At 60.8% G+C, this 55,885-nt stretch carries 45 protein-coding genes and 2 pseudogenes (1 of these 47 running past the window's edge); 17 read left to right on the plus strand and 30 right to left on the minus strand.

Going from position 1 to position 55,885, the window contains the following annotated elements:
* Positions 1 to 338: the 5' end (the start) of a phenylalanine--tRNA ligase subunit alpha gene (gene pheS, locus D0N36_RS01955; protein ID WP_116939371.1), read on the minus strand. The gene continues 736 nt to the left of window position 1, outside the view; 338 of the gene's 1,074 nt are visible here — the first part of the coding sequence; the start codon lies at positions 336 to 338; its stop codon lies beyond the left edge, outside the window.
* A gap of 254 nt (positions 339 to 592) precedes the next feature.
* Between pheS and D0N36_RS01960 the strand changes: the two genes are divergently transcribed.
* Entirely contained in the window at positions 593 to 1,108 is a 516-nt protein-coding gene (locus tag D0N36_RS01960) for a hypothetical protein (RefSeq protein ID WP_116939372.1), read from the plus strand.
* Between the two features lie 257 nt (positions 1,109 to 1,365).
* On the plus strand, positions 1,366 to 2,013 hold the full coding sequence (locus D0N36_RS01965; protein ID WP_147320709.1) for a hypothetical protein: 648 nt from the start codon (positions 1,366 to 1,368) through the stop codon (positions 2,011 to 2,013).
* Between the two features lie 109 nt (positions 2,014 to 2,122).
* On the opposite strand, the gene D0N36_RS01970 is transcribed toward D0N36_RS01965, so the two are convergent.
* Together D0N36_RS01970 and D0N36_RS01975 are read right to left on the minus strand one after the other, a co-directional pair.
* The gene (locus D0N36_RS01970) at positions 2,123 to 3,403 is read right to left on the minus strand and encodes a M16 family metallopeptidase (RefSeq protein ID WP_116939374.1); all 1,281 of its coding nucleotides are present in this window, start codon (positions 3,401 to 3,403) and stop codon (positions 2,123 to 2,125) included.
* A gap of 180 nt (positions 3,404 to 3,583) precedes the next feature.
* Positions 3,584 to 6,232 (minus strand): SusC/RagA family TonB-linked outer membrane protein, encoded by a 2,649-nt coding sequence (locus D0N36_RS01975; protein WP_190242475.1) that lies wholly within the window; start codon positions 6,230 to 6,232, stop codon positions 3,584 to 3,586.
* Positions 6,233 to 6,372: 140 nt separating this feature from the next.
* Here D0N36_RS01975 and D0N36_RS01980 point away from each other — a divergent pair, with 140 nt between their 5' ends.
* The 4 genes from D0N36_RS01980 to ytxJ all read left to right on the plus strand — a co-directional run bounded on the left by D0N36_RS01980 (position 6,373) and on the right by ytxJ (position 9,631).
* On the plus strand, positions 6,373 to 8,451 hold the full coding sequence (locus D0N36_RS01980) for an alpha-ketoacid dehydrogenase subunit alpha/beta (RefSeq protein ID WP_116939376.1): 2,079 nt from the start codon (positions 6,373 to 6,375) through the stop codon (positions 8,449 to 8,451).
* A gap of 12 nt (positions 8,452 to 8,463) precedes the next feature.
* Entirely contained in the window at positions 8,464 to 8,784 is a 321-nt protein-coding gene (locus tag D0N36_RS01985; protein WP_116939377.1) for a hypothetical protein, read from the plus strand.
* Between the two features lie 130 nt (positions 8,785 to 8,914).
* Complete coding sequence (locus D0N36_RS01990) at positions 8,915 to 9,250, plus strand: hypothetical protein (RefSeq protein ID WP_116939378.1); 336 nt, start codon at positions 8,915 to 8,917, stop codon at positions 9,248 to 9,250.
* 36 nt (positions 9,251 to 9,286) lie between these two features.
* Positions 9,287 to 9,631 (plus strand): bacillithiol system redox-active protein YtxJ, encoded by a 345-nt coding sequence (gene ytxJ / locus D0N36_RS01995; RefSeq protein WP_116939379.1) that lies wholly within the window; start codon positions 9,287 to 9,289, stop codon positions 9,629 to 9,631.
* An 88-nt stretch (positions 9,632 to 9,719) separates the two neighbouring features.
* Here ytxJ and D0N36_RS02000 read toward each other — a convergent pair whose 3' ends face one another.
* Positions 9,720 to 10,127, minus strand: a complete 408-nt coding sequence (locus D0N36_RS02000) for an OsmC family protein (protein ID WP_116939380.1) — start codon at positions 10,125 to 10,127, stop codon at positions 9,720 to 9,722.
* 102 nt (positions 10,128 to 10,229) lie between these two features.
* On the opposite strand from D0N36_RS02000, the gene D0N36_RS02005 reads away from it, so the two are divergent.
* The 4 genes from D0N36_RS02005 (at position 10,230) to D0N36_RS02020 (ending at position 14,435) form a co-directional block, all read left to right on the plus strand.
* Positions 10,230 to 11,063 (plus strand): hypothetical protein, encoded by an 834-nt coding sequence (locus tag D0N36_RS02005; RefSeq protein ID WP_116939381.1) that lies wholly within the window; start codon positions 10,230 to 10,232, stop codon positions 11,061 to 11,063.
* A 137-nt stretch (positions 11,064 to 11,200) separates the two neighbouring features.
* Positions 11,201 to 12,094 carry a lipoyl synthase gene (gene lipA, locus D0N36_RS02010; RefSeq protein ID WP_116939413.1) on the plus strand — a complete coding sequence of 298 codons (894 nt, stop codon included), beginning with the start codon at positions 11,201 to 11,203 and terminating at the stop codon, positions 12,092 to 12,094.
* 35 nt (positions 12,095 to 12,129) lie between these two features.
* On the plus strand, positions 12,130 to 12,936 hold the full coding sequence (locus D0N36_RS02015) for an IS5 family transposase (RefSeq protein WP_116939382.1): 807 nt from the start codon (positions 12,130 to 12,132) through the stop codon (positions 12,934 to 12,936).
* A gap of 221 nt (positions 12,937 to 13,157) precedes the next feature.
* Positions 13,158 to 14,435 (plus strand): cation:dicarboxylate symporter family transporter, encoded by a 1,278-nt coding sequence (locus D0N36_RS02020; protein ID WP_116939383.1) that lies wholly within the window; start codon positions 13,158 to 13,160, stop codon positions 14,433 to 14,435.
* A gap of 93 nt (positions 14,436 to 14,528) precedes the next feature.
* Here the strand turns inward: D0N36_RS02020 and D0N36_RS02025 are convergent, their stop codons facing one another.
* Positions 14,529 to 15,161, minus strand: a complete 633-nt coding sequence (locus D0N36_RS02025) for a DUF4136 domain-containing protein (RefSeq protein WP_116939384.1) — start codon at positions 15,159 to 15,161, stop codon at positions 14,529 to 14,531.
* Positions 15,162 to 15,373: 212 nt separating this feature from the next.
* On the opposite strand from D0N36_RS02025, the gene D0N36_RS02030 reads away from it, so the two are divergent.
* Both D0N36_RS02030 and D0N36_RS02035 read left to right on the plus strand, forming a co-directional pair.
* Entirely contained in the window at positions 15,374 to 15,673 is a 300-nt protein-coding gene (locus D0N36_RS02030) for a hypothetical protein (RefSeq protein ID WP_116939385.1), read from the plus strand.
* 92 nt (positions 15,674 to 15,765) lie between these two features.
* Complete coding sequence (locus D0N36_RS02035) at positions 15,766 to 19,356, plus strand: PAS domain S-box protein (protein WP_116939386.1); 3,591 nt, start codon at positions 15,766 to 15,768, stop codon at positions 19,354 to 19,356.
* A gap of 82 nt (positions 19,357 to 19,438) precedes the next feature.
* Here D0N36_RS02035 and D0N36_RS02040 read toward each other — a convergent pair whose 3' ends face one another.
* From D0N36_RS02040 to D0N36_RS19465, 3 genes are all read right to left on the minus strand, one after another.
* The gene (locus D0N36_RS02040) at positions 19,439 to 20,167 is read right to left on the minus strand and encodes a LytR/AlgR family response regulator transcription factor (RefSeq protein ID WP_116939387.1); all 729 of its coding nucleotides are present in this window, start codon (positions 20,165 to 20,167) and stop codon (positions 19,439 to 19,441) included.
* A gap of 160 nt (positions 20,168 to 20,327) precedes the next feature.
* Positions 20,328 to 21,026 (minus strand): FAD-dependent oxidoreductase, encoded by a 699-nt coding sequence (locus tag D0N36_RS19460; RefSeq protein WP_242478767.1) that lies wholly within the window; start codon positions 21,024 to 21,026, stop codon positions 20,328 to 20,330.
* Positions 21,023 to 21,709, minus strand: coding sequence for an FAD-dependent oxidoreductase (locus D0N36_RS19465; protein WP_242478769.1), 687 nt, complete (start codon positions 21,707 to 21,709; stop codon positions 21,023 to 21,025). Before D0N36_RS19465 ends, D0N36_RS19460 begins: the two co-directional genes overlap by 4 nt.
* Positions 21,710 to 22,011: 302 nt before the next feature.
* Here D0N36_RS19465 and D0N36_RS02050 point away from each other — a divergent pair, with 302 nt between their 5' ends.
* From D0N36_RS02050 to D0N36_RS02060, 3 genes and pseudogenes are all read left to right on the plus strand, one after another.
* Positions 22,012 to 22,170 carry a hypothetical protein gene (locus D0N36_RS02050; RefSeq protein ID WP_190242476.1) on the plus strand — a complete coding sequence of 53 codons (159 nt, stop codon included), beginning with the start codon at positions 22,012 to 22,014 and terminating at the stop codon, positions 22,168 to 22,170.
* A gap of 218 nt (positions 22,171 to 22,388) precedes the next feature.
* Positions 22,389 to 23,630 carry a carboxypeptidase-like regulatory domain-containing protein gene (locus tag D0N36_RS02055; protein WP_190242477.1) on the plus strand — a complete coding sequence of 414 codons (1,242 nt, stop codon included), beginning with the start codon at positions 22,389 to 22,391 and terminating at the stop codon, positions 23,628 to 23,630.
* A pseudogene (locus tag D0N36_RS02060) lies at positions 23,549 to 24,997 on the plus strand (TonB-dependent receptor plug domain-containing protein); the annotation flags it as partial. The gene D0N36_RS02055 and the pseudogene D0N36_RS02060, both read left to right, overlap by 82 nt.
* 103 nt (positions 24,998 to 25,100) lie before the next feature.
* Here D0N36_RS02060 and D0N36_RS02065 read toward each other — a convergent pair.
* The 4 genes and pseudogenes from D0N36_RS02065 to D0N36_RS02080 all read right to left on the minus strand — a co-directional run bounded on the left by D0N36_RS02065 (position 25,101) and on the right by D0N36_RS02080 (position 28,435).
* On the minus strand, positions 25,101 to 25,694 hold the full coding sequence (locus tag D0N36_RS02065; protein WP_116939390.1) for an alpha-ketoglutarate-dependent dioxygenase AlkB family protein: 594 nt from the start codon (positions 25,692 to 25,694) through the stop codon (positions 25,101 to 25,103).
* A gap of 17 nt (positions 25,695 to 25,711) precedes the next feature.
* Complete coding sequence (locus D0N36_RS02070) at positions 25,712 to 26,407, minus strand: hypothetical protein (RefSeq protein ID WP_116939391.1); 696 nt, start codon at positions 26,405 to 26,407, stop codon at positions 25,712 to 25,714.
* 110 nt (positions 26,408 to 26,517) lie between these two features.
* Positions 26,518 to 27,795, minus strand: coding sequence for a kynureninase (gene kynU / locus D0N36_RS02075; RefSeq protein ID WP_116939392.1), 1,278 nt, complete (start codon positions 27,793 to 27,795; stop codon positions 26,518 to 26,520).
* A gap of 113 nt (positions 27,796 to 27,908) precedes the next feature.
* A pseudogene (locus D0N36_RS02080) lies at positions 27,909 to 28,435 on the minus strand (3-hydroxyanthranilate 3,4-dioxygenase).
* Between the two features lie 239 nt (positions 28,436 to 28,674).
* On the opposite strand from D0N36_RS02080, the gene D0N36_RS02085 reads away from it, so the two are divergent.
* Positions 28,675 to 29,400 (plus strand): glycosyltransferase family 2 protein, encoded by a 726-nt coding sequence (locus D0N36_RS02085; protein ID WP_116939393.1) that lies wholly within the window; start codon positions 28,675 to 28,677, stop codon positions 29,398 to 29,400.
* Between the two features lie 77 nt (positions 29,401 to 29,477).
* Entirely contained in the window at positions 29,478 to 31,316 is a 1,839-nt protein-coding gene (locus tag D0N36_RS02090) for a hypothetical protein (RefSeq protein ID WP_190242478.1), read from the plus strand.
* A gap of 88 nt (positions 31,317 to 31,404) precedes the next feature.
* Here the strand turns inward: D0N36_RS02090 and D0N36_RS02095 are convergent, their stop codons facing one another.
* The 18 genes from D0N36_RS02095 to D0N36_RS02180 form a co-directional block, all read right to left on the minus strand.
* The gene (locus D0N36_RS02095; protein WP_116939394.1) at positions 31,405 to 31,800 is read right to left on the minus strand and encodes a hypothetical protein; all 396 of its coding nucleotides are present in this window, start codon (positions 31,798 to 31,800) and stop codon (positions 31,405 to 31,407) included.
* 219 nt (positions 31,801 to 32,019) lie between these two features.
* Entirely contained in the window at positions 32,020 to 32,241 is a 222-nt protein-coding gene (locus D0N36_RS02100; protein ID WP_116939395.1) for a hypothetical protein, read from the minus strand.
* A complete protein-coding gene (locus D0N36_RS02105) occupies positions 32,232 to 34,619 on the minus strand; it encodes a cold-shock protein (protein WP_116939396.1) in 2,388 nt (795 codons plus the stop codon). Before D0N36_RS02105 ends, D0N36_RS02100 begins: the two co-directional genes overlap by 10 nt.
* Before the next feature lie 47 nt (positions 34,620 to 34,666).
* Complete coding sequence (locus D0N36_RS02110; RefSeq protein WP_190242479.1) at positions 34,667 to 34,810, minus strand: hypothetical protein; 144 nt, start codon at positions 34,808 to 34,810, stop codon at positions 34,667 to 34,669.
* Positions 34,811 to 35,014: 204 nt separating this feature from the next.
* Positions 35,015 to 35,854 (minus strand): hypothetical protein, encoded by an 840-nt coding sequence (locus D0N36_RS02115; RefSeq protein WP_147320710.1) that lies wholly within the window; start codon positions 35,852 to 35,854, stop codon positions 35,015 to 35,017.
* A gap of 161 nt (positions 35,855 to 36,015) precedes the next feature.
* A complete protein-coding gene (locus D0N36_RS02120; RefSeq protein ID WP_116939398.1) occupies positions 36,016 to 37,818 on the minus strand; it encodes an AAA family ATPase in 1,803 nt (600 codons plus the stop codon).
* A 200-nt stretch (positions 37,819 to 38,018) separates the two neighbouring features.
* On the minus strand, positions 38,019 to 39,476 hold the full coding sequence (locus D0N36_RS02125) for a sigma 54-interacting transcriptional regulator (RefSeq protein ID WP_116939414.1): 1,458 nt from the start codon (positions 39,474 to 39,476) through the stop codon (positions 38,019 to 38,021).
* 97 nt (positions 39,477 to 39,573) lie between these two features.
* Complete coding sequence (locus tag D0N36_RS02130; protein ID WP_116939399.1) at positions 39,574 to 40,476, minus strand: hypothetical protein; 903 nt, start codon at positions 40,474 to 40,476, stop codon at positions 39,574 to 39,576.
* Positions 40,477 to 40,634: 158 nt separating this feature from the next.
* Complete coding sequence (locus D0N36_RS02135; RefSeq protein ID WP_116939400.1) at positions 40,635 to 41,333, minus strand: hypothetical protein; 699 nt, start codon at positions 41,331 to 41,333, stop codon at positions 40,635 to 40,637.
* Between the two features lie 23 nt (positions 41,334 to 41,356).
* The gene (locus D0N36_RS02140) at positions 41,357 to 41,923 is read right to left on the minus strand and encodes a hypothetical protein (protein WP_116939401.1); all 567 of its coding nucleotides are present in this window, start codon (positions 41,921 to 41,923) and stop codon (positions 41,357 to 41,359) included.
* Positions 41,924 to 42,413: 490 nt separating this feature from the next.
* Positions 42,414 to 43,376 carry an HNH endonuclease signature motif containing protein gene (locus D0N36_RS02145; protein ID WP_116939402.1) on the minus strand — a complete coding sequence of 321 codons (963 nt, stop codon included), beginning with the start codon at positions 43,374 to 43,376 and terminating at the stop codon, positions 42,414 to 42,416.
* Between the two features lie 140 nt (positions 43,377 to 43,516).
* Positions 43,517 to 44,134, minus strand: a complete 618-nt coding sequence (locus D0N36_RS02150; protein WP_116939403.1) for a hypothetical protein — start codon at positions 44,132 to 44,134, stop codon at positions 43,517 to 43,519.
* Between the two features lie 84 nt (positions 44,135 to 44,218).
* Entirely contained in the window at positions 44,219 to 45,994 is a 1,776-nt protein-coding gene (locus D0N36_RS02155) for a tetratricopeptide repeat protein (protein WP_116939404.1), read from the minus strand.
* 160 nt (positions 45,995 to 46,154) lie between these two features.
* Positions 46,155 to 46,628, minus strand: coding sequence for a hypothetical protein (locus tag D0N36_RS02160; protein ID WP_147320711.1), 474 nt, complete (start codon positions 46,626 to 46,628; stop codon positions 46,155 to 46,157).
* 320 nt (positions 46,629 to 46,948) lie between these two features.
* A complete protein-coding gene (locus D0N36_RS02165) occupies positions 46,949 to 47,917 on the minus strand; it encodes a helix-turn-helix transcriptional regulator (protein WP_116939406.1) in 969 nt (322 codons plus the stop codon).
* Positions 47,918 to 48,069: 152 nt separating this feature from the next.
* Entirely contained in the window at positions 48,070 to 51,243 is a 3,174-nt protein-coding gene (locus tag D0N36_RS02170; RefSeq protein WP_116939407.1) for an ATP-dependent helicase, read from the minus strand.
* A gap of 265 nt (positions 51,244 to 51,508) precedes the next feature.
* Positions 51,509 to 54,943 carry a DEAD/DEAH box helicase family protein gene (locus tag D0N36_RS02175; RefSeq protein WP_116939408.1) on the minus strand — a complete coding sequence of 1,145 codons (3,435 nt, stop codon included), beginning with the start codon at positions 54,941 to 54,943 and terminating at the stop codon, positions 51,509 to 51,511.
* 70 nt (positions 54,944 to 55,013) lie between these two features.
* The coding region (locus D0N36_RS02180; RefSeq protein ID WP_207190714.1) for an HNH endonuclease at positions 55,014 to 55,885 on the minus strand (872 nt) is incomplete at its 5' end.

Here is a 55,885-nt window from a genome sequence, read left to right on the forward strand (position 1 = left end):
TCGCGCACCAGGCTCAGCGGGTGGCGCGTGCCCAGGGCCTGGGGCACGGGCGGCAGCGTGTAGTCGAAGGTGGGGTTGGAGGGGGCGTTGGCCGCGCCGGCTTCCAGCTGCTCACGGCGCTCATCGAAACGGGCCTGGGCCAGTTGCTTGAGCTGGTTGAGGTCTTGGCCCACGGCCCGGCGGTCGGCGGGCTCTACGCTTTTAAGCTGGTCGAACAGGTCGGCCAGCTGGCCTTTGCGGCCGGTGTAGGCAATGCGGAACTGGTCGAGTTGTTCGGCCGTGGAAAGGTCGGCGGCCTCAATTTCCGCCCGCACCCGGGCAATGGTTTCCTGTAGCATGGGGCAAAGGTAGCCTGATTGACGATTGTGTGTTTGGGCTTGCCTAGTTGGTAAATTTTTTGTGTTGATAATCAACTACATAAACGTGCTGTAAGGCTGGCTGATGTCCGATGCGGGCGTAGTTGGTACGGTTGCTGCAAAACCGGCAGGCAGCCGGAGGTACTCGCTTTACAGGCCCCACAGATGTTACCCGCCAACCCGCTTCAGCACATCTTCGCCCCGGGCTGGTTGTTTCACTCCTAATTTCCTTTCCGATGAAAAAGTTGTTTTTCGCGGCCGCTGCGGCCGTTGCCTTCCTGAGTGCGCCCCTGGCCCAGGCCCAAACCACAACCACTTATCCCATAGAAAGCACGAGCATGGCGCCCGCCACCGATGGCTGGGACTGGCCTGCCCCGACTCCTACTGCTGCTGCGGCAGGTGCTGCTGCCCCCGCCGCCAATGATGCTGATGCTGCTATGATGCGCTCCTTGGGCGTACAGGTAGCCCCGGGCATGAGATCCTCGCCCTACCGCGGCACCAGCACCGACTACAACGGTCGCCCGGTGGCCCGTCGCAAATCGTTCCGGCCGCGCTCGGTACGCACCACTTCCGCCGATCCGCTGATGGCTTCCTCGGGTGTGATGCTGGCTCCGGGCATGAACACGGCCCCGCATCGGGCCGCCAGCACCGACTACCACGGCCGCCCGCTGCAACAGCCGCAGCCTGCCCCTACTACCCTAGCCACCACTGCCCCGGCCACCGACGCCACGATGGTTGCCGACGGCTGGTAAACAGCCGCGCTTTCGGCAGCAAAATCAGCTTCCCAGTAGCCGTAATGGCCGAACCAGCTATTTGCGACAAAGAAAAGTGGAACGATAAACGGGGCTCCTCCGTTAGGCAACATCCGGACAACGTGCGCGTTATCCGTAAATCTGACCACCGGATTCGGTAGCTGTTACTGTTTTGGCCGCTGAAATGTGAGTAGAGTATTTCGGACCCGCGCAAGGCACTGTATCTTTGCGCTAACAACCTGTTTAGTATCTGTTTCATGACGAATCGTCAATTAGTTCCGCTGTTGCTGCTCGGCGGCATATTTTTGGCCGCACCGGCCGTAGCGCAAAAAAAATCGTCGGGTGGCTGGGGTGATGCCGGCGACGGCTGGGGCACTCCGGCTCCGAAGAAAGCCGCTGCTAAAGCTGCGCCGGCCAAAACGACGAAGGCTGCTCCGGCTATGGCCACGCCTGCTGCTCCTGCTCCTACTGAGGCAGCCGCCTCGGCCGGCAGCGAGTGGGGTGGCGCTGCTGGTGCCGCCGGTACTGCCGCTGCCGGACCCGTGTACGAAGAGCAGCCCATTGGGGCCAGCATTGCCCCGGGCTTCACGGCTGCTCCCTCGCGCCGTGTAACAACCGATTACCGGGGCCGCCCGCTGGCGCCTTATGTGCGCCGTTCGGTGCGCTCGGCCGAAATTGCGCCGCCCGTTATGGCTGCCCCCGCGCCTATTCTGGTGCCCGAGCCCGAGCCAATAGCTGCCGCCCCGGCGCCCATGCCTACCGCCAAGCCCGCTGCGGGCCAGGCTGCCTCGGCAGCCGGCACGAAAAACGGTGGTGCCGCTGCCACTAAAAAGGCCGCTCCTGCCAAAAAAGCGCCCGCCAAAAAAGCCGACGACGGTTGGGGCGGCGGTGGTAGCGGCTGGTAACACCCGCCAACTTAGCTTTTAGTGCCGTTTCGGCCAAGCCAACCACATAAAAACGCTCGGCAGCTGCCGAGCGGGCTTTTTATGTGGTTGGCTTTTGCTACTTCCGAATCTAGCCCTTCTCTCCGGCCACCTCTACCAGCACTGGCTCGGCAATGGGCGTAGCGCGGTAGTAAAGAGTGCTGCAGTTCTCGGGGCGCAGTACCTCGCGGGCGGCGGCCTGAACCTGAGCGGGCGTTACCGCCTGAATTTTCGCGCTTTCCTCGTTTACCAGGTTGGCATCGCCCAGCAGCTTGCTGAAAGCCAGGCTCATGGCCCGGTTCAGTAGCTCGATTTCGCCGAATACGATGCTTACTTCGGCCTGGTTTTTTACTTTTTCCAGTTCCTCGGTGGGTACTTCGGTAATTAGCAACTCGGCCACTGCAGCTTCCAGGGCCATATCGGCCTGCTCCAGTGTGATGTCGGCATTGAGCTTGCCGCTGATGACGAGCAGGCCCGGTTCCATTGAGCCCATCACGGAGGCGGAAAGCGAGTTGAATAGCTCCTGCTCCTTCACCAGCCGCTGGTACAGCCGGCTCGACTTGCCCCGGCCCAGCACATCGGATAACAAATCGGCGGGGTAGTAGCCGTTTTCGCCCCGGCCGGGCATGTGGTACACTTTGTAGAGGGCCGACAGTGGCACTTCGGCCTTTATTTCGAGGAAGCGGGCCTCCTCCTGGCGGGGCTCGGCAGGCAGTTGCCGGTCGTAGCGGGTGCCGCCGGCAATGGGGCCGAACCACTTCTCGGCCAGCCGCCGGGCCTCGGCCACGGTTACGTCGCCGGCTACTACCAGAATGGCGTTGGCGGGGGCGTAGTGCTTGGCGAAAAATGCCCGCACCTGCTCCATGGTAGCGTCTTCGATGTGGCTGATTTCCTTGCCGATGGTGGCCCACTGGTAGGGATGGTGCTGGTAGGCTAAGGGCCGCAGCTTTAACCAGACGTCGCCGTAGGGCTGGTTGAGGTAGTTCTGCTTGAACTCCTCGACCACCACCTTACGCTGCACCTCCAGTCCGTTATCCGAAAAAGCCAGGTTCAGCATCCGGTCCGATTCGAGCCAGAAACCGGTTTCGAGGTTGGCGGCGGGCAGCGTGAGGTAGTAGTTGGTGATGTCGGGCGAGGTGAAGGCGTTGTTCTCGCCGCCCACCAGCTGCAGGGGCTCGTCGTAGCTGGGGATGTTGACCGAGCCCGAGAACATGAGGTGCTCGAACAGGTGGGCAAAGCCAGTCTGGTCGGGCGTTTCGTCGCGCGAACCCACGTTGTAGAGCACGTTGAGCACGGCCAGCGGCGTGGTGTGGTCTTCGTGCACAATGCAGCGCAGGCCGTTATCGAGGGTAAATTCTTCGAACTGAATCATAGGGAAAAATGTAGCGCGAAGCTCCAGCTTCGTGGGTCGTTGCTGACGGCCGCGCCATTGGTAATCCAACGAGCTGCGAAGCTGGAGCTTCGCGCTACAATCGTTCAACAACTCACAAGGTAAGGCCTTGTTTGTGCTACAAACCGGCCGCCCGAAACAGAAGTTTCGGGCGCGCCGCGGCTACAGCGTGGCCCGCACGCCCAGCAGCATGGTGCGGGCAATAGGATAGGTGCTGGCATCGATGCCGGCCTGGCGGTTGTCGGAGCCGGCCGAGCTGACGTTGGGGTCGAAGCCCCGGTAGCCGCTCAGCACCAACAGGTTCTGGCCGCCCAGCCATAAGCTGACGTTTCGGGCCTCCCGCTCCCACACTTTGTAGCTTAGGCTGAGGGCCGAGAGGCGCACGTGGTTGCCCGACTGCAGGGTGTAGCTGCTAGAAAAAGGCAGTTCGTAGCCCGCGCCCGGCGTACTGCCGTGGGGGTTGGTCGGAGTCCAGCGGTCCAGCACCCGGGTAGAGGCATTAGCGGGGAAGAAAGACGGGCTGTCGAGGTACTGTAAAGCAGTATTCAGCACTTGGTAACCGAACATACCGTCGGCCTGCAGCTGCAGCTCGCAGCGGCCCAGCGTGAGCTGCTGCCGGAAGCTAAGTAGCTGCTTGGGCAGGCCGCTGCCCAGCGGTACATTATCGACATAATTTACCTGCCCGTCGCCATTCGTGTCGGTCAGTAGGGGGCGGCCATTGGCGGGGTCTACGCCCAGGTAGCGCGGCCCGAAAAACGTGCTCAGCGGCTGGCCATCGCGCAGCTGCTGGTACGACGTGCCCAGCAGCAGCGGCCGCTCCGATGTAAAGCGGTTGCGGTTGAACGCCGCCGCCAGCACGCTGTTGCCCCGTAGCTGGCCCGCCTGCCAGTTGCTGCCAAGCGTCAGCTCCAACCCTGCGTTGCGGACGCGGCCGAATTCGTCGCCGGCCGGGCCGAACAGTACCAGCTGCTGACGGGTGTTGCGGGAGTAGGCCTGGAGCGTGGCCGTGAGCTTGTCGTTGAAAAAACCACCCTCTAGACCTGTATCGAACTGCTGGGTGCGGTCGGGCAAAAAGGCTGGTACGCGTTGCGTCAGGTTGCCGCCCGTAGGTAGTGACAACTCGATGTAGTTGCGGCCCGCCATCCCCATGCCCGACGTGCGGCCCCAGCCGGCCCAGGCCTTCAGCCGGGTATCGTTCAAGTTCCAGAAGCTTTCTTCTGAAGCATGCCACACCAGTTGCGCCCCCGGCAGCCATTGCTGCTCATCGACCGTTGTAAACGTGCTGCCGGCGTCGCGGCGCAGCGTGCCGCGCAGCTGGTAGCGGCCGGCGAAGGTGTAGTCGGCGGTTAATTGCAGGGCCTGAAATGTACCGGTGGTTTCGAAGGTGGCTTTCGATGAAGTAGAAGGAGAACCATTGAAATAGGCGACTTCTTCGAACTTCCCGGTTTCGCTTCGCTGCTGTAACTGGCCTTCTAGGCTGGCCGTTACCACGTGCTGCTCGGCCCCGAAGCTGCCGGCGTAGCGCACGGCCGGGTTCAGCACCCACTGACGATACGTATTGGTGAGGTTAGCATTTTTAGTGTAGACAGTCTGGCTGAAAAGTGTCCGGTAAGCTTGGCTTTGGAGAATGGCTTGCTCGAAGCCGCCGCGCAGGTGCAGCGTAAAGCCTGCCGGCAGGGTGTAGCGGGCCTCGGCTTGGCCCAGCAACCGGCTCTGCTCAGGCGTCTGGTAGTTATCGTTCAGTTCCCGCATCGGGTTGTTGATGAATTCTGAGGCGGGCGGGGTGTCCGGCGAATTGGTGGGCAACGCCAGCAGCGCCGCCTCAAACGGGTAGCGCGAAAGCCGCTGCTCGCTCTGGCTGAAGCCGCCGGTAACTGCCAGCTGCAGCCGCTCGCCAACGCGCTGGTCGAGGGCGGCCCGTAAGGCGTAGCGGCGCAGGCGCGAGTTGATCACCACACCCTGCTGGCCTAGGTAATCGGCCCCCACGTAGTAGCGGGTAGCGGCCGTGCCGCCGCGCAGGCCCACGTAGTGCTCCTGCACGGCGGCCGTGCGTAGTACCTCACTTTGCCAGTCGGTGCCCCGGCCCAGGGCAGCCAACTCGGCCGCCGAAAACGCGGGCGGTCTTCCATAAGTGGCCAGCATATCGTTGCGCAGCTCGGCGTACTGGCGGGCATCAAGCAGCTCGTAGCGGCGGCCCACGCGCTGCACGCCGCCGTAACCTTGGTAGCTCAGGCGCGGCTTGTCCACTTGGCCCCGGCGGGTGGTAATACGGATGACGCCATTAAGGCCCTGCGAGCCATATTGGGCAGTTTCGTAGGCCCCTTTCAGCACCTCCACGCTTTCAATGTCCTGCGTAGGAATGCTGAGTAGCGGATTCTGGTCCAGCTCCCGCGTTTCGGCCGGTTCAAATCCAAAACCTGAATTACCAATTTGGGGCTGCCGAAACGTGTGCTGAAACACCGGCACGCCATCGACCACATATAGCGGCTGCGCGTTGCCCGATAGGCTCGCCGCGCCCCGAATCCGGACTGCCACCTGGGCCCCCGGCGCCCCCGAGTAGGGCGTGGCCTGCACTCCGGCCACCTGCCGGAGCTGCTCCTGGAGGGGGAGGAGGGAGGAGGGTGAATTTGAACGGAGAATGACGACCATCGAGGGGCAGGAAGTCATAAATCCCATACCAGGAATTCTGCCTAACGAATCCGCCACCGGCACCTGCACGGCCACCGGGCGTGGGCGGAGGGTATCGGGCTGCTGGGCCAGGGCGGTAATTGGGAGCGAGAAAAGGAGACCGAAGGGTAGGAGTCGAATCATAAAGGAATACCGAGGGGATAAAGGCGACCCTAAAGGTAGATGCGTGGGACGGGCAGATTTCATAAACCAGCCCTAAATATTTCCCTTCCAACCCAAACCCGTACTTTTGGCTTCCCCCACCTGTTACTGGCCTCTTCGCTATGCAATTCGACCGCAAGGACTACTCCAACGACACTCTGCTGCACCTCTATCATCACCTGCTCAAGCCTCGGATGATTGAGGAGAAAATGCTGATTCTGCTGCGCCAGGGCAAGGTCAGTAAATGGTTTTCGGGTATCGGGCAGGAGGCTATTTCGGTGGGCAGCACGCTGGCGCTGGAGCCCGACGAGTACATTCTGCCCCTGCACCGCAACCTGGGCGTGTTCACGGGCCGCGATGTGCCCATGGGCCGGCTCTTCGGGCAGTGGCAGGGCAAAACCACCGGCTTTACCAAGGGCCGCGACCGAAGCTTCCACTTCGGCACCAACGAGCACCACATTGTGGGCATGATTTCGCACCTCGGGCCCCAGCTGGCCGTGGCCGGTGGCATTGCCTTAGCCGATGTGCTCGACGAGAAGCCCCGCGTAACCGTCACGTACAGCGGCGACGGCGGCGCCTCGGAGGGCGACTTCCACGAGGCCCTGAACGTGGCCGCCGTGTGGCAGCTGCCGGTTATCTTCATCATCGAAAACAACGGCTACGGCCTCAGCACGCCTTCCAACGAGCAGTTCCGCTTCCGCTACTTCGTGGATAAAGGACCCGCCTACGGCATGGAGGCCGTGCAGGTGGATGGCAATAACGTGCTCGAAGTGTACGACACGGTAAAGCGCCTCGCCGAAGACCTGCGCCAGAACCCGCGCCCGGTGCTGCTGGAGGCCCTCACGTTCCGCATGCGTGGCCACGAGGAGGCCAGCGGCACCAAGTATGTGCCCCAGGAGCTGTTCACGGAGTGGGCCGCTAAAGACCCGGTGGAAAACTACGAGAAGTGGCTGCTCCAGGAGGGAATCCTCGATGAGGAAGCCCGTATGCGCTACCGCGAAACCATCAAGCGCGAAATCGAGGAAGGCCTCAAAGAAGCCGACGCCGCCCCCGTACCCACCCCCGACGCCGCCCGCGAGCTGGCCGATATGTACGCTTCGGTAGAGCCTAGTGCATTGAGCTTAGCGCTTAGAGCCAATGGTTCGGACGTTAAAGACGAGGAGGTTTCAGATAAGGAGGGAGACGAAAACGAGCATCAGAACGAAAACCTAAGCGCTAAGCCCGATGCACTAGGCTCTAAAACAGAAAAGCGTTACATCGATGCCATTTCTGATGGGTTGCGGCAGAGCATGGAGCGGTATCCGGAGCTGGTGCTGATGGGGCAGGACATTGCTGAGTACGGGGGCGTGTTCAAAATCACCGACGGCTTTGTGGCGCAGTTCGGCAAGGGGCGGGTGCGCAACACGCCGCTCTGCGAGTCGGCCATTGTGGGCGCCGGGCTGGGGCTGAGTATCCGGGGTAAAAAGGCCATGGTGGAAATGCAGTTCGCCGATTTCGTGACCTGCGGCTTCAACCAGATCATCAACAACCTGGCGAAAAGCCACTACCGCTGGGGCCAGAACGCCGATGTGGTGGTGCGCATGCCCACCGGGGCTGGCAGCGCCGCCGGACCCTTCCACAGCCAGAGCAACGAGGCGTGGTTTACCCACACGCCCGGCCTGAAGGTGGTGTTCCCCAGCAACCCAGTCGATGCCAAGGGCTTGCTCTGCGCCGCGCTGGCCGACCCCAATCCGGTGCTGTTCTTCGAGCACAAGCTGCTCTACCGCAGCCTCTCGGGCCCGGTGCCCGATGCCTATTATACCACGCCCATTGGCAAGGCCGCGCTGGCCCGCGAAGGCCACGAGCTGAGCATCGTAACCTACGGTGCCGGCGTACACTGGGCCCTGGCGCTAGCCGAGGAGCTCAACCTCGACTGCGACGTGCTGGACCTGCGCACGCTGTTGCCCTGGGATGAGCAGGCCGTGCGCCGCACCGTCGAGAAAACCGGCCGCCTCATCCTGCTGCACGAAGACACGATGATTGGCGGACTGGGCGGTGAAATAGGGGCCTGGGTGGCCGAAAATTGCTTCCGCAGCCTCGATGCGCCCATTGTGCGGGTGGCCTCGCTCGATACGGCCGTGCCCTTTGCACCCACGCTGGAGCAGGATTTCCTGCCCCGCCAGCGCCTGCGCGAAGCGGTAGAGAAAATGCGCAGTTATTGATTTGTTGACAGCATGAAGCGTATCTGCAACAGCGGCCGGTGGCTGAGTATGGTAATAGTGGCCGCGCTGCTGCTGGCTACCCCGGCCTGCCAGCGCCATCCTTACCGCATCCCCGACCCCAAAGGCCCGCCCATAGCCAAGGTGAAGCGCAACCGCACCCCCGGCAACGAGGCGGCCGACGGGCGGGTGCTGGATGTGGAGCGCGAAGCCGTGAAAATGCCAAAAAACCGCCTCGATAAGCAGGGACTGGTGAAAAAGCCCAAGCACGACCAGCGGCGGCTGAAGCCCCGCCATGAGCGCCGCCGGTTTCTGGGCATTAGCATGCCCTTCTGAGTGGCCCTGCCGGCTGCCCGCCCCTACTACATGCCGCCTGGCCATGGTATGGTCCGGAATGCGTAGCTTTCCGTAGCGCTTACCGCCCTGCAGTCTGGATTATCTGCTTACTCCTTATCGTCCGAAAACTATGCGTTATCTATTTATTGGCGCCTTGTTGCTGGCTTTGTCGGCCACCGAGGCGCAGGCGCAACTGGAGTCGAGCAGCCCGGCCAGCCAGCGGACGGCCAGCCGGAAGGCGCTGCGCGATGCCCGCAAAGTAGAGGCGCGCTACAAAGAGTCGCACCTGGCCGTGAGCAAGAAGGAGCTGCGGATGAAGGCGGCCGGCCGGCTGGCCACGCTGCCGCCCCCGGCCGGGCAGCCCGACTACAAGTTCAGCCGCGACGGCACACCCCGCGTAAGCGAACCAACAAAGATGCATTTGCGTCTTCGTCGTAAGAAGCCCAACGCGGCTCCGGTACAGTAGTACCGATTCTTTTCAAGTTTCACTTCCCCACCCTGTATGACTCCCTGGCAACCCCTCACCCAAGCCGAGCAGCTTTCCGAAATCGTCCGCGAATCGGCCGGGCAGCCGGTTATCGTGTTCAAGCACAGCACCACTTGCTCCATCAGCGCTATGGCCAAGAGCAAGATTGAGCGACAGTGGGCCGATGCCGGCCTCGAAAATGCCAAACTCTACTACCTCGATCTGCTCAATTACCGGCCCATTTCGCAGGAGCTGGCTCAGCAGTTTAAGGTGCAGCACGAGTCGCCCCAGCTGTTGCTGATTCAGGATGGCGCATGCACCTACCACGCTTCCCACAACGGCATCCGCCTGAGCGACGTGAAGCAGGCGGCGGCAAAGTAACGTAGTGCTTGCTAGTGCTTTGTGCTTAAGTCGGCCAGAAGATCCGGTAAGGGTATGATGGAACGAGCTAAGCACAAAACAACAGCCGCTAAGCGTTGTAGTCAAACTGAACCTGCTGCTTTATCTCGGGGTTCAGGCTGAGTGCTACCGGGCAGGTTTTGGCGGCCCGCTCAAGCAGGGTGCGCTCCTTTTCGGGTAGCGACGCCGGCAGCCGGAACGTCAGGTCAATCTGCCCGATGCGGCGTGGGTCGCTGAGCATGTGCTTGGTGGTGTCCCAGCTGGCACTGCTCAGGTCGAGGCCATGCCGCTCGGCCACGATGCCCATAATGGTCATCATGCACGAGCCCAGGGCCGAGCACACCAGGTCGGTGGGCGAAAACGCTTCGCCTCTTCCTTGGTTATCGGTAGGGGCATCGGTCAGAATGGTGTTGCCCGAGGCGACGTGGGTGGCTTCGGTGCGCAGCTGGCCGGCGTAGCGGGCGGAAATGGTGCTCATAAGAAACAGGTAAACAGGCGAAGTATGCGGGCTAATTTACGTACTTTCGGAGGGGTTGGCAGCCAGCGGCAGCCGGCCCCGTCGTTTTTCAACCGACTCTCTATGTATTCCCGACCCGTACGCACAGTTGCCAGCCTGGGCAGCACGTTGCTGCTGGCCCTGCTGGCAGCCCCGCAGGCACAGGCACAGCGCAAGCCGCGGCCTGTTGCCCCGGCCCGGCCTAGCATCAGCAACGACCAGCCCTCCTATAGCAAAGAGTTTACGTACGGCGTCAACTTTAATACCCGCGGTGGCCTGTTGGGCGGTGTAGCCGTGCGCTCCACGCGCCTGCTCAACCAAGACTGGGCCCGGTTCTGGAGCCTGGAGCTGGTAGAGGTAAAGCACCCGAAAGAGGAGAAGGCCACCATATCCAGCCGCACAGCTGGCATAACGGGAACCATAGTGCCGGGGAAAAGCAACTACTTTTTTGTGGCGCGGCCCAGCATAGGCTTGCAGCGCGTGCTGTTTCGTAAAGCGCCCGACGCGGGTGTACAGGTAAACGGCCTGCTGGGCGGCGGCCCCTCAATTGGCCTTCTGATGCCTTATTACATCAACTACAACTACCAGGACCCCAACGGTGGCCCGCTCGATGTGCGGGCCGAGCAGTACGACCCGGCCAAACACACGGGCCCGGGTGGCAGCATTCTGGACCGCGCCCCGCTATTTGCCGGCGTGGGCGAAACCAAGCCCCTGGTGGGAGCCCACATACGCGGGGCGCTCAGCTTTGAATTCGGCCGTTACCGCGACGCGGTAACCGGCGTTGAGGTGGGCGTGCTGGCGGAGGCCTACGCCAAAACCCCGGTCATTATCCGCAACCAGCTGACGGAGGACAGCGCCATCAACGACCGTTTTCTGCCCTCGGTGTACCTCACAGTTTACATAGGCAGCCGCCACTAAGCGCTCCTTTTGGCGGGTTATGTAAAGAGCATAAGGGAGAAAGGCCAAAACAACCCGGCCTTTTATCCCTTATGCTTTTATCATTCATGCCTTATCCTCATCCCCATTCCTCGTACCTTTGTGCTATGGATGATTTGTTGCTGACTCTGCCCATTATTCAGCCCGAAGCGGCCGCCCCTGCCAAGGCCCGCAAGCCCGACTGGCTGCGCGTGAAGCTGCCGGTAGGCCCGGCTTATGCCAACGTGCGCCGCCTCGTCGACGAGCACAAGCTGCACACCATCTGCGAAAGCGGCAACTGCCCTAATATGGGCGAGTGCTGGGGCGCGGGCACGGCCACGTTCATGATTCTGGGCAACATCTGCACCCGTTCATGCTCGTTCTGCGCCGTGGCCACCGGCCGGCCCTCCGAGCTCGACCTGGATGAGCCCCGCCGCGTGGCCGAGGCCATTCAGCTGATGGGCGTAAAGCACGCCGTGCTTACCAGCGTGAACCGCGACGAGCTGAAGGACCGCGGGGCCAGCGTGTGGTACGAAACCGTGGTGCAAACCAAGCAGCTCAGCCCCGCCACCACCATCGAAACCCTGATTCCGGACGTGAAGGCCAACTGGGCCGCACTCGATACCATGATTGCCGGCGGCCAGGAAGTGGTGTCGCACAACATGGAAACTGTGGGCAGCCTCTACCGCCTCGTGCGCCCCCAGGGCAAGTACGACCGGAGCCTGGAGCAAATCCGGCGGACCAAGCAGGCCGGTAAACGCACCAAGTCGGGCATTATGCTGGGCCTGGGCGAAACCAAGGACGAGATGTACCAGGCTATGGACGACCTCGTGGCCCACGGCCTCGATATCCTCACGCTGGGCCAATACTTGCAGCCTACCAAGCGCCACATTGAGGTAGCCGAGTTCATCCACCCCGACCTGTTTGCCCACTACCGCGAGGAGGGCCTGCGCCGGGGCTTAAAGTATGTGGAAAGCGGCCCGCTGGTGCGCTCCAGCTACCACGCCGAGCGCCACGTGAACGTGCCTATCTAGACGGCCTGTTATGCACTGGTAGCGTAATTTGGGGTATGGCACAGCGAAGTGGTTACCCCAGCGACGTAACGGATGACGAATGGACATTTGTAGCGCCTTACTTGTCCCTGGTGCGCGAAGACGCCTCGCAACGGCAGCACGCGCTCCGGGCCGTGTTCAACGCCCTGCGCTACCTGGTCAAAACCGGCTGCGGCTGGCGCTACCTGCCCCACGACCTGCCGCCCTGGCCGGCAGTCTACCAGCAATGGGCGCGCTGGCGCGATAACCGGTGTTTTGAGCACATGATGGCCGATTTGCGCGAGTTGGCCCGCGTGCTGGCCGGACGTGAGGCCGAGCCCACGGCCGTCATTTTGGACTCGCGCACCCTGCAAAGCACGCCCGAAAGCGGCGCCCGCGCCGGTTACGACGGGGCCAAACGACGCAAGGGTAGCAAGGTACACGTGGCCGTCGACACGCTGGGTCACCTGCTGGCCGCGGTCGTCACGCCAGCCAACGTGACCGACCGCGGGCAGGTTGATGCGCTCTGTGAGCGGGTGCAGCAGGTCACAGGCCAAAAAGTGCAGGTGGCGTATATAGATCAGGGCTACACGGGCGAAGACGCCGCGTACGCCGCGGCCGTGCACGATATTGACTTACAGGTTATTGCCAAGCCCGAAGGCCAACCCGGCTTTGTGCTGCTGCCCCGCCGCTGGGTCGTCGAGCGCAGCTTCGGCTGGGCCGCCCGCTTCCGCCGTCTGGCTCGCGACTACGAACGCCTGGCCCTGACCATGCAGCAATTCCACTTCCTGGCCTTCGCTACACTCTTGCTGGCAAAAGACGTTTTCCGCGCCACCAGTCTATAACAGGCTCTAGACGGCCTGACTGGCCACGCGACCCGCTTTCGAGCTACCAAAAGGCTTATTTCAACAAAAAGACCTTTCCGCAAACCGGAAAGCTTTTTGGTGAGAGCCGGTAGGGTCGGTAATTTCGGCGGTAGCTGCTAGGGGGAGTGGCTGGCCAGAGTGGTCTTGGCTGAAGGCCAGCCACCTCTCAGTTCTCCTTTATAAGGCTGCTTGTTTCTGCTATGATCCTTCGTAAACTTTCCCGCAACCTCACGTTCTGGGTGCTGTTTTCCATCGTGGCCGGGGTTCTGCTCGGCCACTTCCGGCCCGCCGTGGCCGTGCAGATGGAGCCGCTGGGCCGGCACTTCATCAATGTGGTCAAGCTGTTTATCAATCCCATTATCTTCCTCACCATTACGGTGGGCATCAGCTCGATGGGCGACCTTAAAAAGGTGGGGCGCATTGGGGGTAAGGCCCTGCTGTACTTTGAGGTGATAACCACGCTGGCCTTGCTCATTGGCGTAGGCGTGGCGGCCCTGGTACGCCCCGGCGACGGCGTGGCAATGGTTGGCAGCCCGGCTACCGCCAGCGTAGGCGAGTACACCGAGCGGGCTGCCGGCTTCTCGTGGAGCCACTTTCTGGCCGATAACCTCACGCTGCAGGTATTGCTGATTGCCATTGTGCTGGGCATGCTGCTGAGCCGGTACGCGGGCCGTCAACCCCTTATCGACCGGCTGAAAACAGCCTCGGTTTATGTGTTTCGGGGGCTGCGCTGGGTGATGATGCTGGCCCCTGTCGGCGCATTTGGGGGTATGGCTTTTACCATTGGCAAATACGGCCTGAGTACGCTGCTGCCGCTGGGCAAGCTGATGATAACGGTGTACCTGACCATGGCCCTGTTCATTTTTGTAGTGCTGGGGGCCATCATGCGCTATTGCCGGGTAAGCCTGTGGGCCTTTCTGCGCTACATCCGGGCCGAGCTGCTTATTGTGCTGGGCACGTCCTCATCGGAGGCCGGTTTGCCGGGGCTCATGGAGAAGCTCGTGGGCATGGGCTGCGCCCGGCCGGTGGTGGGGCTGGTAGTGCCCACCGGCTACTCCTTCAACCTCGATGGCACGACCATTTACCTCTCGCTGGCCACTATTTTCCTGGCTCAGGTATTCCACGTCGAGCTATCGGTAATGCAGCTGCTGACGATGGTGGGCATTCTGATGGTGACTAGTAAAGGTGCGGCCGGCGTAACGGGCAGCGGCTTTGTGGTGCTGGCCAGCACGCTCACCGCACTTAAAGTTATTCCGGTCGCAGGCCTGGCGCTGCTGCTGGGCGTGGATAGGTTTATGTCGGAGGCCCGCTCCATCACCAACTTCATCGGCAACGGCGTGGCTACCATTTTTCTGGCCCACCATGAAGGCGCCCTCGACCATGAGCAGGCCGCCGCCGCGCTGGGGCTGCGACCCATTGCGGTTGCCGGCCCGGCGGCAACCACAGCGGCACCGCTACTGTCCGAAAAGGCCGGCTGACTGCCCTCACAAGGGCATTACAACACCGCTATTCAAACGCAAAAACCCCCGCCAGATTTGCTGGCGGGGGTTTTTGTATTTAGATGAGGCCGCTTACTCGCGGTATGCCTGCGAATTGGTAGGTCGGCCGTCCTGGGGAGGGTAGTTGCCCAGAATGCTGGTGACGATGCGCTGCACCTCGACCTCCGAAATAGTCTGGTTATCGACCTGGGCCTGGCCCTGGCCGCGCCACGCCAGCTCTTTGCGGCTGGCATCCACGAAATCCAGAATGAGCGTGCCGGCTTTGTACTCGGTTACGTAGCCGCGGTTGTAGAGGCTGCCATAGCCGTAGCCATACCCATAGTAGGGGTTGCCATAAGGGCCATAGGGCGAGCTTACGGCCCGCTGCTTGTCCTCTACGCGGGCACTGTAGGCTACGTACACATCGGGCGTGGCCGTGGCCTCTACCATCGTCATGCCTTTCGCGCCGAGCTGCTGCTCCACAGCCGTCCGGATACGCTTATCCAGAAACGACTCGTACCCCCGCGCCGGGCCACCCTCCGTGTCGGTGCGCTGCTGCGGATACCAGGCCCAGGTGCGGTAGGCCCGGAAGTTGACGGAGTGGTCGTAGTCGGAGGTGACGCCTACGCGGGCGGCAGTGGTGCAGCTGGTGGCACCCAGCAGCAAGCCAAAGCCCAGCACAGAGTAAGCCAACGGGCGGAGCAGAAAGCGGGATATACGATTCATAGGAGTAAAAAAGGCGGTAGAAAAACCATTTGCGGGCTATACTAAGGCCGCGTACCGGTACAGGTAAACAACAGCCCCGGCTACCCAGACGTTCCCGCAACGCAGTGCAGCCTCCCGGGGTGGGGTAGTAGAATTATAAACGCCCGAAGTTGCCCCGCGACTATAATTGTGGTTATCTTTTGTCGAAATTGTCGTTTCCTGATTTGATACTCATGAAGAAAACCGTACTCTATCTGGGCACTTTGGCTCTGCTATCTGCCTCCTGCAGCTCCTCGCGCGACGACTCCCGCTCGCGCCGCCCCGACGCCGCCCCGGTAGCCCATACATCGGTAGTCGAGTGCATTCTCTACGACGGCATGACCAAGACCTCCAAGCAGCTGACGACCCTGGCTGCCGGCAGCGAAGTGCAGGTAATGGACACGGTGAGTGCCTACTTTGTGAAAGTGCGCGTAACGGCGGCCGGCAAAACCGAGTCGGGCTACATGTACCGTACCTGCTTCGGTAAGCAGTAGCAGCAGCAGCAGCCACTGGCCGGCTGCTTTGGTGGCCCGGCCCGGTGCCGGTTGCGAATCCGGCGTATCTTCGGGGTCTGTTTATTCGTGCCATGGCTGCTACTCCCGCTTCTGCTCCCACCCCCGAAAGCCTGGCTGCCGAGCTGGCCCAGGAACGCCGGCTCCGACAGGCGGCCGAAGGCCAGGTGGCTGGCCTGCGCCGCCACCTGGCCTCCACGCAGCGCACTGTTGGCCGGCTCACCGACAGTATTACGCGCCTGACCCAAAACCTGCGCGTGGCCGTGCTGGTGGCCCACCAGAACGGTACAGTTGCGCTGCTTAACCAGGAGTTTTGCGACCTGTTTGGCATCAGTGAAGCCCTGCCGCTGGGCCAGCTCGACTGCCCGGTAGAGCCGCTGCTGGAAACCCTGCAGGCCCACACCGCCCGGCCCGAACTGGCCCGCCAGCGCCTCGATGCGCTGCGCCAGGCCAACCAGCGGGTGCTGGGTCAGGATCTGGAGCTGGCCGACGGAACGGTGCTTGAACTGGACTTTGTACCCCTCAGCGGCCCCGACGAGCTGGTGGCGGCCGGCTATCTGCTCTCGTTTCGCGACGTAACGCAGGCCCGCCGGGCCGAGCAGTACCTGCACTCACTCTCGCGCATTCCGGGCCAGGACCCCAACCTGATTCTGCGGCTGCACGCCGATGGCCGGCTGCTGTACAGCAACCCGGCGGCCGAGGCGTTGCGCCTCGAATACCTGCAGCCGGAGGCCGAGCCGGCGCTGGCCGGGCAGTTGTACGCGGCCGCCTGCCAGGCCCTCGGCACGCAGGAGCTGGTGCAGCTGGAAGTCGATTTCGGGCCGCGCTGCTTTCAGCTGGCCATCACGCCCTTCCCCGACGACCAGTACGCCAACCTCTACCTGACCGATATTACCCCGCTCAAGGAAGCCGAAAAGCGCTTGGCCGAGCAGCAGGAGTTCTACGAAACTGTGCTCAACCAGCTGCCCGCCGATGTGGCTGTGTTTGATGCCCGGCACCGCTACCAGTTCGTTAACCCGGCCGCTATCCGCAACGACAAGCTGCGCCACTGGATTATCGGCCACGACGACTTTGAGTATGCCGCCTACCGCCGGCGCTCCGACAAGCAGGCCCGGCACCGCCGCCAGCAGTTCGAGCAGGTGGTAAGCCAGCGCGTTACGCTGGCCTGGGAGGAGCATCTGATGGGTCATGATGGTGCGCGGCTGGCCCTGCGCCACATGGCCCCCGTGTTTACGCCGGCCGGCGAGCTGCGCATGGTTATTGGCTACGGCATCGACATAACCGACCGCTACAACGCCGAAGAGCTGCTGCGCCAGCGCGAAGCCGAGCTGCGAGAAAACCAGGCGTTCATCCGGGCCGTAGTCGATACAACGCCCAGCGCTATCTGGGCTACTGATGGCCGGGCAAACGTGCTGTTCAGCAACCGCACCTTCAACGAGCTGCTCGAACTCAGCAGCCACCGCCAGAGCCCCGAGCCCGGCAGTATGGCTGCCCGGGAGTTGGAAGAATTTACTGCCTCCGATGAGTTTGTGCTGCGCACGGGGCAGGAGCTGGTGCACGAAAACACCTTCACGCTGCGCAATGGCACCACCATGTGGCTGCAAACCGTGAAGCGCCCGCTGGTGCGGGCCGATGGCAGCGTGAACGTGCTGGGAGTAAGTACCGACATCACGGAGATGAAAAATGCCCGGCAGACCCTGGAGAAAAGCACCAAGCAGTACCGCGACCTGATGCAGTACTCCCAGGCCCTGATCTGCACCCACGACCTGACCGGCCGGATTTTGTCGGTGAACCCGGCCGCGGCCCAGCTGGTAGGCGCCGCGCCCGAACGACTGGTGGGCCGCATGCTGCGCGAAATTCTCGACCCGGGCTTCCACGACGAGCTCGGGAAGTACCTGCGCCAGGCCCACGAGCAGCAGCAGCTTACGGGCCTGCTCACGCTCAGCGGCCCCGACGGCCGGCTCCATCACCTCATCTACGACAACTACCGGGTAGAGGAGCCCGGCGAGAAACCCTACGTAATTGCCTATGGCCAGGAAATAACCGAGCGCCTGCTGGCCGAAAAAGAGCTGATTCGGGCTAAGGAGGAAGCAGAAAACACCGCCCAGGCCAAGGAAAATTTCCTGGCCAACATGAGTCACGAAATCCGCACACCCATCAACGGCATTTTGGGGATGGCCGGGCTGCTGGCCAAAACGCCGCTCAACGAAACCCAGCAGGAACACCTGCGGATTCTGCGCAGCTCGGGCCGCCATTTGCTCACCGTTATCAACGATGTGCTCGACGTAGCGAAAATGGAAGCCGGCCAGCTGGAGCTCGAACGGGTGCCGTTCGATATCTGCCAGTCGGTTAAGGAAGCCGTGCAGACCCTGGCTTACCGGGCCGAGGAGAAGGGCCTTGATTTCCGGGTAAAGCCCCTCGAGCTGCCCCTTTCGCTGGTGGTGGGCGACCCCGGCCGGCTCAACCAGATCCTGCTCAATCTGCTCAGCAACGCCCTCAAGTTCACCCACCAGGGCTGCGTGGAGCTCGGCGGCCGCCTGCTGCACGAAACCGATACGGAGCTGGCCCTGGAGTTCTGCGTACGCGACACCGGCATTGGCATTGCGCCCGACAAGCAGGAAAGCATCTTCGAAAACTTTGCCCAGGCCTACGCTGATATTTCGCGGCGCTTCGGGGGCACGGGCCTGGGCCTGACCATCAGCCGGCGGCTGGTGGAGCAGCTGGGCGGCCGCATGTGGGTGGAAAGCGCCGAGGGGCAGGGCAGTGCGTTCTATTTCACGCTCACGCTCCCCAAGGCGGGCAAGCTGGCCCCGGCCCCCGCACCCCGACCCCTGCCCGACTATGGCCGGCTCCGGGGCCGGCGGGTACTACTGGTCGAAGACCACCCCGTCAATCAGCAGCTGGCCCTGCTGATGCTGGAAGGCTGGGCCGTGGAAGCGCACGTAGCTTCCGACGGCCCCGAGGCCCTGCACCAACTCGAAGCCCGCCTCTACGATGTGGTGCTGATGGATATCCAGATGCCCGGCATGAGCGGCCTCGATGTAGCCCACGAGCTGCGCCGCCACCCCGACCCCCACCGGGCTAATACGCCCGTAATTGCCCTCACAGCCAACGTGATGCGCTCCGATAACGACGCCTACCGCGCCGCCGGCCTCGATTATCTGTCGAAACCGTTTGAGGAAGATGAGCTGTTTCATAAGCTCGAAGCCAACCTGCGGCCCGTGGCGGTTGCCGTTCTGGAAATTCAGCCTGTTCCGCCTCTGCCCGTAGTCGCGGCCGAGCCAGAGGCAGCGGTACTGCCCGGGTCCGTTCCAACCCTGTTCGACCTCACCCGGCTGCGCGATACGGCCCACGGCAGCAGCATTTTCATGCAGAAAATTATTGGCTCGTTTCGCACGCACACGCCGCTGGTCGTGAGCCAGCTGCGCGAAGCCGCCGCTGCCGCCGACTGGCCCGCCGTGGGCATGCTGGCCCACAAGCTACGCCCCTCGCTGCAGCTGCTGAGCATCGGTAGTACCGAGGAGGCCATTGCCCTGCTCGAACCTCTCTCGCGCCCCACTACCTATGCCCTGCCCGACTCCGATATCTTGCTGAGCGCCACCTTTGCGCTGGCCGAAACGCTCACCGCCGCCGTCGAGCAACTCGGTACGGTGCGGGTGGAATAGTAGTTGCGCTTAGTGCTTGGGGCGTAGGGCGTAAGCTGTTCAGAACGGCCTACGCACTACGCCCCGAGCACTAAGCGCAACTCTATATACGGTTCAGTTTGCTGAAAAAGGCCTCCTGGTAGGATTTGCCAATGGGTACGTGCTGGCCACCGGGTACCACAGCCGCCCCGTCCTCGATGGCCTCGATGCGCTTGAGGTTGAGAATGTAGGAGCGGTGTACGCGTACGAAATGCTCGAAGGGCAGGCGCGCATCCAGCGACTTCATGGTGGTATACACGATGTACTTCTGCTTTTCGGTAACGATTACCACGTAATCAGACAGGGCTTCGATGTAGAGCACCTCGTCGAAGTTGATGCGCACCATTTTACTGTTCACTTTCACGAACAGGTCATTATCGGGGGCGACCATGGAAGTGGCCGGTACCGCAGCGGCGGCAGCCGGCGTTTCGTGCTGTAGCAGGGCCCGCTGCACCGCCCGGCTGAAGCGGGCATAATCGAAGGGCTTAACCAGGTAATCGGTTACGCGCAGGTCGAAGGCATCGACGGCAAAGTCTTCGTGGGCCGTGGTGAGGATGACGATGGGTGGGTCGGGCAGAATGCGCAGCAAGTCGAGGCCGTTGAGCTGGGGCATCTGCACATCCAGAAACAGCACATCCACGCGGTTTCCGGCCCGGAAGTAGTTCAGGCCCTGTAGCGCGTCGTCCATCGATTCGACCAGCTTCAGGGAGCTGGTGAGCGAAATATAATGCTCCAGTGTCAGCCGGTTGATTTCTTCATCATCGATAATAGCGCAGGTGAGGATACTGGCCATGGTAGCGTAGGGATAAGGGTGAAGAAAGCTGGGCCGCGGCCCCAACCCACGCCATCGGAGCTGCCCCGAAAAGGGACTTATCTGGGGGCGCAGCGTAATAGTGGAGTGGCTAAGCTAACCTTTTTGGATTAATCGGCCAAGCTGTGCAATGGCACCGGCATTAGCTGCGGAGCGCCATCTCGGCGGCTACCAGTGCCTGCACCTCGGGCCGCTCATAATCGGCCTCGGACTGGATGTGCGGCATCAGGCGCTGCATTACCTGCTCCTGTGCCTGCCCGTTGGCCAGGGCCTCGGCATAGGGCAGGTGCGAAAACGTAACCTGCGAGTAGAGGGGCTGCCATTGCGCCGGGAACTGGGCAGCCAGCCGGCCCTCAATCTTTTTCTGGAGCAGGAAGCGCGGGTCGGCTACCCGGTCGCGCATTTCGTAGAAATTGTACACGGCCAGGTCGGCCATGGCGTCGGTATTGGGCTTGCGCATGGCTTCAAACCGGCGCATAATGTGCGGCCAGTCGGCGCCATGCTCTTCCAGCAGCTCGGCCAGCACGGCGCAGTCTTCGAAGCCCGAGTTCATGCCCTGGCCATAGAAGGGCACAATGGCGTGTGAGGCGTCGCCGAGTAGCAGCACGTCGTCGTTGTAGCTCCACGGAAAGCAGCGCACGGTAACGAGCGAGCTGGTAGGGTTGGCGAAGAACTCCGTTTCCAGGTCCGGCATCAGCGGCAGCGCATCGGCGAAGTGCTCGGCAAAAAAGGTGCGTACCTGGGCTGGGGTTTGCAGGGCCGCAAAGGATTTGGCCCCCTCATAGGGAAAAAACAGGGTGCAGTTGAACGAGCCGTCGAGGTTGGGCAGCGCAATCATCATGTACTGGCCCGGGGCCAGATGTGCAGCGCGTGCTTGTCGAGGGGCCAGCTGCCGTCGGGGGCCGCAGCAATGGTCAGCTCCTTGTAGCCGTAATCGAGGTACTGCTGCGAGTAGTTGAACCGGTCGGTGCGCTGCATGGCCCCGCGTACGGCCGAGTAGGCCCCATCGGCCCCAAACAGGCGCTGATAGGGCTGGGTGCGGGTCTGGCCGGTGGTTTCGTCGCGCATTTCCAGCTGGCTCCGGCGCAGATCCACGCGCTGGCAGTGCTGCTCAAACTGCACCCGGATGCCGGGCTGCTCCTCCACCAAGTCCAGCATCCGCCGGTTCAGGCCGGCCCGCGACACCGAGTAGATGGCCTGCCCGTCGTGGCCGTAGGGCTGAAACGTGAGCTGTCCATCCACGCCGTGCATCATGCGGCCGCGCATGGCAATGGCCACCTCGCGCACGGCCTCGGCAATGCCTACGCCCTCCAGGGCCCGCCAGCCCCGGTCGGAGAGGGCCAGATTGATGGAGCGGGCCTCCACTTTGGCCTCGCCCCGGATGTCGGGCCGGCGCTCAAACAACTCGACCGTGTGGCCGTGCCGGGCTAAGTACAGCGCCAGCAAACAGCCCACCAGCCCCGCGCCCATTACGGTGAGGGTTTCGGCCGGTGGCTGCGGGTTGGCGGGGGAGGAAGTAAGCATGAGCAAAAGGGTAGGCGGAAAAAGCGGAACGAGGCCCCGAAGGTACTCTATTGCGCTGGTATAGGGGCGCAGAACAGTAGCATGCCAGACGTTGGCCGAGGCATTCGGGGTGTTGGACGAGAAAGTTCCCCGACGCGGCTTTTTTGCAAATCCGCTCATCTGATGCGTGCCGTACTTTGCACTATAAACAGAACCACTTGACCACAGATTGCCCCCCGATGCTAGCTGCCCCCACTTTAGTTTTATGCGGAATACAACCGAAATCCGCCCGTCATCGGCGGGCCCGGCAGCGGCGGCATCTGGTGCGGCTCACGTTTGTCTATGATATGGCGCGGCAGCCGCGCCAGCAGCGGCTGCTGGCATCTGCGAAGGGCATTGGTAGGGTAGTACGCATCGGCGACTATGTGGTGGGCGATGAGGATTGCCCGTGGCTGTATGGCCCAGCCGATGTGCGCTACTAGTTTCGGGTCGGTAAAATTATTTCTGCATAAAAAATCCCATATAAATACCAATTTTCAAAGCTCAACCTTTTTGTAATCAATTACTTGTAGGTAGGATATGCGGTATGCCTACTATATATTTGCAGCCCCTTCTGGCAGAAGGGGCTTTTTTGTATTTTTTCATTTCCTCTTTTTACATGCGAAAACCTTACTGTTTATTGCTCTTATTACTACTTCTGATGGGACAGAGCCTGGCCGGTTGGGCGCAGGAAGCGGTACCCGTAACCGGGTCAGTACTTACCGATACCGGACAACCGCTGCCCGGAGCAACCATATTCATCAAGGGCACCTTCATTGGTACGAGCACCAGCCGCGACGGCGGCTTTCTGTTGCGAACCGATTTCAGCAATGGCCCCGTAATACTGAGCGTTTCGTTTGTGGGCTACGTAACCCAGGAGCTGACGCTGAGCAAGCCCGATAACGGTATCAAGGTGACGCTCAAGCCCAACCCCATTCAAGCTGCGGAAGTAATTGCTTCGGCCTCGCGGAAAGAGGAGAACATTCTGCAGGCCCCCGTAACGGTGGAAAAGGTGACCTCGGAGCAGGTATTGCGCCTGCCTCCGCCCGATGTGCAGGTGGGCCTGAACCAGTTCAAGGGTATTGATGTGAACGGCACGAGCATGCTGATGAACTCGCTCAGTACCCGGGGCTTCAACTCGCCCAAATCGGAGCGCCTGATTCAACTGACCGACTATTTCGACACCCAGTCGCCGTCGCTCAACATCAACTCGGGCAACCTCCAGGGCCTGCCCGAAATCGATATAGAAAGCATCGAAATTATCCACGGGCCGGCCTCGGCCCTGTACGGTGCCAACGCCTTCAACGGGGTGCTGCTCCAGAACTCGAAAGACCCCTTCGTAACCGAGGGCCTGACGCTGCGTGTGCGCGGCGGCGGGCGTGCCCTTTTCGACGGCCAGCTCCGCTACGCCAAGCGTATCGGCCAGAAGTTCGCCTTCAAGGTTACGGGTGCCTACCTGACGGCCGACGACTGGTTGGCCGAAAACTACTCGGCTACCGACCGGCGGGTGGAGAGCCGCAACAATGACCAGGGCTCGACGCTGGGGTACGATGCGGTGAACAACTACGGCGACGTGGCCTTCCGGGTGCCGGATAGCTATCCGATTGCCGATTTGCGGGGTAAAACGCTGTTTATGCCCGGTTTTGCCGAGCAAGCGCTGGTAGGAACCGACGAGCGGGCCAAGTCGCTGAAAGTGCAGCCGTCGTTGTCGTACCTGCTTACTAACACCATAAAAGTAACCGTAGGCGCAGCTACAGCCGCGGCACGGCCAGCTACCAGAGCTCCAGCCGTTACCGGTTCAAGGACTATGGCACCAACCAGTACCACGGCGAAATTAAGGGTAGCCGCTGGTTTGTGCGCGGGCAGTCGGTGCAGGATTTCGGGGCCAACTCGTACGATTTGAACCTGCTGGGCTCGTTTATCCAGAATTCGCCCATTGCCACGGGTGGCGGCACCACCTACGCCCAGCGCTACTTTGGGGCCTATCTGAATGAGTATGCCGTGTCACGCGGCAAGGGCCAGACCAACGAACAGGCCCAGCAGACGGCTTTTTCGCTGGTGAGCCAGGGCGCTTTCCAGCTCGACCCCAACTCGGCCGAGTTCCGCAACCTGCGCAGCCAGATCATCAGCGACGCGACGCCCGGTCGTGGAGCCCGGCTCAACCCCAGCTCGCTGCTCAACGAAGGCAACGCCCAGTACAACTTCCGGCTGGCCGAAACGGCTGACCTGATTGTGGGCGCGGCCTACCGCAAGTTCCGTCTGGGCTCCAACGGCAACCTGTTCAGCGACATTGAGAACCGGATTCAGAACAACGAATTCGGGGGCTACGCACAGCTAACCAAGAAGCTGCTCGACGAGCGCCTGAAAGTGGCGTTGGCTGGCCGGATCGATGCTTTCAAGAACTTCAAGCCGGCCTTCTCGCCCCGGGCTTCGGTGGTGTACTCGGTGGGGGCTACGCGCCAGCATAACTTCCGGGCCAGCTTCGGCCGCGCCTTCCGTTCGCCCACCCAGCTCGACCAGTACATTCGGCTCGATGTGGGCCAGCTGCTACTGCTGGGCAACGTGGACAACGGTTTCCAGGGCTACAGCCTGACCAGAGTGGGCGCTGCCGGACCATTGGCTATTGATATTGCCTCGCTGAAGCTGGAGCGCCTGAGCACGTATGAAGTAGGCTACAAAGGAGCCATCGGCGAGAAGCTGGCCGTAGATGTGAACTATTACCGCAACTCCTACAACGACTTTATCGGTGCCCAGCGCTTCAACGGCAACCCCGATGGCAGCCGTCCGGCCACGTTTGGCGCAGCGGGCAGCCGCATATTGCAGGTGTGGACCAATGCCAACCAGCAGGTGAACACGCAGGGTGCAGCCCTGGGCCTGACCTACGCTTTCGCGCCCGCGCTGAAACTGGCCGCCAACTACACGCTTAACGTGCAGGACGATACCGACGTACAGAACGCCGACTTCCAGACCTATTTCAACACGCCCAAGCACAAGTACAACGTAGGCGCCAGCGGCACCGTCATCAGCAACCTGAGCTACGCCCTCAACTACCGCTGGGCACAGGGCCACGAGTACGGCACGCCCTTCGCGGTGGGCCAGCTCGCCGACTATAGCGTAACCGATGCCTACCTGGGCTACAACTTCGCCAAATTGGGGCTCACGCTCCAGGGTGGAGGTTCCAACATCTTCAATGCCAACAACATTCAGGTGTATGGCGGCCCACAGATTGGTCGCCTATTATACCTGGGCCTGCAGCTTGACGTGAAGTAAGAGGTCGACAGCTTCTATACTAAACGCCCCCGCAACAATCGTTGCGGGGGCGTTTTTTCGTTGTGAGAAGAGACGGATTACCGCATTGCCCGGCCATTGCCCGTTAGCGGCCAACCACCAGCCGAAATGTGAGATTCAGCCGTGGTCCAACAGGACGGGCTGTTTTGGGCAGCGCGTGCAGCCAGTTTTGCTGGGTGGGGCCGCGCATCAGCAGCAGGCTGCCGGCGGTAAGGGGCAGGCTGAGGCCGTGGGCCGGCACGCCGGGGCGGGGCCGCAGCCGGAAGGTGCGGGTGGCGCCCAGCGTGAGGGAGGCAATAACGGGCGCGGGGCCCAGCTCGGGTTCGTTGTCGGCGTGGTAGCCCATGCTGTCGTGGCCCGAGCGGTAGAGGTTTAGCAGCACACTATTAAAGCGGGCCCCGGTGGCCGCTTCTACCCGCGCCCGCAACTGCTGCAGGGCCGGCAGCCACGGCAGCGGGTCCAGGCGCAGGCCCGAGTAGCGGTAAGTAGCCTCGGGGTCGCCGTACCAGGCCGTCATCCGGGGCTGCATCACCTCTTTGCCAAACAGCCGGATGGGCTGCTGCTGCCAGAGCACGGCAGCTGTCAGCTCGGCCAGCAAGGCCGCCGCTTCGGTCGGGGCCAGAAAGCCGGTATCCAGCAGCACTTCGGCGGCCGGCAGGAGCAGTGGTTGCAGGGGCATAGGAGCGGCGGCCGGGCCTACAGCGCGTTGGGCATTCCGGCGGGCAGGGCCCCCTGTATCTGGGCAAACAGGTAGTAAAGGCCCAGCAGCAATAGCCCGCAGATAAGCAGGGGAGCCACCCACGAGCGGCTGCGGTAAGGTTGCCGCCCGATGTAACGCGGCCAGAAAAACAGGTTGTACACCAGAATGGCCGGTAGGTTGAAGAACGAGCCCAGCCAGTTTACCTGCTCGCCATACAGGCTTTTCAGCCACAGTACCAGGTAGCCGCCGCCAAACACATAGGCCACTACAAAAGCAATTACGAGCAGCGCGGCCCGGTTGCGCTGCAGTGCGCGCAGGTTCAGCACCAGCATCACGCCCCCGGCAATCATGCTGAAAAGAACCGAGAAGATGGTAATAGCCCCCAGCGAAAATAGCTTGGGGCCGGTGGCTTCGGCTACCTCGGGCAGGGCCTCGCCGCGCGATACGCGGCGGGCCTGGGCCTGCTCGTCAGCCTCGGCCCGCACTACGGCATCACGGCGCTCGGTCTGCTCCTGGCCCAGGCGCAGCTCGGCCATCAAGGCCTCGGCGTTGGGCTCGGGCAGGCCGCGGCGCTCCAGCTCCGCGAGAGCGGCCAGCACGGCCTCCTCGCGGTACTGGTAGCGCTGCTCCACGTATTCGTGCAGCTCAGCCACCGTTTTGCGGCTCATCTTCGCCAGGAAATCTTCCGCCATGATTCAGTTAATAATTGCTCGTTGTCAGTGATGAGTTGTCAGCTGCTGGTTGTCAGTTGCAGTTGTCGTTCTATAGAACCGCCTGACAACTGGCAACTGACAACTAACAACTACTTCGCCCATTCGGTCAGCACCTCGCCTACCCGGCACACGTCTTCGAAGGTGTTGTAGAGCGGGGTAGGGGCCAGGCGGATGACGTTGGGCTCGCGCCAGTCGCCGATAACGCCCACGGCCATCAGGTGCTCGAACAGGTCGCGGCCGCCCTGGTGCACCAGCAACGAGAGCTGGCAGCCGCGCTGGGCAGGGTCCTGGGGCGTAATGATTTCGAGCCGGTCGGGGCCCAGGCCCAGGCGCCGGATGAAGAACTCCAGGTAGCCCGTCAGCAGCTCGCTTTTGCGGCGCAGCGCGGGCATGCCGCCGGCTTCGTCGTGGATTTTGAGGGCGGCCTCATGCACCGCCAGCGCCAGAATGGTACCGTTGGAAAGCTGCCAGCCGGCCGCGCCGTGCATGGGCTTAAAGCCCTTTTTCATCTGAAAGCGCTCCTTCTCGTCGTGGCCCCACCAGCCAGCCAGGCGCAGCAGCTCGGGCTGGTCGGCAAACCGCTCGTGCACGTAGGCACCGGCTACCCCGCCGGGCCCCGAGTTGAGGTACTTGTAGGAACACCAGCAGGCAAAATCCACGTCCCAGTCGTGCAGCTGCAGGGGCACGTTGCCGGCGGCGTGGGCTAGGTCGAAGCCCACCATGGCCCCGGCGGCGTGGCCGGCGCGGGTAATGTCTGGCATATCGAACACCTGGCCGGTGTAGTAGTTGATGCCGCCCATGATGATGGTGCAGAGCGAATCGCCCAGTTCCTCAATTTTGGCCACAATGTCTTCGGTGCGCAGCGTGTGCTCGCCGGGGCGGGGCTGCAGCTCCACAATGGCGTCGTCGGGCGCAAAGCCGCGTAGCTTCACCTGGGTTTCGAGCGCGTACTGGTCAGACGGAAATGCGCCGCCCTCCATGAGCACCTTGTAGCGGGTGGCGGTGGGCTGGTAGAAGCTGATGAGCAGCAGGTGCAGGTTGGTGCTGAGGTTGTTCATCACCACCACCTCGTGGGGCTTGGCGCCCACAATGCGGGCCGAGGGGCCCTGCAGCCGCTCGTGGAAAGGCATCCAGGGCGTATCGCCCTTAAAGTGGCCCTCTACGGCCAGATTCTGCCAGTTCGCAAACTGCACTTCGGCGGCGGCGCGGGCCGTGCGCGGCTGCAGGCCCAGCGAGTTGCCGCAGAAATACAGGCACTCGCCCTGCCCGTCGGGGCCAGGTGGAATCAGGAACTGCTGCCGGAAGTCGCGCAGTGGGTCCTGGGCGTCGAGCTGGCGGGCGAAAGCGAGGGTGGGTTCAAACGTCATCCCGGCAAAGATACCACCCTTAGCCCCGCCCGCCTAGCCACCTGCCCGCATGATTATGGCCTCCTGGTGGCCCGGGTTTATCCAGGTGAAGTGAGCCAAACAGGAGGTGCATACTACGGTGCGGTGGCGGGCGCTTCCATGTAGGTGCCGCATACCGTGCAGGTGCGCAGCGCATCGGAGGCCCAGAACCGGTCCATGACGGGTGGTAGCTGGGCCACGATGTCGGTGATTTCGACGTACTCCTCGTGAAGCTGGTGGCCGCAGTTTTCGCAGTACCACTGGAAGCCGTCGAGCTCTCCGGCCGTGCGATAGCGCTCCAGCACCAGGCCTATCGAGCCGGCCGCCGCCGGGGCGAGTGGGGCACGCCGCCCGGCAGCAGGAACATGCTGCCTGCTTTTATCTCGATGTCCACCGGCCGGCCATCCTCTATTATTTTCACTACCATGTCGCCTTCAAGCTGCAGAAACAGCTCCTCGCCCTCATCCACGTGGTAATCCTTGCGGGCATTGGGGCCGCCCACTACCATCACAATGAAATCCTTGTTGTCTTTGAACACCTGCTGGTTGCCCACGGGGGGCTTCAGCAGGTGGCGGTGGTCATCAATCCACTGCTGAAAGTTGAACGGACGGGCGATGGGCATGAGGCGAATGATGGGGAAGATGGTACGCTTTCGTTCGGGGCCAAAGAATCCACGGCCGGCAAATAACGAAATTCCGGCCGGTGGGGCCGCCCGCGGTTCGGGCTTTATACGGCGTTGGGGCAGCTGTGGCCCCCGGCCCGCGGCGCAACCGGCCGCTTACGCCGCGGCAGCAAAATAATAAGCGGCCTTTTCTTCGCCCCCGCTATCTTTGGCCAATTAGCCACCTATCCGCTCCTGCTTTGGTCCAGTTTCGCACGCTCTCTATTATTATTCCCGTCTATAATGAGGCCCGTACCATTCATCAGATCTTGGATCTGCTGCGCGACCTGCGCCTGGTGAACGATATTGCCAAGGAGATAATTCTGGTGGATGATTGCTCTTCCGACCAGTCGGTGAGCACAATTGAGGCCTACGCGGCCAAATACCCCGAGCTGGCGCTGCGGCTGCTTCGCCACACCGTGAACAAGGGCAAGGGCGCGGCCCTGCACACGGGCATCCGCGAGGCTACCGGCGACTACGTTATCATTCAGGACGCCGACCTCGAATACGACCCGGAGGAATACAACCTGCTCATCAAGCCCGTGCTGCGCGGCTTTGCCGACGTGGTGTACGGCTCGCGCTTTATGGGCGGCAACCCCCACCGCATCCTGTTTTTCTGGCACAGCATCGGCAACGCCGTGCTCACTTTCCTGTCAAACGCCTGCACCGACCTGAACCTGACGGATATGGAAACGTGCTACAAACTGTTCCGGCGCGACATCGTGCAGGGGCTGCAGTTGGAGGAGCAGCGTTTCGGCTTCGAACCCGAAGTAACGGCCAAAGTGGCCCGCGTGCCCAACGTCCGCATCTACGAGGTGGGCATCAGCTACTACGGCCGCACCTACGCCGAGGGCAAGAAAATCGGGTGGCGCGACGGATTTCGCGCCATCTACTGCATTATTAAGTACGGGCTGCTGGGCGGGTAATCCCGCGGCCCGGCCGCCGGCCGCCCTGGTTTAAGCGGCCGCATCAGGCGGCTTCCCTCTGTCGCTCCATCTTCTCTATGCTGCTATCGAAACGCTACGCTACGCGCCTGCCGCTGTACCTGGCCATTGCCACCATGCTTGCCCTGCTGGCCCTGGCCTGGCATTTTTATGTGGAGCGCACGGCCTACTACGACCTGGCCTACCACCTGTTCTACTACCTGAAGGACAAGGCGCTGTTCGTGCAGAACCGGCGCTTCGCGGCCATTGTCACGCAGCTGCCCACGCTGCTGGCCATTAAGGCTGGGTTGCCGCTCGATGTGGTGATGCGGCTGTACTCGGTGGCGTTTATCGGCTACTATCTGGCCGTGCTGCTGGCCTGCGCCTACTGGCTGCGCAATGAGCAGGTGGCGCTGGTAATGGCGCTGTGCTACGTATTGCTGACTTCGCACACATTCTATTGGGCGCAGTCGGAGCTGCCGCAGGGGCTGGCAGCGCTGCTGCTCTACTACGCCGGTATTTCGCGGCAGCTGCCGCTGCAGCGGCGCTTCAGTACCCTGGCGCTGGCCACGCTTATTCCGGTGGCCATTTTCGCCCACCCGCTGCTGCTGCTGGGCTTCCTGTTTATGTGGAGCTACGACTGGTTGCTGAATCAGCGCTTCCGCGACCCGCTCTATTACGGCCTGTTGGTGGTGGGGCTGGCCAGCTATGCGCTGCGGGTGCTGCTTACGCCGCCTGGCTCGTACGAAACCACGCAGATGACCTTCGGCCCCAACCTGAAGCGGTACTTCCCCGACTACTTCTCGCTGAATAGCTTCGATACGTTCTGGGAGCTGTGCCGCACCGAGTTCGTGGCCCTGCCGGTGCTGCTGCTGGTGCTAACGGTGTTTTACCTGCGAAAAGGCACCCTTCTGGCGCTGCTGCGGCTGCTGCTGATGTGGGGCTTCGTGGTGGGCTACGTGTTCATTATCAGCGTAACCCGCGCCGAGTACACGGAGCTGTCTTACCTGGAAAACTTCTACATGCCCCTCACGCTATTCGTGGCTATACCGCTGGCGCTGGAGTTGCTGCCCGCCCTGGAAGGCCGCTGGCCCCGCTGGGCGCCGGTAGCGGTGGCGGGGCTGCTGGCGGTGGTACTGGTGGCCCGGGTAAGCCTTGTCTGGCAGCGCCACCCGCCTTACACTGCTTATCAGCAGTGGATTACGCACGTGTTGGCCTACACCAGGCAGTTTCCCGAGGGCAAGTTTCTGCTCTACCCCGATAACATCGACCCGCACCAGATTCGGGCGGGCTGGCCTTGGTGGGCCCTGGCCAGCGAAACGCTGATTCGCAGCGCCCAGCAAAGCCCCGATTCGGTGCAGACTATCCGCGTGGGCTGGGATATTGATGGGCTGGCGCAGCAGGGCAGCCAACCCGGGGTGCTGCTGGGGCCCTTCGAGGCGCTGCCCGCGGCCGAAATGCCCACCCGCTACGTGCGGTTTCCGTCCACCACTATCTACCGCCGGCTCAACTCCGCACCGCCGCAGGAGCCGGCCGAGCTGGCTGCCTACATCGAGGCCAACCGCAGCGTAACGCTCAGCCTGCCCGATACAGCGCCGGCCCGCTGGACGGCCGGCGAGCAGCACACCATTCGGGTGCGCGTTTCCGTGCCGCCGGCCAACCGGCCGCTGCACTCGGCAATCTGGGTTGAGCACCCCACAATGTTGCGCACCGCCTTCTACCGCAATGGCGACTGGCCGGCCGATGCCATGCCGGTGCCCACGCCACTGGAACTCGACGTCTGGCAGCCCTGGACCCAGACGCTGGCGTTGCAGACTCCGACCCGACCCGGCCGCTACACCTTCGAAGTCAGCCTGATCAGCCAGAACTACCGCGACTGGCCGGTGACGCTGCGCTTTCCGGTGGAGGTGACACCGTAAGCAGGGCCCGACCGCTCGACAAGGCAACAGGCCGTTATGCACTGCATAACGGCCTGTTGCCTTTGTGTTTAGCCGATTATGACTGCCTTTACTCGATAGCCTTTATGGTAATGTCATCGACGTAGACCGGAGAGGTGGCGTTGGAGCGCCACAGAAATACTTTCAGGTGCTGGGTGGGCTTTACACTGTCGGGCAGTACGATGGTTTTGGCAACTTTCACCCATTTCTTATGCACCTTGGCCGCCTCCTGCAGCTTGATGCCGTCGCCGAACAGCTCCGTATTATCAGTGGCAGAATTGACTAGCTGCACACCCAGCTCGGCGGTCGAGTTGTCGTCGGTCAGGTACACCCACGCCTCCACTTCCACGCTGTGCGGCCGGAATGAGACGGTCCGGTACAGGGGCGCGTTGAACGTCAGGCTGAACTCGCGCGTGCGGTCGACGAAGATGGAATACCTACCCGAATGGGCCTGCACCTTGCTCACGGCCTCCGGGTCTCCGGCCCAGCCCAGGGCAGCCTCAAAATCGTTGTGGGTGATGAGGTTAGGGTCGGCCGCGGCGGCTTTTTTTCGGAGGAGCAGGCAGCCGCGAGCAGTAGCAACAGCAGGCTGGAAAGCAGTGGCTTCATAAATGCGAAGGAAGAATGACGGGAAGGGAGTAGTAAAAGGCTGGCCAGCCCAACAGCCCCGGGCCAGCCGCGCAGCCTACTCAAGCACCTTAATCGTCAGATCGTCGAGATACACCGGCGAAGCGGCGCCGGAGCGCCAGAGGAAAACTTTGATGCGCTGGTTGTACGTCGCGTTGGGGGGCAGAACGATTTCCTTGCTCACCTTCGTCCATTGCTTGTAGTCCTTCACCACATCGGCCAGCGCAACACCGTCGCTGAAAATCGGCTCGTTGTTCTTATCGGGGTCTATTACTTGCATTCCCAGCTGGCCGTGGCCTTATCATCGGGCAGGTATACCCAGGCTTCCACCATCAGGCCCCGCGGCTTATGCTCGCTCAGGTTGCCCAGCAGGGTGTTGTAGGTGAGGCTGAACTCGTGGTTCTGGTCTACCATAGTGGCATATTTGCCTGAGTGCGCCTGGTCCTTGGTCAGGGCCATATCGTCGGGCAGCCAACCGGCCAGCGACTCGAAATCGTTGTGGGCAAGCACGCCGGCGTCGGCGGCGGTTTCGGAAGAGGGCGTGGAGCAGGCTGCCAAGCTCAGGGCCAGGCCTAGGTAAAACAGGGGTTTCATACGAAAAAGGGGAAGAGGCACGAAGAGAAAACAAAAATAACTTAAAAAGGCGCTATCCAGTCCCAGTAGCCGAGCTGGATCTATGTCAACCACGTGGTGCAACATCTCTGCTTTTTCTGCTTGAGCAAGAAGCGCGATAAGGGGCATCATTTCGGCCGGTGCCTGTTCACGCAGTACCAAAAGCCAAGCCAGCAAGAAAGTGTATGCCGGCCGTAGTTGTTGGTTCTCAAGCCAACCGTTAACTTCCAGGTAGAGGCCGCCAACTGCCGGATAAACTTGTAGTAACTGTTCAAAATCCTCGTCAGTTAGTAGCTGACGGCTTTTTCTTAGTACACCTACACCCTGGCGTATGCTGGCATCGTCTCCCGTTTCGGCTATGCGGAGCATCAAGACAAATGCTGCCGGCAGCCGCACTGGCGCATAGGCATCCTGCAGGTAAAGAGTAATTTCTGATGATGGCAGAGCCTCCAGTAATTGACGAATATCCGCGCTTGGAATCAGCCCCAAAGTCCACAGCTTGACCTGGAAAAATGTGCTACACCCATGCAAAGCAAGCTCTGTAGCCAGTGCTGCCAAGGCTTCGTTGCTTGTTTTCTGACATAGCTTGAGAAGCTTAACCAACTGCACGAAATTGTCCTCAGTATCTACAGTCCCTAGCTCTTGAAACAGTTGCGGGGCTACCACCGCATCTATCTCTGGAATGCCATAAGCCAGCAAAGGCATCAGGTGGTCGGCTGGTGTGTCAGCGCTCAGGGATACTACGAATGCTGGTATCGGTAGAATGAGGTGCAACGCTTGCCATACTAACTCCGCCAGTCCTGTTATTTCTAGCGAAGCCAGGTAGCGCACCAGCCACATTGCTTTCTGTGTGGACTCTTCGTCACCCGTGTTTAAAATGGCCGCCTCATAGCCAAAGCCATCGAGCGCCGGTAAGTACCGGCAATCGTCCAAAAGTCGTTTCCCCGACTCAGTTTCAACTGATTCTAATACCCTTGCGTATGACCACCGCGCTGAAAAAAAGCCTTTAAAATGGGGCAGGGGCAAATGCTTCAGCAGTAGTGTGCCCCGCAGGTCAAAACCGTAATCAGCACTCCCCGTCAATTCCGGCGCTGCCTCCTTATAGAAATTGAGTACCTCCTCCGGCACGACCTCGGCCAGCCCGTGGCGCTGCCACCAATACCAGGCTGCTTCTCCGGCAAGTCGCTGCCCGATAGTTTCCTGATAGCGTGCTACGTCCTGCGGCAGGTACTGCTGTACTAACTCAATTACCTGCTGTGCTTGCTCAAAGGTACTATCATGGTCAATGCGCTCAAACCAGCGATTCAGGATTGCAGCGCGTAAGCTTTCTGGACCGTGTTCCAGCAATATCTGCAGTTTCGCTTCTGTGAAGCTCCTTAGGTTTGCTCGTAGGTAGGCAACCTCGCTGGCCAACCCCTTCACGTTCGTGGCTCGTAGCTTGGCCGGGTCCTTTGGGCTGACCGATTGCGTGAAGACTACCCACGCCCCTGTTTCAAGTGTGTTGGGCGCAGCGCTGTTAACGTGAACAAATACATCGTCAAAGCCATCCTGCTCAATAAATCCATAGCCGCTTTCTTCCTTATAGCGGACCACTTTACCGATATGACGGATTACAGGCTCCCGTTCTGATTTCCCACTTTCTTTGGCTTTAGCCACCAGCTCGCTTACGGCTAATAATTGCTGTATTGTGACAAACTCCAGGGGCTCATTTACCTGCTGCTGATTGCCCAGTAAGCGGCTCAGCTGAGAAACAGGGTGCCTGTATACATCAGCAACAGCTGACAAACGAATAACTGCTCCTATTGCGTGTGGTGTTTGAGAACTGCGTACTATACTCGCGGTTGGGCCTTTTCCTTCCCCTTTGTAAATACCTTCTTCAAAGCTCACTGAGTCCCCTACATGAGGTACTTGGTAATCGCTGCTGGCCAGTACCCGCTCATTGAAGTGAAAGGTTTTGTCTAGCTCTGGGCTATAGATAAAGCCGAAACCTGCTCCTTGCTGCTTAGAGCGAAAGAAAATAACGATTCCGTTGTAGCTGTTTTCCATAAATAGGGCGCGAGAGTATCAAAGCAGTTGTGAGCGTAAAAGCTGGTTTACATCAATGCCGCAGCCCCACTGCCCCCCAGCCGCGCCGCCAGCAGCTGCTGAAACCAGAGCCGTTTGAGCTGGGCGTTAATTTTGTCTTCGGTGAGCTTGTTGAACAGGTCCAGCTTGGTGTTCACGAACTCTTCCAGCACGTCGTCCAGTACCTCATCGAACTTGGTACGGATGTTCTGCTCCGAGTTCTGAGGGATGAAGGCCCCGGCCAGGTCGGCGTTGGCGTGATGCGGTAGAGGAAATCTATGTTAGGTCGTTGGTCAGCCATGTTGGGGAACCTCACCCCCCGGCCCCTTCTCCTTGGGGAGAGGGGGAGCCGAGTCGGCGCGGGCGTGTTGAGTTAGTTACTTAAAAGTCAGAAAAGAGGACACTTGGTCGCCTTCTATAGCAGCGGGATTCTTGGCTACCAAGGCCATAATACGGTCCTGCATTCGATGGAGCAGCTCATCGGCGTGGATGCGGAGTTCACTGTCGGCCAGGTTGTTCAAAGTCAATGTATCGGCTCTGGTGCGTATGCTGCCGTTGGAGTTGAAATAATTGAACGAGTCATGCGAGGCCAGCCATTGATAGTTGGTGAAGATGTGGCGGTCGTGGCGCACATCGTTGCCGTCTTCGCCCCACACTACCGTAATGTTAGGCACCTGTTCGGTTTCGGCTTCCACAGCCTCCCTAATCAGGTGACGCAACTCAGTGTACGTCACCGGGTCGAGGTTTACTTCTACCGGCTCTGGAGGCAGGGTCATCAGTACAACATTTAGCTTGCCGCACCGGCCGCGAACCAGCGCTTGGAGCAGCAAGGGCAAGTTGTGGCGCACGGCCCATGATGGCCTGCGCAGCAAGTACCGGTCATGGATAATTAGGTCGTGGAAGGGCAGGATATGCGGCGTAAGCTGCGCCCAGGACGCAAACTGCCCTTTGCCTGCACCGATAGTAAAGGGCATTGAGAACTTGTACCGGTCGCCCCTGTGTAGGCGGCTCAGGACGGTCAGTTCCTCTCCTACCCCATCAATCAGGCACGTACCGGCGGCTTGACACGTCGTTACCTCCGCATCATCGGCCAGCACCACCGGCCGGCGATGGGCCGTGGGCTGCGCGTAAAACGTAAGGGACACCGGCCGGTCGGGGTAGGCAGGAGCTGGAAACTTCACCTTGGGGGTATTTTTCTGCCCGGTGGTCATTTGCATGACAAACGGCCGTACGAGTGGGCTGCTATAGGCCTCCAGTGGAGTGCAGTTAATTGCTACCCCTATCTCATTACGGAGCATTTTCATGGTTTCTGCGTGGCCTAGCTGACTGTTAGTGCGCAGAAATGCCTCCAGATTAGCCTTATCAAAATAGACTGTCATTATTCAAATAGCTTAAAAGCGAGCTTGGCTGACTCATCCATCAAAAATCCTTCGCCGAACTCGTCCATGAAAATGCCATCCTTGCGCAACCGCATTTCGTGACCGTACTGCTGGCCATTGGCTTCGCTGGGCTGGTCGAGGTAATAGACTTTGAAAAGCCCCTGCTTCTTCTTGTTCTTTTCGGGATTCCGCTGTTTGAAGTCAGCAGGCAAATTGATAGGTGTTATTACCTGTCCTTCGGTTGATCCAATCCTAGCTGCAACAGCATTGTTTTGCAGCAATTTGTGATTGCCGCCAGCGTTCTTAACCAGCACCTGCGCATTACGGATAAGGTACTCAGAGTGCGTTTCAATGACGAACCGCAGGTTGTGCTTTCGAGCGGTTTCGGCGAACAGTTCGGCCAGCAAGGACTGAAAATGTGGGTGCAGATTGGCCTCCGGTTCTTCGATTAGAACGATCCGGGTCTGCCACCTTTCGTCGAAAGTACCCGCCACACGCTGTTGCAGAATGGTAGCGATATGCAGCAGCATGGTCAGGAGTTGCCCGGCTCCGAAACCTAGGTCTGCCAAATTAATGCGTTGATCACCACGCACTACCTCAATACGAACGGCCGCGTTGTCTATGTTAGTAATTTCCACGCTCTCGCCTATATCAAAGCGCGGCATCCAACGCTTTAGAAACAACTGCGCCGCGTCGTCCGGAACGCTGCCGAGGCGTTGGAACCGGTCAGCCACTACATTGATTTCCGCGCCTTGCCCGCTGCTCGTTAGGTAGAGCCGGGCCTGGTGAGTACGGTTGGCGCCCAAATGTTCAACAGCAGGGAAACTGTTTTCTAGTTCCCGCCGGAACTGGCGCGCTGTGCGGTACTCCTTGCCTGTTATTTCCTGCCTACGAAACTCTTCCTCGTGCGCTTCTACTTGACGATGCATGCTCCAAGCATTCATCATCTCCTCCTGGTCATATTCTCCATTTTCGTCCGGCGAAACTCCGAACTGATTCGCTACTTGTTCTGCCGTATACGGCACTTCTTCCACAGGTTTTCCGCTGTCAAAAGCGTGTTTATCCAGAGCGCCCTCTATAAGAACTGCCAGCGTAGGGGTGCTACCCAAATAGCGAGAAGAAATGCTGATCTGGTAGTTTATACCAGTACTTTGATCATTGGAAATAGCCTCATTTCGCAGCTGTTCCAAATACTTGGCTAGTGACTGCTGGTGCTCCATCAACAGGCGCTTCTGCTCGTCAGTATTTGCTTCAGCGTATTCCAAACTTGCCAACTCATACTCAGTATCTGCTTGCCTACGGGCATTGACTGCAGGAGAACTCATACGTATGAATTCGCGGGCAAGTGCTTCTCCCGTAACGTAATCTAAAAGCCTCTGTGACACACTCAGCTGATAGGTTTGTCCCCCATCGTTGCTGAAAAGTGTAAGCTGATCGATATCGGGCACTTCCATGTGAAAGCGGCGCAGGTAAGCCAGCTTGACCTTACTGTCGGGATCTTTCGCAAACTCGCAGGAATAGTGAATCCCATTGACCGAGTAGCCAACACGAAATACTTGGGTCTCGCTTTGCCAATTCAATAAACTCTGCCAATTGTTGATGCGGTGCCGGTTTGCCCGGGGCCCATCTAAGCGCAACACCGTCTGGTCATCCTGCTCCAGATAATCGGCCAGCACCAGAAATGCCTTAATCAGCGAAGATTTGCCGGAGTTGTTCTTGCCCGTCAGCACGGTTACCGGAGCTAGATCAAATGCGGCGGGCGTGCCGAACACCCGGAAATTATCGAGTCGTATTTGTTGCATGGAGTAAAGAGATGCCTCTGTTGTTGGGTGGTGTTGGTAGAAGAGATACCAGAATCTGGCCAATACAGTGAAACCCGCTAACTAGCCAAAAAAGCCGTTTTGGCCTAGCAAGACAACAGCAGTTTATGTGGTGGAAATAGCAGAAAATGCTATTAATAAGACTCCGCTTGTCGTCAGCTGGTTACTTTGGCTGGTTGAATTCATTCCAGCTTTTTGTCTAGGGTCCGCACGTCAATATCGAGCGCCATAGCTGCCTGACGCTTCACGCCATTCTTGAGCTCCAGCACACGCAGTAGATGGGCACGCTCTACGTCAGCCAGTTTCAGCGAAAGGTTGCTCGGGCCCATCTCGCGCAGCCGGCGCGGCAGATGGCCCGGCTCGACCAGCGTGTCCGGCTCAAACACGTAGAGCGTTTCCAGCAGATTGGCCAGCTCCCGAATGTTACCTGGAAATGGGTAGGCCAGCAGCTGCTTGCGGGTAGCCTCGCTCAGCTCCAGCGGCTGGCCCTTAACCAGCTCGCGCTGTTTGGCCGCCAATAGGTGTTCCAGCAATGTCTTTCGTTCAGCCGTGGGCCACTCGCGCAGCGGTGGCAGTTCCAGCTCGGCCACCGCCAGGCGGTAATACAAATCCCAGCGGAAGCGCCCGTCCTGGCACTTCTCCTCTAGTTCGGCGTTGGTAGCCGCTACCACCCGCACGTTCACCTTTTTAGGTATGCCGCCCACCGGCTGAATCTCGCCCTCCTGCAACACCCGCAGCAGCAACACCTGTAACGCGGGCGAAATGTCCCCGATTTCGTCCAGAAACACGGTGCCGCCCTCGGCCTGCTCAAATAGGCCCGGCGTCGTTTTCTCCGCGCCCGTAAACGCGCCCTTCTGGTAGCCAAACAGCCGCGATTCCAGCACCGAATCGGTCAGGGCCGCGCAGTTAAGCGTCAGCAGCGGCCGCCCCGATCGTGCCGACTGCTCGTGCACGTAGCGAGCTAGTTGTTCCTTGCCCGTGCCGCTCTCCCCTCGTATTAGCACGGTTACCTTGTCGGTCTGGGCTACTAGGTCGGCCCGGCGGTACACGGCTTGCAGGGCCGGCGGCAGCACATGCTGCCGGTAGTGGTCGGTTCCCGCTGCATAACCTGGCTTTTTTAGATTTTCCTCCCGGATAACCGCCGTTACCGGTACTGCCGAGCGCTCTTCCCTAATTTCCGTCAACCCCGATTCGCCGGCTTTCACAAATTTCTGGTCCCGGGTCTGGAGCAAGCGCGTTTTCAAACCTAGCGTAGTATGGCACAAATACCACGAGAGCTGCATGATGCTGGTGCCCGGCGAGAAGAACAGAGCCAAGTTATGCTCCCGATGCGCTAGCAGCCAGGTTTCCACCTTGGTCTTCACCTCGGCCAGGTCAATCACGTTATCAAGCGCCAGCAGCTGGGCCTCGATATTGCGGCCCGGATACTCTTTGCGCAGATAGGCCACCAAGTGCTCAGCAAAGTTCTCTTGGCGGGCATCGGCGTAGAGCAGAATATGCTGGTCGAGCTTTTCCGGCCCAAAATACCGCCGGTGGAAATCGACATTAGGGCCCGCTGGATTTATGGCCCCAAAGCCCCCTTGTTCGTTTTTGAGGAAGTCATTGTTGCGGGCAATCCAGGAAACCAGAATACGGGACATAACTAAGCGATATAATCAAGCAGGAAAGTGCAAACTACGGCTATTCCCCGCGCGGCCCAAATTCTTTTTGCCGTGCTGGACGGGCCCTAAGCCGCCGTCATTCGGCCGCCAGAAAGGTTGCTACCTGCTCGCGGGCGGTGGGTAGGGCCACGCGCGCCAATATCCGCGGGGCCGGCAACCCCGACTCAATAAACCACTGCTGCCAGGTGCGGCCCAAAATATCAAGGTGGTAGTCGGCATGCGGCTGCACTTCGGCCACCAGCGTGCGCACGCCTACTAGGGCTGGCCGTATTGGTAGCGGTAGTAAGCCGTAGTTGCCCTTCTGCCAGGCTCCGGGCCATTCCGGCCCCTGCTTGGCCAGCGCCGCCACGAAGCGCGTGGAAGCATAGCGGTGGCCCTGCTGGCGGCGGCCGGCGTACTGCTCGAAGTCAAGGTAGCCATCAGTGAGCACCAGCAGATGGCGGCGGTCGGCATGGGCCGAATCAGGGGCCGGAAAGTCGTAGGGCAGCCGCTCGGCCAAGTAGTGCCACAGTTCGGCCCCAGCGTAGTCGGCGGGGCGACGGCCCTGGGCCGCGGCGGCGTACAGGGCCGCCACCCGCTGGCGGAGCGCCGCTACTCGGGCCGGGGCGTGGCGCCGCTCGGTTAGGGGCAGCGCCCCCAGATCGACGAATAATTCGGGGGCCTGGGCCAGCGCCTGCACGGCGGCCGGGTGGCTGGCTTGCTCGGCTACTACCACCCGCAGGCGGTCTTCCGAGCCAGCGTAATGGCGGCGGGCGGCCCCGGCCAGAAAAGCCTGGCACACCTGGCCGAGCAGAGCCGTATCGCGGGCTGGCTGGCCGGGCACCAGCAGCCGGTCCGAGAGGTCGAGCAGCACCACATAGGAGTCGCGCGCGGCCGGGGCTGCGGGGGGTGCGGCTTCCGGCGCGGCGCAGCCGGCCAGCAGCCAGTTGCCGACAAGAACGCAGCATAAACGAAATCCAGAAAACGGCTTAAAATGCATGGCAGGCGAAGAAAAGGGAGGGAATATCAAAAAACGGTTGGCATGAGCCAGGCCCACCAGACAATCCGGAATCAGGCCCCGGCCCCGAGCAATGGTTGATACCGGGTGGTACTGGTGAGCCGCGGCCTGGCCACTTAGCGCAAAAGCATCGGTCGGTATCAAGCCGCCGCGTCGGTCGCGAAGTGCTCGGTCACAAAGCGGGCAAAGGCCTCGCGGCAGCCGCCCGCCGGGTGGCCCGCCTGCAGGGCATATTGCAGCCAGCCGCCATGGAAGGCATCTAGGCAGAGCTTGAGGCGGCCGCCGAAACGAACCACCGTCAGTTCCTGATGCAGCGAGGCGTCGAGGCGTATCGCCTCCAGGCGCAGGCCGTGCAACTCGGCGGCCCGGCTGCGGCGGGCCTCAGCTAGCTCCCGCTCCAGAGAATCCCCGGCGGCCGTGGCCTGGCTCAGCTCCAGCTCGTAGGCTTGGCGGCGGCGCTGCCGCTGGCGGTAAGGGTCCGCATCACCCAGCAGGTGCAGCAACCCATGCAGGCCCGCACCCCACAATAGGCTGGCCCCCAGCCCGCAGGCGAGTACCAGGTAGAACACGGTATCCAGATACCACGCAGTCTCCTGCTGACCAGTGAGCAACTGCACCAAGGCCGCCTGCTGATGAATGCGGTAGGCCAGCAACCCGTCGAGCATCAGTGTAAGTAGCACCAGCGTAGCGCCGGCTATCAAACGACCACGCCGGCTTAGCGTCACCCCTACCCCCTCGGCCAGCAGATGCAGGCACAGGGCCAGCATGAGCAGCAGGGCTGGAAACAGGGCCGGATACACCGCCGCAAAAGCCCCGGGCAGGGCGGCAGCATCAAACACGGCCCCGGTGCCGAGCAACCGGGTCAGGTCAGCCGCCGCGCCACCGCCGGCCTCGGCCAGCTTGGGCGGGTAAAAGCCCGGAAAGCGGTGCCGGCATAAAACAAGTACAGCGCCGCCGTCAGGGCAGTCAGCACCACGGCCAACAGACCCAGCAGTGGCCAGTTGCGCGGGGGTAGGTCGAGCACCTCCTCGCGTACCTGCTCCAGGCGCTGGCGCAGCTGGGCTGCCCGCTCGGTGGCTACTACTCGCCGAGCCTCCAGGACCGCGTTGGCGGCCGGGCCGGCGCGCTCTAGCTCGGCGGCCTGCGTCTCCAACTCCCGAATGCGGCCCAGCACCTCACGGCGCTGCTGCTCGGAGGCCATCCACTCCCGCGAGTTGGTGTGGCGATACGACTCGTAAAGGGCTTCAAGCTGGGTATAAAGTGCCTCCGGATGGCCGGCGTGGTGGCCGGCCTGCACGAAACCCTGCCGCTGCAGCTCAGTTTGCAGCGCCCGATGCTGGTGCAGCGAGTCGAGTAACTCGGGCGCGGTGGCCGGCGAAACGGGTGGGAGGCTGGGGGTGGCGACGGGGATAGTAGCAAGCAGCGACATACGACAGAAGGAGTAGTACCCCACCGCTCCGTGTGGTGGGGTACTACTCCTTCTGCATAAGTGGTACCAGTTGTAAAAAAGGCTTAAACGGGTATTAAGAAGGGTTAGGAAATTTTGGGTAGTGCATTATTTGCAATAGCCACGCAATTTATGCGGTATGCAGGCCTCGCATCTTAATCGTCGAAGCGAACGTCTTCTCCCCGGTCAATTACCAGAATCCCAGCGGAGACACCGGGTGAGGCAATACCTACTGGAAAAAGGTGGATATCGGCTCCATTGTCAGACGCATTTCTGCGAATTTCCATGGGCATGTAGGCAGGGCGTAGAGAATGCTTAGGCTGCGCCCCTAGACAGTAATCTTCCAGCAAGCGCATGGCATGGGCCGGGTCTTCGGCATACACGACGGACAATCCGGGCAAATCTATCCCAAGAGACCACGTGAGGTAGGCATTTAGCGGATTCGCGGTAGGTTGATTCATATCCCTAATACTTATGCACGCTGAGCGAACACCATTTCCGTCAGCCAATTGCTGAGGGATTCGCGGTTACGCTCATACCACTGGCTGCACAGGTAATACTCGGTGCCGTTGTGCCGGTATGGGGTAGCGTAGTAGCGGGTGGGGGCATCCTGGCGCCGGGTAATAAGGGGCGGGAACGAAAGCTTCAGGGCGAAGGTGCAGAGGTCTTCGCGGTAGGTGAGGTTGGGCAGAAACTTGGCGATAGTGCCATCGGCAAAAAGCTGGGCGAATACAGCTTGCGCATAGGCACCCACATTCATTTCGTAGCTGCGCGCCTGAATCTGTCGGTACGCTTCCGGTAGATTATCAGCCCCGGTTTCCTCCAGCTCAAACTGCTCCACGCTGGGCAAATCCAGAGTGGCCTCGTCTGCTGCTGCGGCGTCGCTGGGGAGCGGTGCAGCGGCTAGGTTTAGCTTGTTTAGCAGCTCTTCCAGCTCCTGAGCCCCCGTCGCGCATAGCTCTTTGGCTTTTTGGTACTGCGTTTCATAAAACGCCAGTAGCTCGGGGTGCGGTTTGAGCAGGCCGTCGGGGCGGGCTTGCTGCATGAAGGCCTCGATGCGCGCAATGGCCGCCTCCCGCTGCTCGTCGGTGAGGTGCGCGATGCTGTCAAACTTCTCCCCTTTCGAGCGCAAAAAGTCATCGTAACGCTGGCCGCTCTTTTGGGCGTTGGCTTTTGGGGTTGACGGAACCACATTACCGAAGACGTGCAGACCACCGGATACGCGGTTGAGGGCAATGGCGTGGTCTTTATCAATCGGCTTTCCGGTTAGGTCTTCCCCCGTATAGGCGCATTTATTGCCAAAGAAGGCCAGGGTAGCCTCCCATTGATTGTCGGCCCCTCGGGTAGCGAGTCCGCCAGCGGCTAAACCGGCTTTGGTTAATAGGTAGCGAACATAGGTGTTGGCGACGGCGCCAGGGGTTGCTTGATTGGCCATGCGTTTCAGAAGGGGAATGGTGAAAGAGAATTGAGAAAATGCGAGAATTTACTGACAGCCGGATGATTCTGTGGGGCGTAGCACCTGACTGGCTTTTACACGGCGAGCGGGTGTGTGGGGCAAGAATACGCAATTGGGCACTACCGGCGTACTGCCAGGTGGGCCTGCCGGGCAGTGGCTGCCTGAACGATGGCCAGCGTTTGCTGGAATTGCTGCTGCCGGGTAGCATTGGCGCGGTAGGGCCGGGAGCTGAGACGGACCACAAAGAAGTCGTTGAGGCAGCTTACGCTCACGAAGCGCAGGCTTGTATCGCGCTGGATGGCCGCGTGGGGCGGGGAGTTATGGAAGCGCGTCCAGATGTAGCGGGCCAACTCCCGGGGCCGGCCGCGGTAGGGAGCCAGATTGCTCACTGAAGCGCAAATTTCGCCAACGGTGCGGTCGTCGCGGTCGTGGTAGAGGCTGTCGCGCCGCTCCATTTCATAAGTGTGCAGAAAGGTACCAGGCAGCAGGCCGGCCTCGAAGTGGGCAGGGCGCGCGCCGGGGTTCCGCTGGGCCCGGCGGTAGTTAAGGGCCGCCACGTACTCGGCGTTGAGGGCGGTCAGGTCGCAGGGCAGCGTGAGCTGGCTCAGGGGAACGGAGCGGAAGCGGCGGCGGGCCGGCTCCTCGGCGGAGTTAGCCCCTGACAGTACCGCGAGTAGTAGCAGCCCAACCAAGGGTCGCAGCCAGGGCGGGCGGGCACAGAGCAGGTTAGCAAGCATAAGAATCTGTTTTTTGGCCGAATCAGAGAAGTGGCACGTCGTGTTTTGGGGTGAAGCGGGTGGTCAACGGCACCTGCTTTCACGCTAGCTCTGGCCTCTTAGCGCAGCCAAGCCGGCATCATACTGCTCTAGGGCCGCCTCAATAATAGCGGGCGTGGCACCGGGTCGGTCTTTGGTATTGCGCAGCTCGGCCCGTAGCAGGGCTTGTTGCAGCAGCCGGAACTCGGGTGCGTAGGCCGGAAGTTGCGCCAGGCCGGTAAGGCATAGCTCCCGGGCTACGGCAAACTCGTTGGCTTCCCGAGCCTTCCTGAACCAATGGCCGGTTGGCAACTGCAGCTTCAGGCAGGCTTCGCAAGCCTCCCCCAGTGGCGGGCCGGCCAGCCGCCACGCTGCCGCGCAGAGCCACTCGCCGGCGGTACTCAAGGCCCCATCAGTAGCATATTCCTGCTTGAGCTGCAGGGCCAATTGCCAGCGCAGATACTCCATATCTGGTGACTTGCGGCTGAAATACTGTAAGTCGCACGCCGGCAGCAGCCCGTTTACATCTGCGACAAACTGCGTCCCGTTGGCCACCCCTACCTCTACCGACCGGCGCGGCCCGCAGGGTAGTGTGTCTGGCTCGTCTGGGTTGGCTGGATACCACGTAAAATGCTTCTCCCGCTCAACACTGTAGGGTTCCTGGGTGAAGGCAAAACTACAGGCAGCTTCGAAATATGCCAGTGACTCCTTCGGGCGGCCCAGCCGGTATAGTACCCAGGCCGCCTGGTGCCGGTAGAATGCCTGATTCCAGAGGCGACGGGCAACTTCTGGGGCATTTTCAGAAAATCCACTCTTCTTCCTGGACAGAGCCAGTATCGGGCGGGCCGCCAGCCATTCGTACTCCGCCAATAGGGCTTCCAGGTCGGGGGTTGGCTGGGCCAGTAGGCAGCTTACCAACAGCTCCCGGTGCGCCGGCTTCTGGGGTTGCCGCCCCACTATTGCCAGCGCATCGTCCAAGGCCCGGTTGGGGGCACCGTGGCGCAGGAAATACGCGGCCCGCTCGCTCAGGTATGTTGCCGTGGTCGGCTCCCGAATACCAGTTTGCTCGAATGCCGCCAGAGCCTCGGCCCAGCGTGCAGCCGGAGATGGTAACTGCTCGTTGGGGTAGCGGATATGTAACCCGACACCACTATTTCGCCAGTTGCCGGACAGGGTACCGCCAGCTGCAAAATCGCGCAGCGCACCCCGGAAATCATACTGCAGAACCCGGATAATTGCCCGAAGTTGCATTGCATACTTATTAGCCGGGTATTGTCCCAGGACAGTGTCCAGGTCGACCAGGGCATCCGCGAGCCGGTCGTGAGCCAAGTGGAAGTCGGCCCGGCCAATAAGGTACTCACTATTGCCAGGGTCCAGGGCCAGGGCTTGGTCATAGGCGGCCAGCCGGCGGGCTTGCCCTTCAGCCGACTGATCATAATCGGAACCGGAGAAATAGGCAGCGGGGTGTTCAAGGGCCTCAGCGTAGTAGTACCAAGCATCAGCGTGGGTGGGATTCAGAGCCAAAGATGCGGCTAGGTCGCGCTGCGAATCACCACCGCCATCGGTGAGGTAAGCCCCGATGCCTCGCCAGTACAGTTCATCGGCCGTGGTGGCGGCGCATCTGGTGGCCTCGGCGGCCGCCGACAGGTCGATATGCCCGTCCTTGTTGCGCACCCCTTCCCGATTCAGCAGCCGGGCATAGCGCGCCCACAGCTCGGGCGAGTCGGTGACCAGCGTAACGGCCTCTTCGTAACAGGCCGCGGCTGCGCCCCAGTCGTAGGCATCTTCGTGGGCTAAAGCAGTTTCATAAAGTGTTTGAACGGGTTCCAGGAACTTGGGCATAGGCAAAGCAATGGGTTGGTGGGGGCGCGCAATAGGCCCAGTTACCTTCTGGCGAAACAGAAGAGGAATTAAATGATGGGCGGCTAAGCTTAGATGGGGGTAGTATACACTCCATAGGGCAGCCTGCCCTTTTGGAAATGCAACGGTGGCAAACCTTGGCTCAATCGAAGTCAATATCCGTGGGCTGGAGTAGCAGGGCCGCAGCCATATCATTCGTGGTGAGGTCCTGCGCAGTCACAAACTCCAGTTGGCAATAACTCAGCAGATAGTTGAGGCGACCGGAATAGAACCCTACCTTATCTGGTGGGGAAGTAACCTGTCGCCAGTAAGGGCGGCCCATGTTGGTGAGGCGGGCAAAAGCCAGGTTATCGAAGTTGAGCAGAGCCCCCTCCCGCACTTCCACCGGGCCACCCTGACGAGCTAGGCATAGCCCGCAGCAAGTAGGTTCTTCGAGAGGGGTAGGCCATATAGTGTCGCTCGAAGTCACGACAAAGCGCGTGGCGACGCTTACATACTTGGGGGCGCCTACCACGCGCCATTGCGGGAGTGTGGGGTTGATTAGGAGTTGAATATGGGAGTCGTCGGTCAGGCAGTACCATTTGGCCAGCGTCACAGGAGGGATGCGTGTATCCATACAGGGAAAGATTCGGGGTTGAAGCTTTTGCAAGCAAAAAGAAACGGGCTAGAATTGAAGCTAGCCCTGGCCCGTAAAAGGCCTTTTCGCAATCAGTTAGCAGCGCTTTTTAGCGTGAGACACTGCCTGCTATTCAAAGAACGAGGACGGATGCCCACTGGCACCGCACTTTTCCCGGTCGGAAGAGTTGGACAAAAGTATCGGCACCCGTGCGACAATAAGTGACGCGCTGTTGTCGAGCGCATCGGAGGTCCTGATTGTCCCGGAGAACTTCCTTGTTTTCGAGTAGCGTAAACTACCTCAGTCAACCTGGCCGGGCACTACCATTTAGCCCCAGCCACCTTGTCCAGCACGAACTGGCGTAGGCTTTCGGGGGCTGCTACTCGCACTTCCAGCGGCAGGCCCAGCACAAAGCGGCCCACCCCGTGAAAGCCGTGCACCCGGCCCCGGTAGCGGTGGGTCCAGCCTTCGGCCTGCTCGGTGGTCATGGCCGGCTGGCACTCGACCGCAGCAGCGGCCGACTCGCGCAGCAGTTGCTGGTAGCTGCGGGAAGTCAGCAGCAGCTCGATAGTAGTCCATTGGTCGGTTTCGGCCATGCCGAATACGTCGGGACGGCGGTCGGAGTCGGGCAGCGTGCAGGCAGCATCCAGCAGTTCGGCCCCGCCCATGCGGCTAAGGTTGTAGGTGCGGTACTGGCCGGTAGCCACATCGTTGGAGGCGAGCTGGGTGTAGTTGTTGGCCAGGGCCAGCGGCTCCAACTCCCGGTCGCGCACGGTGCCTGTGTTGCCCGACTCGTAGGCCAGCAGCCGCACCCGGCGGCGTAGTTCGATGCCCAAGGCCAAGGTTTCAAGAATGCGTGCCTGGCGCAGGCTGCGCAGCTCGTGGGGCTGGGGCAGCAGCAGCGCCGGCAGCTGCAGCTTCTGGCGCAGGCTGACCAGCACTGGGTTGGGGGTGCCCAGGTCAGCTAGGCGCAGGTTGAGCAATTCCGTTTCCTGGTCGTTTAGCGGCTCGTGGCGGATACCGCGTCCCTCAGGCGCGGGCTCGAACAGAAAATAGCGGGCGGGTTGGGTGGTGGTTTTATCGACGGGGTAGCCTACTTCCTCCAGCAGCTTGAGGTAGCGCTGCATGGTCCGCTGTTTTTTATCAAGCTCGCTTAGCAGCTGCGCCATCGTGCGCCCGCCAGGTTCTTTGAGCAGGCGAATCAGCCGCAGCAGGCTCAGCAGCTTCTGCTGCGGGATAGAACCGTTTGCAAATTCGGATTCCGGCTTTACTCGCACTGAAGGGTGCATATGGAAATTGGGCAGTAGGTGGCTGACGTAAGTAGCAGCTTATCTTCCTCAATACCAACCCGGCTTATCATAGATGGTCGCAGTATCAGTTGGAATGGATGCTACTGATAAGGAGTAGCCAGTATAGAAAGCCGCCGCGCCATTCAGGATTGCTACCCGAGCTGGCACCAAGCACATTCGCCGCAGCCGTGGCTGAACTCGTGCCGACGGATGGCGGCCTCCACGGCTACTATCTGGGCGCGCACCGTTGCTTCGGCCTCGGGCGTTACTACTACCCGCGCTGCTTCATAGCGGGGGGTGTCGCCCGGCTTTTCCACCGGCCGCAGAAACTCGAAACGCATCGAAACGGGTTCGAAGCGGTTGGCCGGGTCGTGGGTGAGCAGCAGGTGGTAGAACACACCCTGCCGCCAATAGTCCCCTCCACGTAGACGCTCGTTCTGGTGCCAGTCGGCAAGCGTGGCCGTCGCCGCACCGGCCACAGCAGGCTGCAGCTGAACGCGAGCTTTAATTGGGTCGCCGGTCTTGTAGTCCAGCACATCACAGCGGCGGCCGTCGGGCAGGGGATCAAGGCGGTCGAGCTTACCCGTCAGCATAGGGCCACCGGACAACTGCGCGCGGTGCACGTGGTACTCGGGTACAGCATTGGCCGGGCTGGTGCTTTGGGCCTGAGCCCACCATGCCTGCAATTGGCTTTGACCGGCGTGCTTCCGCCGCTCATAAGTAGCGGCCGAAAGCTCGGGACGGTGGCGGGCCAAACGGCGACTAAAGTCAGCGGCCAACTCCTCAGCGCTACCAAACTGCTGCTCCGGCTGCCGCTGGGCCTGGCGGAAGTGCTGCTCCAGCGTTGCGTGCATAACCGAACCGAAAAGCAGGTTTTCGTTGCGTGCCTGGGGTACACGCAGCAGCTGCTCGTAATAGCATCCAATGGGACATTTGAGGTAAGCGTTAAGGGTCGTAGCACTCAGCGCGAAATCAGCGAGTAACTCGTCCAGTACGGCCGGATCGGGTACGGGAGCCGGTGCGGGCGGTGGGGCCAGGCGGCTAAGTCGGGCCGCAGTCAGCAGTTCATCGGCCACTGTCACCACTTCCACGGTCCGCCCATCCTGCTGCAGCTCACTCACGAACCGGCATTCCTGTAAGGGTTTACCGGCCTCGTCGGTTGCAGCCCAGCTTAGCGTCAAGTGCTCCTGGGCCCGGGTAAGGGCTACGAAAAACAAGCGCCGTGCCTCCTCGCACGCCGACTCCTCAGTGGCCGCGGGAACCAGCGCGGGCGGCAGTCGGAAGCCGCTCTCAGCGCGTCGGCTAAGCCATTTATTTTGCTGACAGCCCAGCAGCCATACCCGCTCCCACTCCAAACCCTTAGCCCCGTGGACCGTGAGCAACTCCAGCGGAGCATCGGCCGCGCCGCTACTATACTCCAGCGGCAGTCCTTCGGTGGTGGCAGCCTGCGTTTCCCATATTTGCAGCAGTTGGACCAGCGTAAGCTGAGGCTGGCTCCAGGCGGCGGCCCGCCCGAATTGCAGTAGGGTTTGCGCCACGGCTATTAGTTGGTCGGGGTGGGCGTGCTGGGCTAGTAGGGCGGGCAGTAGCGTGCCCAGCACAATGCGTTCCATCAATACCGGCACAGGCTGACTGACGGCCGTGGTGAGCCAGTCGTCGAGGCGAGCTAGCGCCTGGCCCAAAGCCTCACGGGCTGGAGCTGAAAGTCCCACAGCCGCGGCCTGCGGGCTATCGTGGGCTATTTCGGCCGCCCACACCCGCCAGGGTAGCACTGCTGCATTGGCCTGCCTAGCGGCGCGGCTGTGCGCCAAATGGCCGGTTGCCAGCCGTACTAAATCGGCCGGGTCCAGGTGCAAGCCCGGCAGGTGCAGCACGACAAACAGCACGGGCTCGGCCAGAGATGGTGAAGCCTGCAGGGCAGCGGCCAGGTAGGTCAGCACTTGATGGAGGCTGGTGGCCAAGCCATCACGTAGCACGTTCACAGTGCGCTTGCGCCGAAAAGGCACTCCTGCCTGCTGCAGCAGGTGCGCCAGCAGATCGAGTTGGCCGTGGGTACGAGTTAGTACAGCCGCGCGGCCGACCGGCCAGGTACCGGTCTGGTGCAGGGCGGTTAATTCCTGGGCCACGTGGGCGGCTTCGTGCAGGGGCGTGGCGTAGCAGCGTAGCGTAGGCTGCACCGCCGAGGCGGCAAAGTGTGGGTGACGGGCGTGCAGTTGCTTGCTAAGGCCCGGCAACTGGCGTACCAGGCGCTCCTGATTGCGGTCAATCAGTCCGGCCGCCGCCGACAGCACAGCTCCCGAAGAGCGATAGTTTTCTTCCAGCACCACCACGGCCGCAGCTGGGTAGCGTTGCTGGAACGCCAGCACATTGGCCACGCTCGCCCCCTGAAAACGGAAGATGCTCTGGTCGTCGTCGCCGACCACTAGCACGTTGGGGTTGTCCCAGTAATCGGCCAGCAAATGCAGCAGCTGGCTCTGCACGCCGTTGGTGTCCTGGTATTCATCTACCAGGAAATGTTGCCAGCGCTCCTGATAGCTCAGGCGCAAGGCCTCATGCTCCTGGAGCAAGTCGATGGCCCAGGCCAGCATATCGTCATAGTCGTAGCGCCCCAGGCGGGTTAGTCCGGCCTGGTAAGCAGGTAGCAGCGCAATGGCGGCGGCGGCCTGGGCAATCCGGTTTTCTTCGGCGGCCAGCAGCTTGCGCTTGATGTCACCCACCCGAATGCCCTGCTTGGCATTGGCTCGCAAATACTGATACTGCTCTTCCGCGGGCAGGCCCAGGCGGTACGCTTCCAACTCTCGCAGCAACTCGGCCACCGTCCAGCCCTCGCGCTTCACACTCTGAAACAACCGTTTCAGATTGGGGACATCGAAATAGACACTACCCGTATCGCGCCGTAGCGGGTGGCCCGCAGGCAGGCCGTCGAGCAGCTCCCGTAGCAGGGCCTCCACCTCCAGGTCGGAGGCAGCAGTCAGGTCGTGATGCCCCAGCAAGGCGGCATTCTCCTGAATAATTACCTGACCCAGGCTGTGGAAGGTGTGAATTGCGACCCGGTGCGCGTCAGGCCCGATAAAGCGCAGCAGACGCTGGCGCATGTTCTGGGCCGCCGCGTCGGTGTAGCTCAGGCACAGGATTTCCTGGGGACGGACGTCGGGCTGGGTGAGCAGCCAGGCCGCGCGGGCAGCCAGCAGCTGGGTCTTGCCCGTGCCGGGCCCAGCCACTACCAGTAACGGACCATCGGGATGAGTCACGGCCTGGCGCTGCCGGTCGTTAAGGCGGGCAAATTCACGGGTAAAGGAAGAGAGTGGAGGCGTACCGTCGAGCATGGGAGCAGATTAAGAGTGATAGCAGCTAACTGTTCCCTTGGGACCGTCCCAGCAGCAATTCATTCACTCCTAAGTCGATAAAGATGCCACCTTTCACAACGGCCTTAATCAGCTGAAAACGGCAATTTTGTTTTTATCAATGCCTCATATTATGCTATGCAAAAGCATAATATGAGGCATTGCTCCACTCCTTTAACCGTCCGCAACCTCTTTTACGCTACCCCCGCTTATGCTGTCCGCTGTTACCTGAGGTCCAGCTTGCGCCTTAAGCCAGAGCCAACGCGTTCTGGTTCACGAAGTCAACTATCCGGAACAGCTCCCGCACCTGCGCTTCCTCCCGGAACACCCCTACCACACCCTGGTGGTGCTTTTCTGTAAAGGGGCTCTCGAATAGCTTTTTGCGGTCAATGGTACCGTTGTGGGCCAGGTAGTCAATCAGACTGTTGACAAAGTAAATCTGGTCGGGCTGCAGGATGCGCCCGTTCAGGAACCCGGCAAAGGCCTCCTTGGCTGCATTAGTGTCCAGCCCGAGCAGGCTGCGGATGAACTCGCCCAATGACTTCTGCTGCCCCAACTCCTGGTGCAGGTCGGCCACAGTGCCCCGCTCGTGGCCGTCAAATATCAGGTGCTCCAGCTCGTTAAGCTCGGCCACGGTGATGGGCTGGTTGGTGCGCAGACGGCTGATGGTGAGGTGGTGCTGGTTGTCGCGGATGTAGCGGGCCACCCGCTGGTAGTAGCTTTCGAGGGCCGTGCTGCCCCAGCCCGTGATATCTTTTTCGGCCACTCCCGTGGCATCCAGCTGGTCGGCGAAGTGGGTGTACACCACCGGCTGCTGGTCGCGGTCCAGAAACTTCATCAGGTCCCGTAGCTTCTGGCGCAGGGCTTCCAGGTCTGGCAAGGCGACTTGCTGCCAGTATTCCTTTCGCTGCACTTGCAGCAAAAGGTCCTTCTGTTGCAGCACTGCCGGTACGTTGGTTTTCTGGCTGTTGAGGTTGTAGCCCAGGTTGGCAATCCGCTCAATGTAACCCTGCTGGCGGGTGCTTTTCTGAATGAGGGCCAGCATCAGGTTCAGCACCATCAGGTCAAAGCGGCGGGCCAGCTCGTCGTTGCCTTCCACCGGAGCCAGGGGGGCGAGGTTGTTTTCCAGATTCTGCACGTCCACTTTCGTCAGGGCATCCCAGCGGGCACGGGCCCCGGCAAATTCTTCGACGTAACGCAGGCGCGCCCGCACGGCGAAAGAGTTCAGGTCGAGTCCGGCCACCTGGCCGTGCAGGGTATCCAATAGCTCCCGACGCAGCTGCTGATGCGCCTCGTCGGCCTGATAGGCAGGTTGGCGCAGCACTTCCGCCAGCGTCAGGCGGGCCGTGAAAATCTGCTGGCTCAGGGGCACCTGGTTGCTGGCTATCAGCCCCTCGGGCCGGGCTTCAAAGAACTCAAAGTTCTCGCAGAAGTCGAACACCACGAAATACTCCTTGTCCTGGCCGGGCCCGAACAGATCGGGGCGCAGGCGGGTGCCGCGTCCCAGCATTTGCCAGAACTTGGCGCTGGAGCGCACGGCTTTGAAGAACACCAGGTTCACCACGTCCGGAATGTCGATACCGGTATCGAGCATATCCACCGAGATGGCGAGTTGCGGCGCCTTTTCGGTGTCCGAAAAGTCATCGAGCAGTGCCTGCGCGTAGTCTTCGTAGTTGTCGATGACTCGTACGAAGCCGCCACCCAGGTGCGGGAAGAGTTTATGAAACCGCTCCTCAATAAATATGGCGTGGCGGTGGCTACGGGCAAAGAGGATGGTTTTACCGAGCTTATCGCCGCCCTGCACCTTCACTCCGCGCTCGAGCACAAAGCGTAGGACTTCGTCCACCGTGCTCTGGTTAAATAACCAGGCATTGAGGGCATTCGATCCGATTTCGTCGGGCACCAGGCCGGTGGCCTCATCCCGAAACTCTTCCTCGTACTCTTCTTTTTCAGCCTCGCTCAACTCGTTATACTTGATGCCCTGACGCTGGAACTTCAGGGGCACCGAGAGAGCCTTGGGCGGTACCAGATACTTGTCTTGCACGGCTTGATTCAGCTCATATGCATAAGTAGGCTGGTGGTCTTCCAGACCGAACAGCTCGTAGGTGTTGCGGTCAATCTGGGCCAGCGGCGTGGCGGTGAGGCCAATGAGCAGGGAATCGAAGTACTCAAATATGGCCTGGTACTTCTGGTACACCGAGCGGTGGGCTTCGTCCACGATAATGAGGTCGAAATAGCCGGGGCCGTAGAAGCGGGTCGCGCCTTCTTCTACCTCACCGTCGATGCGGTTCATCATCGTCGGGTAGGTAGAGAACACCATACGGCTGTTGCTGTCCTCTTTTTCCTGGGTGATGTTGACTAGCGACAGGCTCGGCAGGTGTTCGGCAAAAGCATTTTTAGCCTGCCGGACAAGGGCCTTGCGGTCGGCCAGAAACAGCACCCGGGTAACCCAGCCCGCCTTCAGCAGCATGTCGACGAGAGCGGCAGCGGTGCGCGTTTTGCCCGAGCCGGTGGCCATTACCAGCAGGGCTCCGCGCTGCATCTGGGTCTGGAACCGGACGGCTACCCGGCGAATGGCTTCGGCCTGGTAGTAGCGGCCGGCTATGGCAGGGCTGATGCTGGCCTGGGTGAGGTCGTGCCGCGAGGTGCGGCGCAGCAGCATGCGGCGTAATTCGTCCCGGGTGAGGAAGCCGGCTACCTGCCGGGGCGGGTAGTTGGTGGTGGGGTGGTCGTCGAGCAGGAAGGTTTCGAAGCCGTTGGTGTAGAATATCACCGGGCGCTGGCCGGTCATCTGCTCCAGGCAGTTGGCGTAGAGCGTAGCCTGGTAGCGGCCTTTGGTGGGCTCGGCCAAGGTTTTCTTGGCTTCCACCACGGCCAGGGGCTTACCGTTGTCGTCCCAGAGCACGTAGTCGCAGTACCCCTTGCCGGTGGGGTTGGTACTCAGGGGCATGCCGGTTACTTCGTACTCGCACACGCGCGGCGCGGTCACGTCCCAGCCGGCTTCGCGCAGTAGCAGGTCGATGTAGCGCCGCCGCGTTTCGGCTTCACTGATGGCCTGCGGCAGGGCAATGGGGTTAGCCAGGTTGTGCGCCTTCACCTCCTGCATGGCGGCTAAACTGGCCTGCAGGGCAGCGAGCTGCTGGGCATTAGCCGCGAGCTGGGCCGTTTTGCGGGCCAACTCGTCCTGCTGGGCCAGATAGTCGGCCTCCAGCTTCTGGGCCTGCACCTGGGTGGTGTCGGCGGCTCCGGCAGCGGGCAGCAGCTTTTCATCAAAGGGCCGGATACTGGGCCGCTCGGCGCTGTAGGCGGCGGCCACGAAGATCAGGAAGCCATATAGGTGTCGTAGGGCATCGAATGCTTCGGGGCCAGTGGGGCTCACCTTGTGGTGGGCCGCTTGGTTGCCCAGCTTGCGCACGTAGTTGGCACCCTGAAACTGGTTGCTGCCTAGCAGGTTGCGGAAGCTGGCTTCGTGCAACAGCGCCGCCAAGTTATCCTGGTAGGGAATGGTGAGGCTGCTGTCGTTATCATACACCCAGCGAATAGCGTTTTCCAGGGCAATGCGGCTGCTAAGCGCGGCCAGTCGCGGGGCGCTCCAGACGTGCAACTCAGCCTCCCGGGCCGGCTCGTAAAGGTCGGGCCAAGCGGCTTCCAGGAAAACGAAGTTGGATAAGGGTTGCGACATAATGGGCAAACTATATAATCGATGTACCTATAACATGTTCTTGATGCTTGGCAAAAGGGATTTCCTCCACTTAAAGAACAAGGATTTCTTCCACTAAGCGACAGTTCATCTGCTCACGGGCAAAAGCAAGCAACTGGTTGCTATGCGCGGCCAACCAAGTAGGGTTGTTGCCTTCAAACAAGTGGATTTGCCACTGACGACGGTAACTGCCTTTCCCTTCTAAGGTACATTTCACCTCCGCTACTGCACGGCAGTGGTAGTACATATTGACAATTCGCGTCAGTTCTTCATCAACATAGATATACCCCCCCCGGGAGGCTATCTGTGTTTCCAATCTCGGTTTGGGAGCTGATAATGGACTTGTATGCACCCGGAAATTGATTTCATTGACTCCCTTGTCGTTGTTACACACACTGCAAAGCGTTTGGGAGTTGCTGAGGCTCGTTTCTCCTCCGTATTTGAAAGGCAGTATGTGATCTACTTGTAATGTTACGCGCCGACCAGGACCCTTCTGTTTGCCGCAGCACAAACAGGTGTAGTTGTCACGCTGAAAAACCTGTGTCTTTTCCTGCTCCGTAAGTTCCCGCTGCTCCAATGCCCGCTGGACGGGTGCGTGCACCTGGGCCTGGGGTATGCTGCCAAACTTGTGGATATGATAAGCACGGTTGCGGGCCGAATCGAAAGCTGTTTTGAAACGATCATAGCTTTTGTAAAATCGCTGCCACAGGTATGCGCTATCATGGTAGGTGTCGTGCAACTTATCCTGGACGACAAATTCCGAAGAGTGCAGCAGGTCGCCAGCAATCTGGTCTAGGTGTATAGTCCCAGGGAGAGATGGTGTATTTTCCGGGCTGGAATTTCGCACGCACTTATGGGACAAATACTCCACGGCAGCGCCCGCACAACTTCGGCAATACGGGCCGCTATCCAACGTAGTCAGGA

It is taken from the genome of Hymenobacter lapidiphilus (assembly GCF_003417065.2).
Classification (GTDB): Bacteria; Bacteroidota; Bacteroidia; order Cytophagales; family Hymenobacteraceae; genus Hymenobacter.

Bases quoted from the DNA above. Each gene is read 5' to 3' on its own strand.
- D0N36_RS01960 (WP_116939372.1), top strand. From the start codon at position 593: ATGAAAAAGTTGTTTTTCGCGGCCGCTGCGGCCGTTGCCTTCCTGAGT.
- D0N36_RS01965 (WP_147320709.1), top strand. From the start codon at position 1,366: ATGACGAATCGTCAATTAGTTCCGCTGTTGCTGCTCGGCGGCATATTT.
- D0N36_RS01970 (WP_116939374.1), bottom strand. From the start codon at position 3,403: ATGATTCAGTTCGAAGAATTTACCCTCGATAACGGCCTGCGCTGCATT.
- D0N36_RS01975 (WP_190242475.1), bottom strand. From the start codon at position 6,232: ATGATTCGACTCCTACCCTTCGGTCTCCTTTTCTCGCTCCCAATTACC.
- D0N36_RS01980 (WP_116939376.1), top strand. From the start codon at position 6,373: ATGCAATTCGACCGCAAGGACTACTCCAACGACACTCTGCTGCACCTC.
- D0N36_RS01985 (WP_116939377.1), top strand. From the start codon at position 8,464: ATGAAGCGTATCTGCAACAGCGGCCGGTGGCTGAGTATGGTAATAGTG.
- D0N36_RS01990 (WP_116939378.1), top strand. From the start codon at position 8,915: ATGCGTTATCTATTTATTGGCGCCTTGTTGCTGGCTTTGTCGGCCACC.
- ytxJ (WP_116939379.1), top strand. From the start codon at position 9,287: ATGACTCCCTGGCAACCCCTCACCCAAGCCGAGCAGCTTTCCGAAATC.
- D0N36_RS02000 (WP_116939380.1), bottom strand. From the start codon at position 10,127: ATGAGCACCATTTCCGCCCGCTACGCCGGCCAGCTGCGCACCGAAGCC.
- D0N36_RS02005 (WP_116939381.1), top strand. From the start codon at position 10,230: ATGTATTCCCGACCCGTACGCACAGTTGCCAGCCTGGGCAGCACGTTG.
- D0N36_RS02015 (WP_116939382.1), top strand. From the start codon at position 12,130: ATGGCACAGCGAAGTGGTTACCCCAGCGACGTAACGGATGACGAATGG.
- D0N36_RS02020 (WP_116939383.1), top strand. From the start codon at position 13,158: ATGATCCTTCGTAAACTTTCCCGCAACCTCACGTTCTGGGTGCTGTTT.
- D0N36_RS02025 (WP_116939384.1), bottom strand. From the start codon at position 15,161: ATGAATCGTATATCCCGCTTTCTGCTCCGCCCGTTGGCTTACTCTGTG.
- D0N36_RS02030 (WP_116939385.1), top strand. From the start codon at position 15,374: ATGAAGAAAACCGTACTCTATCTGGGCACTTTGGCTCTGCTATCTGCC.
- D0N36_RS02035 (WP_116939386.1), top strand. From the start codon at position 15,766: ATGGCTGCTACTCCCGCTTCTGCTCCCACCCCCGAAAGCCTGGCTGCC.
- D0N36_RS02040 (WP_116939387.1), bottom strand. From the start codon at position 20,167: ATGGCCAGTATCCTCACCTGCGCTATTATCGATGATGAAGAAATCAAC.
- D0N36_RS19460 (WP_242478767.1), bottom strand. From the start codon at position 21,026: ATGATGATTGCGCTGCCCAACCTCGACGGCTCGTTCAACTGCACCCTG.
- D0N36_RS19465 (WP_242478769.1), bottom strand. From the start codon at position 21,709: ATGCTTACTTCCTCCCCCGCCAACCCGCAGCCACCGGCCGAAACCCTC.
- D0N36_RS02055 (WP_190242477.1), top strand. From the start codon at position 22,389: ATGGGACAGAGCCTGGCCGGTTGGGCGCAGGAAGCGGTACCCGTAACC.
- D0N36_RS02065 (WP_116939390.1), bottom strand. From the start codon at position 25,694: ATGCCCCTGCAACCACTGCTCCTGCCGGCCGCCGAAGTGCTGCTGGAT.
- D0N36_RS02070 (WP_116939391.1), bottom strand. From the start codon at position 26,407: ATGGCGGAAGATTTCCTGGCGAAGATGAGCCGCAAAACGGTGGCTGAG.
- kynU (WP_116939392.1), bottom strand. From the start codon at position 27,795: ATGACGTTTGAACCCACCCTCGCTTTCGCCCGCCAGCTCGACGCCCAG.
- D0N36_RS02090 (WP_190242478.1), top strand. From the start codon at position 29,478: ATGCTGCTATCGAAACGCTACGCTACGCGCCTGCCGCTGTACCTGGCC.
- D0N36_RS02100 (WP_116939395.1), bottom strand. From the start codon at position 32,241: ATGCAAGTAATAGACCCCGATAAGAACAACGAGCCGATTTTCAGCGAC.
- D0N36_RS02105 (WP_116939396.1), bottom strand. From the start codon at position 34,619: ATGGAAAACAGCTACAACGGAATCGTTATTTTCTTTCGCTCTAAGCAG.
- D0N36_RS02115 (WP_147320710.1), bottom strand. From the start codon at position 35,854: ATGCAAATGACCACCGGGCAGAAAAATACCCCCAAGGTGAAGTTTCCA.
- D0N36_RS02120 (WP_116939398.1), bottom strand. From the start codon at position 37,818: ATGCAACAAATACGACTCGATAATTTCCGGGTGTTCGGCACGCCCGCC.
- D0N36_RS02125 (WP_116939414.1), bottom strand. From the start codon at position 39,476: ATGTCCCGTATTCTGGTTTCCTGGATTGCCCGCAACAATGACTTCCTC.
- D0N36_RS02130 (WP_116939399.1), bottom strand. From the start codon at position 40,476: ATGCATTTTAAGCCGTTTTCTGGATTTCGTTTATGCTGCGTTCTTGTC.
- D0N36_RS02140 (WP_116939401.1), bottom strand. From the start codon at position 41,923: ATGTCGCTGCTTGCTACTATCCCCGTCGCCACCCCCAGCCTCCCACCC.
- D0N36_RS02145 (WP_116939402.1), bottom strand. From the start codon at position 43,376: ATGGCCAATCAAGCAACCCCTGGCGCCGTCGCCAACACCTATGTTCGC.
- D0N36_RS02150 (WP_116939403.1), bottom strand. From the start codon at position 44,134: ATGCTTGCTAACCTGCTCTGTGCCCGCCCGCCCTGGCTGCGACCCTTG.
- D0N36_RS02155 (WP_116939404.1), bottom strand. From the start codon at position 45,994: ATGCCCAAGTTCCTGGAACCCGTTCAAACACTTTATGAAACTGCTTTA.
- D0N36_RS02160 (WP_147320711.1), bottom strand. From the start codon at position 46,628: ATGGATACACGCATCCCTCCTGTGACGCTGGCCAAATGGTACTGCCTG.
- D0N36_RS02165 (WP_116939406.1), bottom strand. From the start codon at position 47,917: ATGCACCCTTCAGTGCGAGTAAAGCCGGAATCCGAATTTGCAAACGGT.
- D0N36_RS02170 (WP_116939407.1), bottom strand. From the start codon at position 51,243: ATGCTCGACGGTACGCCTCCACTCTCTTCCTTTACCCGTGAATTTGCC.
- D0N36_RS02175 (WP_116939408.1), bottom strand. From the start codon at position 54,943: ATGTCGCAACCCTTATCCAACTTCGTTTTCCTGGAAGCCGCTTGGCCC.